The following is a 56878-nucleotide window of genomic DNA, read 5'->3' as shown; positions in this document are numbered from 1 at the left end:
CCCGTGCCGATCGCCAGCGTCGCGAAGGTCATGACGACCTATGTGATCCTGCGCGACCACCCGGTCAAGAAGGGCGGCAAGGGCGAGACGGTCCCGGTCGACAAGAAGGCCGAGGAGCAGTTCGTCAGCGGCCAGGCCGAGCAGGAGTCCGTGGTCAAGGTGACCGAGGGACAGAAGCTCGGCGAGTACGAGGCGCTGGAGGCGGTCATGCTGCCGTCGGCGAACAACGTCGCGCGCCTGCTGGCCCGTTGGGACGCTGGGTCGGAGGCGGCGTTCGTGAAGAAGATGAACGCCACCGCCAAGCAGCTCGGCATGCGGAACACCCACTACACCGACCCCAGCGGCCTGGAGGCGACCACCGTCAGCACCGCGAGCGACCAGGTGAAACTGGGTCACGCCGCGATGAAGGACCCGGTGTTCGCGGAGATCGCCACCAAGATCCAGTACACGGACCTCAACGGCGACATCCAGAAGAACTACAACCAGCTCGCCGGCTACGACCATGTCGTCGGCATCAAGACCGGCACCAGCACCAAGGCCGGCGGCAATCTGCTCTTCGCTGCGGTCCGTGAGATCGGCGGCACCAACCAGCTGATCGTCGGCGCGATGCTCGGGCAGCACAAGGCGCCCATCATCGACACGGTGCTCGACCGCAGCAGCACCCTGCTGCAGGCCGCCCTGTCCATCCTCACCTCGGACACCGTGATCAAGAAGGGCGACGTCGTCGGCTACATCGACGACGGCCTCGGCGGCCGGACCCGCGTCGTGGCCACCAAGGACGTCACCGCGATCGGCTGGACCGGGCTGAAGGTCGACATCTCGGTGGTCGGGGCCAAGAGCGGCATCCCGCACAAGGCGCCGGCCGGAACGACGATCGGCACCCTCACCGTCGGCAACGGCGACAGCAGCGTCAAGGTCCCGGTCGCGCTCGAACGCGACCTGACCGAGCCCCCCTTCGGCTCGAAGCTCACCCGCCTCGGCTGACGGGGCCCCCGCGAAGGCGGGCCGGCCGGACCGCTAGACGTGGTCCAGCCGGCCCGCCTTCGCCTCTTCCACCAGCGAACGGAACTGGTCGGAACTCATCCGCACGCGCTGCCCGAAGTCGTCGGTCATCACGACCCTCTGCTCGGGCGGCGCGCTCTCGTCCACGTACAGCGTGGGACAGCCGCAGTCGCAATTGCCGCAGAACACCGCCACTTGTTCCATGGGTCCACCCTCCACCGTCAGCTCCCTGTACCGGGCGTCAGGTGCGGCATACCCAGGGTGACGGCAGTTCAGGCCGAAAGCTCGCGTTCCAGCGGTGTACGGAAGCGGGGGGTGACGCGTGTGCCGCCCAGCCAGCCGCGCAGCCGGTCCGCCTCCGCCTCGATCGCCGCGGCCGCCTCGCGGCCGGGGTCGGTGAGGAGGCGGTGCACCACGGTGCCGTCCGCGCGCTGGGCCCAGCCGCCGACGACCCGGCCGTTCCACCACACCGTGGGGCCGATGTTGCCCGAGCGGTCGAAGTGCGCGGCCCGCTCCGCGGGATCCTCGGGCAGATACCAGTCCCGCCCCCGCCAGCCCATCGGCGTCGGGTCGAGCGCGGGCAGCAGCGCCGCCCAGGGGCCGGGGTCGGGCTCCGGCGCGGTGTCCTGCGGCAGCACGTACCCGGTGCCCTCCGTCAGGCCGACGGGCTCCGCGCCGACCGCCGCGAGCGCCGCGCGGACCTGGGTCAGCGTCCAGCCGGTCCACCACTTCACATCGGCCTCGGTGCCCGGCCCGTACGCCGCCAGCCAGCGCCGCACGAGCTCCGCCCGCGCCTCGCCGGCCGGTGTCCGCGGCAGGACCGCGCCGGCCGCCCAGCGGTACTGACTGCTCGTCCAGCCGCCCACCGGGCGCCGCCGTACGATCCGGCCCTCGGCGGCGAGCACCCGAAGGACCCGGCTCGACACGTTCTGCGTGGCCTCGTACGGCTTCCCGCGGGCCACCACCACCTGTTCGCGCAGCCTCGGCACCCGCACGGCCAGTTCCGCCGCCGTGGCCTCCCCGCCCTCGGACAGGGCGGTCAGGACGGCCTCCTCGGCCTCCGCGAGCCATCGCTCGTCCCAGCCGCCGCCCTCGGCGAGGAAGGCCAGCAGTTTCCGGCGTTCGGCGGTGGCGATCGCGTGGGCCGCCGCCTCGTGGACGACCGGTCGCGCGGCGGCCGTGACCACGAACATCGTCCGGCGCATCGCGAGCAGCCGGGTCAGGCTGCTTTCCTCGTACAGGGCGTGATCGATCGCCGCCGCGTCCGGGACGCGCATGCGGGCCGCGGCGGACAGGTAGACCGTCGCCGGGTCCGTGCCGTGCAGGGCGACCAGCGACTCCGCGGCCTCCTCGGGCCGCTCGGACCGCCCGCCGGGGGTCAGCCGCTGCCGAGCCGCCATCCGGTGCCGGCGCTCCCGCGCCCCGATGTCGCGCCGCGCGCCCATTGCCAACCTCCGTCGTGGTCCGGCGGCGTCCGGCCGGGGCGCCGCGACCTCATCGTGGCACGGGCCGCCGACAGCGCCACCGAGGCAATGTGACGCGGATCACATCGACTCGCCGGAAATCTCTCCGCAACCCGCGTAAGGCGCAAGGCCGTTGACGCTCTCACCCCTCGACGGAAGGCACACCGGAACGCGGCACGGCACCCCCGGAGGACCCAGGCATGCTCACCGACATCGACCACATCGTCCACGCCCGCCTGCACACCCCGCAGTCCGGGCCCGAGGGCCGCGAGATCACCGCGGCCCTGCGCTACCACCGGGAGGACCCGCTCGCGGCGCGCGTCGCCTTCCCGCCCTCGGTCTCGCTCGATGGCGCCGAGGTCACCTGGATCTTCGGCCGCGGCCTGCTCACCAAGGGGCTGTACGAGCCGGCCGGCGAGGGGGACGTCCACATCCGCCCCGCCGGCCCGGACCGCACGGCGATGGAGTTCCGCACCTCCGAGGGCGTCGCCCTGGTGGAGATCGCCACCACCGACCTGCGGATCTTCCTGGCCCGTGTCTACGAGGCCGTTCCACCCGGCCACGAGTTCCGCGGCGTCGACATGGACGCCGTGGTCGCCTCGCTCCTCGGGGAGGAGTGAGGCGACCACGGCGACGGGGTCCAGGGCGCGCCCGGCTCAGTCCGCGAGGGGCCGGAAACCGCGCAGCCGCAGGGAGTTGCCCACGACGAAGACCGACGAGAAGGCCATCGCCGCGCCCGCGATCATCGGGTTGAGCAGGCCGGCGGCGGCCAGCGGCAGCGCCGCCACGTTGTAGCCGAAGGCCCAGAAGAGATTGCCCTTGATCGTGGCCAGGGTGCGGCGCGACAGCCTGATGGCGTCCGCCGCGACCCGCAGGTCGCCCCGGACCAGGGTCAGGTCGCTCGCCTCGATGGCGGCGTCCGTCCCGGTGCCCATGGCCAGGCCCAGGTCGGCCTGGGCCAGGGCGGCCGCGTCATTGACGCCGTCGCCCACCATGGCGACCGACCGGCCCTGCTCCTGCAGCCGCCGGACGACGGCGACCTTGTCCTCCGGCATGACCTCGGCGATGACGTCGGCCGCGTCGATGCCGACCTCGGCGGCCACGGACCGGGCCACGGCCTCGTGGTCCCCGGTCAGCAGCACCGGGGTGAGCCCGAGTTCGCGCAGCATGCGCACGGCCCGGGCGCTGGTGGGCTTCACCGCGTCCGCGACGGCCAGCAGGGCGCGGGGCCGTCCGTCCCAGGAGACGGTCACCACGGTGCCGCCCAGCGCCTCGGCCTCCGCCTTGGCGAGGACGAGCTTCTCCGGCAGCGGTGCGGGCGGCGCCTGGCGGCCCACGGTGACGGCGCGTCCGTCCACCGTGCCCTGGACGCCGAGCCCGGGCAGCGCCAGGAAGTCCGCCACTCCGGGCAGGTCTCCGGCGCGTTCCTGGGCGGCGGTGGCGACGGCGCGCGCGATGGGGTGCTCCGAGGCGTGCTCCAAGGCGCCGGCCAGCCGCAGGACCTCCTCCTCCCGCTCCCCGTCGGCAAGGTGCACGCCGGTGAGGGTCATGACGCCCGTGGTGACCGTTCCGGTCTTGTCGAGCACGATGGTGTCGACCCGGCGGGTGGTCTCCAGCACCTCGGGGCCCTTGATGAGGATGCCGAGTTGCGCGCCGCGCCCCGTGCCGACCATCAGGGCGGTCGGCGTGGCCAGGCCCAGCGCGCACGGGCACGCGATGATCAGGACGGCGACGGCCGCGGTGAACGCCGCGACGGGGCCCTCGCCCAGCGCCAGCCAGACGCCGAGGGTGCCCAGGGCCAGCAGGATCACGACGGGCACGAAGACCGCCGAGATGCGGTCGGCCAGCCGCTGGGCGGCGGCCTTGCCGTTCTGCGCGTCCTCCACGAGCCGTGCCATGTGCGCGAGCCGGGTGTCCGCGCCGACCCGGACGGCCTCCACGACCAGCCGTCCCCCGGCGTTGACGGTGGCGCCGGTGACCGCGTCCCCGGGACCGACCTCGACGGGCACCGACTCACCGGTCAGCATGGCCGCGTCGACGGCCGAGGTGCCCTCCCGTACGACGCCGTCGGTGGCGATCTTCTCGCCGGGACGGACCACGAACAGGTCGCCCACCGCGAGGTCCGCGGTCGCGATCCGCACCTCGCGCCCGTCGCGCAGCACGGAGACGTCCTTGGCGCCCAGCTCCATCAGGGCGCGCAGCGCGGCCCCCGCGCGGCGTTTGGAGCGGGCCTCGAAGAAGCGCCCGGCCAGGATGAAGGCGGTGACGCCGGCCGCGACCTCCAGATAGAGGTTCGCGGAGCCCTCACCGCGGGCGACGGTCAGCTCGAAGGGGTGCTTCATGCCGGGCATCCCGGCGTCGCCGAAGAACAGCGCCCACACCGACCAGCCGAAGGCGGCGAGCGTGCCGAGCGAGACCAGCGTGTCCATGGTGGTGGCGCCGTGCCGCAGATTGGTCCAGGCGGCCCGGTGGAAGGGCCACGCGGCGTACGCGACCACCGGCGCGGCCAGCGTCAGCGAGAGCCACTGCCAGTTGGCGAACTGCAGGGCCGGGACCATCGACATGGCGATCACGGGCACGGCCAGCACGACCGCGGTCACCAGCCGCTGCCGCAGGGTGGTGAGCTCGTCGGGCGCCGAGGGGGACGCGGGATCGCCTGACGCCGGGGCGTGGGCCGGCGGCGCGGGCAGGGCCGCGGTGTAGCCGGTGGCCTCCACGGTGGCGATCAGGTCCGTCACGCCGATGCCGTCGCCGAACGCGACCTTGGCCTTCTCGGTGGCGTAGTTGACGGTGGCCGTGACGCCGTCCATCCGGTTGAGCTTCTTCTCCACACGCGCGGCGCACGAGGCGCAGGTCATCCCGCCGATCTCGAGTTCGAGCTCGGTGACCGCGGCCGAGGCCGTGGCCGTGGCCGTGGCGACCGTGCCGGCCGGCGGGGTGACCTGCGGGCGATCCGGGAGAGTCATGCCCTGCCGACCAGCTCGTAGCCCGCCTCGTCCACGGCGGCGCGGACCGTGTCGTCGTCCAGCGGGGTCTCGGAGACGACGGTGAGCAGACCGCTCTTGGCGTCCACCTCGATCCCGGTCACGCCGGGAAGGGCGGAGACCTCCTTGCTGACCGCGGACTCGCAGTGGCCGCAGCTCATACCGGAGACGCTGTAGGTGACAGACATGGATTCTCCTCGTGCGTTAAGTGCGTTTTCCGGTGTACGGCGAGAACCGCGCCGCCGTCCACCTGATGACCAGACTATACCCCCTAGGGGTATGAACGACGCGGAGCGCCCGCGAAGGCGTGCGTCACATGCGGCTCCCGCGCCGTCCAGGAAAACACCGGTGACAGCGGTCATCGGGCGTATGGGCCGATGGCGGCCGAGGTGCGGTGATCAGTGCTAGTGCCGCGCGATTTCCGCCGGGCCGGTCACGAATACGGCACCGGTGTGCGTGATTCGCGTGCGAACCATTGAGCGGGCGCTTGATTCCGCTGTACCGTCACCGAAATCACGTCATCGGCCGTACAGGAGGCAGCGCCCATGTCCCTCGACCGCACCCGGCTGCGCGAACTGCTGGCCCGCGAGACCGCCGACGCCGTCGCCCGCAATCCGAAGTCGCGCGCCGCCTACGAGAGGGCCGACCACCTCTTCGGGCGCGTGCCGATGACGTGGATGAACAAGAACGCCGGCGCCTTCCCCCGCTACCTCGCCGGGGCCCGCGGGGCCCGGGTCACCGACATCGACGGCCACGAGTACACCGACTTCTGCCTCGGCGACACCGGCGCCATGGCCGGGCACTCCCCGGAGCCCGTCGCCGCCGCCGTCGAACGCCGCTTCCGCGAGCAGGGCGGCGCCACCGCGATGCTGCCCACCGAGGACGCCGAATGGGTCGGCGGCGAACTCGCCCGCCGCTTCGGCCTGCCCCGCTGGTCGTTCTCGCTCACCGCCACCGACGCCAACCGCTGGGCGATCCGGCTCGCCCGAGCCGTCACCGGACGGCAGAAGATCCTGGTCAACAGCTACTGCTACCACGGCAGCGTCGACGAGTCGCTGATCGTCACCGGCCCCGGCGGACGCGGCGGCGTCAGCCGCCCCGGCAACGTGGGCGCGCCCTGCGACGTCACCCTGACCAGCCGCGTCGCGGAGTTCAACGACCTGGAGGGCCTGGAGCGCGAACTCGCCCACGGCGATGTCGCCGCCGTCCTTATGGAGCCCGCGCTCACCAACATCGGCATCGTGCTGCCCGAGCCGGGCTACCTCGACGGGGTCCGCGAGATCACCCGCCGGCACGGCGTACTGCTGGTCAACGACGAGACGCACACCTTCTCCGCCGGCCCCGGCGGCGCCACCGCCGCATGGCACCTCGACCCGGACATCCTCACCATCGGCAAGGCCATCGCGGGCGGTGTCCCCGCCGGCGCCTACGGCCTGTCCGCCGAGCTCGCCGACCGGCTCCTTGGCCGCGCCGACCTCGACCTCGTCGACATGGGAGGCGTCGGCGGCACCCTCGCCGGCAACGCCCTGTCCGTCGCCGCCATGCGCGCCACCCTCGAACTCGTCCTCACCGACGCGGCGTTCGAGGAGATGTCCGCTCTCGCCGCGCGCTTCGCGAGCGGAGTGGCCGACGCCGTCGCCAAGCACGGCCTGCCCTGGTCGGTCAGCACCCTCGGCGCCCGCACGGAGTACCGCTTCGCCTCGCCCGCGCCGCGCACCGGCACCGCGTCGGCGGCCGTCGCCGACCCCGAGCTGGAGGACTTCCTGCACCTGTGGACGGCCAACAGGGGCGTCCTCATGACGCCGTTCCACAACATGGCCCTGATGTGCCCGGCCACCACCGCCGCCGACGTCGACACCCACACCGCGCTCTTCGCCGACGCGCTGGCGGAACTGGCAGGCTGACCCCGTGGACGACATCGACCGCGCGATCCTCCGCGAACTCCAGACCGACGGCCGCATCCCCTACGCCGACCTCGGCCCCAAGGTCGGGCTCTCCCCGTCGGCGGCGCGCCAGCGGCTGCAGCGGCTCGTCGACGGAAAGGTCGTGCAGGTCGTCGGGGTCACCGACCCGATGGCGATGGGCGGGCAGGCGATGGCGCTGCTCGGCCTGCGTGTCGACGGCGACCCGCGGGCCGTGGCCGACACGCTGTCCGCCCGCGACGAGGTCGTCTACGCCGTCCTGACCGCCGGGCCCTACGCCCTCTTCGCCGAGGTCGTCTGCCCCGGGCCGCCCGAGCTGCTGGACTTCGTCAACGACGTCGTACGGCCCATCGAGGGCGTGGCGGGCGTCGACACCTTCCCGTACTTCGGCATCCACACCCACCGCTTCCTGTGGGACGTGGGCTGACGGTGAGTCCGGGCGCATCGGGCGCATCGGGCGGAGCCGGATGTCAGGCCGCGGCCGACAGGTCCTGCTCGGCCCAGATGGTCTTGCCGTCGTCCTCGTAGCGCGTTCCCCAGTGCCGGGTGAGGGAGGCGACGATGAACAGCCCGCGGCCGTTCTCGTCCTGGAGCCGGGCGTGGCGGAGGTGCGGGGCGGTGTCGGCGGCGTCGGACACCTCGACGGTCAGATTCAGGTCGTTGAGGTCGAGGATCAGGCGCAGCCGGATGGGCCCCACGGCATGGCGGACGACATTCGTGGCGAGTTCGCTGACGACCAGGTCCGTGACCGGGACGTGCTCCTCCAGCCCCCAGTGCGCCAGCCGATCGCGTGCCGCGCCGCGGGCCTCGGGGACCGAAGCGGCCTCGGCCGGGAAGGTCCAGGTGGCGATGCGGTCCGGGTCGATGCCGCGGAGTCTGGCCACCAGCAGCGCCGCCCCGTCCTGCGGGGTGCCGCGCAGCAGGCGGTAGGAGACCGCGTCGCAGATCTCCATCGGCGCGGTCGCGGGGTCGGACACCACGTCGCACAGCCGGCTCAGCCGTTCGCCGGCCTCGGCCGGGTACCGGTTGGCGACGCTGTCCGAGTACAGGGTCAGCAGGCTGCCGTTCCGCAGCTCGGTGGTCAGCATCTCGTGCGGGGCGCCCCGTCCGAGCGGGGCACCGCGCGGCACCTCCAGGGTGCTGACGGCGCCCTCGGGGGTGGTCAGCAGCGGGCCGTCGTGCCCCGCGGTGGCGGCCGAGCACTGCCGGGTGATCGGGTCGTACGTCACGTACAGGCAGGACGCGGTGAACGGCGCCCGCGTGAGGTGCAGGCTCTCCGGGTCCGCCTGCTGCTCGCGGGCCATGTTCTGCGCCACGTCGTCGAGGTGGGTGATCAGCTCGTCGGGCGGCAGGTCCATCGCGGCGAGGGTGGAGGCGGCGGTGCGCAGGCGTCCCATGGCGACCGAGGCGTACAGGTCCTCGCCGGGTACGTAGCCGATGACCAGCCCCACTCGGCAGCTGGACAGCGGGAGCACGTCGAACCAGTGGGCGCCGTAGCGGCCCGGCAGGTAGCAGTGCGCGGGCTCCACCGCCGCGACCTGTGGTGGCGTGCGCGGCAGCAGGCTGCGCTGGAGCGCCGACGCGATCGTGTGCTCGCGGGTGAAGCGACGGGCGTTGTCGAGGGACAGCGCGGTGCACGAGGCGAGCTGCGTGGCCAGGGACAGATCCTCCTCGTCGAAGGAGTCCGGGCGCGAGCCGTTCCGGTAGAAGCTGGCCAGGCCCAGCACCAGCCCGTGCACGGTCAGCGGCGTCACGATGAGCGAGCGCATGCCGGCCTGGGCGATGAACTCCGCCCGCGCCCGGTCGTGCACCAGCCACCCGCCCTCCTCCGGGAGCGCGCCGACCAGACGCGGCTGGAGATCGCCCAGCGCCTGGGTGTACGGGGTCGGGTACGCGAAGTAGCTGGCGGCGCCCATCGGGTAGGCGCCGACATGATCCCCCCGGGCCTTGAAACCGGCCCGGCGCATCGGCAGCGTGGGGCCGATCGGGCCCATCGGGGCGTGCCCGCTGAGCACCGACTCCAGCAGGTCCACGGCGACGGCGTCGGCGAAGCCGGGCACGGACACGTCGGAGAGTTCCTGCGCGGTCCGCAGCGCGTCCAGGGTGCTGCCGATCCTGGCCCGGGCGACGTTCAGCAGGTTCATGCCCCGGCGGATGCGCCCCTGGCCCGTGACGTCGTGGAACATGCAGGCCGCGCCGATGGTGCGCCCCCCGCCGTCCTGGAGGTGGTACCCGGCGACGTCGTACTCGTGCCGGTGCTCCGGATCGCCCCCCGGATACGCGGCGACGGGCCGTTCCACCAGGGCGGAAGCCGTGCGCAGCGCCTCGCGCACCACCGGTGACAGCGGGATCCCGGCGTCCAGTTCCTCCAGACGGGCCCCGATCACGGAGCGCGCCGGCATGCCGCGCATGCGCAGCGACGCGGGGTTGGCGCGCAGCACCCGCAGATCGGCGTCGTACACCTCGAGCCCGGCCCGCGCCTGGTCGAACAGGGCCTTCTCGAAGCTGCCCGTGGCCGGCGCCACGGGGCCGGCGCTCATCCCCCCGCCCGGCCGTCTCGTCGTCGCGGCGCCATGGATGACCTCGGCTCCTCGGGTACGGCTGCAACCACGCTCTCAGTAAATACACCGCACACCGGGCTCCGCCACCGGAGTCGTCCGCGACGTTCACGCCATTCGCGCCGTCCGCTTCATGAAAACGCGCGAAATGCGGTCGCGGAGAACCGGACTACCCTGAAAAAGGTGAGTATTCACCGTGACCGGAAGAGCCGTCCCGAGAGCCACGGCAATGAGGCGTACACGCATCCCGCGGCCGGCTGGGGTGCGGCGAAGAGTGTGACCCGAGTGCTGCTGCGCGAGCGCGCGCTGATCGACGGGCCGCGCGCGATCTTCCTGATGAACCACGAGAACGGCGGCTTCGACTGCCCCGGATGCGCCTGGCCCGACGACACCAAGGGCCTCCGGCTCGACATCTGCGAGAACGGCATCAAGCACGTCACCTGGGAGATGACCCCCAAGCGTGTGACCCGCGAGTTCTTCGCCGCCCACACCGTCACCGAGCTCGACGAGTGGAGCGAGTTCGCCCTGGAGGACCAGGGGCGGCTGACCGAACCGATGGTCTACGACCCGGACAGCGACACGTACGTCCCCATCTCCTGGCAGGACGCCTTCGACCTGATCGGACGGTCGCTCCGGGCGCTGGACAGCCCCGACGAGGCCGCTTTCTACACGTCCGGACGGCTGGGCAACGAGGCCACTTTCCTCTATCAGCTGATGGCCCGGGAATTCGGCACCAACAATCTGCCGGACTGCTCCAACATGTGTCACGAGGCCTCCGGGCGCGCCTTGCAGGCGGCTTTGGGAACGGGAAAGGGAACCGCGGACCTCGCGGACTGGGAAAGCGCGGAGGCGCTTTTCATCATGGGCGTCAACGCGGCCTCCAACGCTCCGCGCATGCTCACCGCCCTGGCCGAGGCATACCGGCGCGGCGCTCAGATCGTGCACGTCAACCCCCTTGTAGAGGCGGCCGCGACGCGGACGATCGTCCCGCACGAGATGACCGACATGGCGCTGTTCAAGTCGACCCGGACCAGCACCCTCAATCTGCAGGTGCGCAGCGGCGGCGACATGGCGCTGCTGAGGGGCATCGCCAAGGCGGTCCTCGAGGAGTCCCGGCACGACCCCAAGGCGCTCGACCGGGAGTTCATCGAGCGCTACACCCAGGGATTCGAGGAGTACCGGGCCGTCTGCGAGGCGACCACATGGGAGGAGCTGGAACGCCAGTCGGGCCTCCCGCGCGCCGACATCCTCAAGGCCGCCGACGTCTACTCCCGTTCCGACCGGACCCTCATCAGCTGGTGCCTCGGCGTGAGCCAGCACGAGCACGGGGTCGACACCGTCCGGGAGATCGTCAACGTCCTCCTCCTGCGCGGCAACCTCGGCCGCGAGGGGGCCGGGCCCTCACCCGTGCGCGGCCACAGCAACGTCCAGGGCAACCGCACCTGCGGCATCGACCACCGGCCCACCGCGCAGTTCCTGGACCGCCTCGCCGGGGTCTGCGGCATCGACCCGCCCCGCGAACACGGACTCGACACCGTCGGCACCATCCGGGCCATGCACGAGGACCGCGTGAAGGTCTTCGTCGGCATGGGCGGCAACTTCGTCCTGGCCGCACCGGACACCCCCTACACCCGGCAGGGCATGGCCCGCTGCGAGCTGACCGTCCACGTCAGCACCAAACTCAACCGCAGCCATCTCGCCCACGGCCGACAGGCGTTGATCCTGCCGTGCCTGGGACGGACGGAGAAGGACTTCCAGCAGCGCGGCATCCAGGCGACCTCCGTCGAGGACTCCATGAGCATGGTGCACCTGTCCGTCGGCATGAAGAAGCCGGCCTCCCCGCACCTGCTCTCCGAGCCCGCGATCATCGCCGGCATGGCCCGCGCCACCCTCCCCGGCAGCGCCACCCCGTGGGAGAACTACATCGAGGACTACGACCGCATCCGCGACACCATGGCCCAGGTCCTGGACGGCTTCGAGGACTTCAACCGCCGCGTCCGCCTGCCCCTCGGCTTCCGCATCCGCCAGCCCGCACGCGAACTGGTCTTCCTCACCCCCAGCGGCCGCGCCGAGTTCTCCGCCGCGCCGCTGCCGGACACCGTCCCCCGGGACGGCGCCCTCGTCCTGCAGACCATGCGCTCGCACGACCAGTGGAACACCACCATCTACTCCGACGACGACCGCTACCGCGGCATCACCGGCCTGCGCACGATGGTGTTGATGAACGCCGACGACATGCGCGCCCGCGGCATCGGCGACCGCACCCTCGTCGACATCACCAGCACCTCCAAGGACGGTACGCGGCGGCAGCTGACCGGCTACCAGGCCATCGCCTACGACCTCCCCGCGGGCTGCGCCGCCGGTTACATGCCGGAGATGAACGTGCTCATCGGGGCTGCCGACTACAGCACGCAGAGCGACCAGCCGCTGATGAAGAGCGTGCGGGCGCACATCGTCCCGTCCCCGCCGCCCGACGCCCCCACGCCCGTCGCCGCGGAGCCGGCCGGCGCCGTCCCCTGAGGCCCACCGGGCGTGGCCCACGGAGGTCACGCCCACCAGGTCACGCCCATCAGTCAACGCCCACCCCGCTCCGACGGAAGGACCTCCGCCGGTTGCTAGGGTGCGCGGGTGTCCGACTCCTCCCGCGACTCCCTGGCCGGTGCCGGCTGGGAGAGCCAGAAGCCCGGTTCCTACCAGGAGTTGATGCCCACCCGGGTCGTCAACCTGTCGTGGCTCAACCCGGCCACGCTGTGGAAGGCGCGCAACGGCCCGCTGGCCGCGCTGTTCGGCGACCCGACCGGCGGGGACCGGCAGCGCTGGGTGGCGGGCGAGTTGGCGCGGGGGGCCGCGACCGCGGACCTGGTGATCGAGCGCGACGACCCCGAGGAGTTCTCGTTCCTCCTCCTCGGCGACACCGGCGAGGGCGACGACCCCCAGTACGCCGTCGTCCCGGGCCTGTTGAAGGCCGGGGAGGGCACGCGCTACGCCGTGATCTGCAGTGACGTCCTGTATCCGGTCGGCAGCGCCAACGAGTACGGCACCAAGTTCTTCCGGCCCTACCGGGATTACGACGCCCCGATCTACCCCATCCCCGGCAACCACGACTGGTACGACGGCCTCACCGGATTCATGCGGGTCTTCTGCCGCGCCCCGGCGCTCCCGGAGCGCCCCCGGCCCCGCGCGCTGACCCCGGCCTGGTGGCGCACGCTGCTGTGGGCGGAGCCGGACACCCCCGACGACGCCCGCCTCGACGAGGACCGCCTGATGCGGTCCGCCCCCGCCCAGGCCGCGTCGCTGCCCGGCCCGTACTGGGCGATGGACTCCGGGCCGATACGCATCATCGGCATCGACACCGGGCTCCTCGGCGGCATCGACCGGGAACAGGGCGAGTGGCTGCGCCGGGTCTCACGGGGGCCCCGCCCCAAGATCCTCGTCACCGGCTCCCCGATCTACGTGGACGGCGAGCACCATCCGTGCGCGATCGAGGGCGGCGGCACCGTCGACGAGATCGTCCGCGACCCGGCCCACCACTACGTGGCGGCGATCGGCGGGGACATCCACAACTACCAGCACTACCCGGTCGACGTGGACGGCCGCAGGATCGAGTACGTCGTCTCCGGCGGTGGCGGGGCGTTCATGCACGCCACCCACACCATCCCGCGCGTGGCGGTCGGCGGCGTCGTCGAGGAGGACTTCCGCTGCTACCCGATGCGCGGCGACTCCCTCGCGTTCTACAGCCGGCTCTACGGCCGCCGCCTGCGTATGCGCCGCTTCTTCGACCTCACCCCGGACGAGGCGGCCGCGGCCCTCGCCGAGCGCCTCGGCATCGAGCCGACCCGCGCCACCGGCGCGAGCGTCACCGCGCGCACCCGTTTCGTCGCCGGCCTGCTGGGCGCGCCGCCCCGTCCGCACCGCAAGCGGCGGCTGCGGCTGCCGGTCCGCAGGGTCCTCACCCGGCTGCTCTCCCCGGGCTCGGCCACGTACAGCCCGCCGTTCTTCAAGAGCTTCCTGCGGCTGGACGTCGGCTCGGCCGCGGTGCGCGTGCGCTGCTTCGCCGCCACCGGGCTGCGCGAGCACGAGCTGGACCCGCCGGTCGAGGACGACTTCACGATCCCCCTGCCGGGCGGCGCCTGAGCGGCGGGCGAAGGGGGCACGGGTGCGTGCCGTGCCCCCTTCGACGCGGGGCTACCTGCCCGCGTCGTATCGCACGTCCACCACGTCCGGTATCCCGGGGAACCGCTCCTCGCCGCGCAGGACACCGTCGTACCGTTTGTCGCCCAGCAGGTGGCGCGCGAAGAAGGCCGCGACGTAGTCCCGGGTGATCAGGCGCTGCTGCCGCTCCGACAGCTCGTCTTGGTCCGGCTGCGGGGAGTCCGCGTCGGGGAACTGCGCCAGGCAGGTGCCGGGCCGGCTGCCGGGAAAGGACTCGTCCTCCGCCAGGACCTGGCCGCCGGCCGGCGACCACTGCGTGTTGAAGAAGTTGTGGATCCCGCCCGCCACCGTGAACTTGGCTATCGGCACGGTGTTGGCGCCCTCGTTCTGCTCGACGTACGTGCCGCCGTTCGTCGCGTCGCACGTACCCCACATCACCGCGAACGGTGTCTTGGTCACCGTGACCGGGTCCCACGTCGCGGCCGGCGCCAGCCCGAACGCCGCGCGGATCGAGACGCCCCGCGGCCAGGAGGCCCGGTTGCTGTCGTCGATCTCCTGCATGACGGCGCCGCCGCCCATGGAGTGCCCGATCAGGCCGACGTCGCCCAGGTCCACGTGGCCCCGGAAGTTCACCGCCGACGCGCGCCCCGAAGCGGCGTCGGTGAACCGGCCCTTGAGCGGGCCGCCGCCGGTCCGCGACAGCTCCCGCCACATCACCAGGTGACGCTCGATCAGTGCCGCCCGCGCCTGGTAGACGGTTTCCGCCTGGCCGAAGGAGGTGGCGTTGATGCCGTTGGTCCCGATGGAGACCACGACGAAGCCGCGGCGCGCCAAGTCCCGGCCGAGGTAGTCGTAACCCCGGTAACTGGGGATCTGGTCCGTGCCGGGCGCGCAGGGCCACGCGTACAGAGCGGCGACGGAGGCGTCGATGATCGCCTGCTGCTTCTCGGCGTCGGCGGTGTCACCGCTCTCCTCGTCCCGCGCCAGTGCGGCCTTGGCGGCGGCCAGGTCCCGGGCCGCGCCGGCGTCGGCGCAGGTGGCGTGGATCCCGTGCTCGATCACGATCAGCGGATGGCGGCCCTCGGCGATGTCGCGGGGCACGTACACCGCCCCGTCCAGTTCGTTGTTCCCCACGTACCCCAGGGACCGGGGCGGCCGGAACGCCTCGTCGCCCAGGTCGTACAGCACCTCGCTCACGCCCTGCCGGTCCGGGCCCGGCCCCGGAACCCGCTCCGCCGCCCGCGCGGTGCCAGGCACCGCCAGGAGGGCGAGTACACCGGCCAGTGTCGTCAGCGTGGTCCGTGCGCCGCGTGTCTTCATGCTCCGCCTCGTGTCGTCGCGTCGGATGACGAATCCCGTCATCCGCTACGACGCCCCGGCCGCACCGGGGTTGCGGGTACGGCCGGATCCCGCGGCGGCCGTTGCCGTATCCGCCGCCGGTCACAGCCGCGTGTTGGTGATGAACGAGGCGAACCGCCAGCCCTCCTCGGTCCTGACCGCGAGGTACGCGCCGGTGCCGACGCCGAATTCCCCGCCCTCCCGATCGTGACGCGAGAATTCGCCCTCGATGAAGGCGGCACCGGTCGCGACCGGATGAACGGTCAGATGCGAGATGTCGGAACCGGTGTATCCGGCGCGCGTCAGCGCACTGATCGTGGTGGTCGCGTAGTCCAGCGTGGCGGCCCGCGTCGGCAGAACCTGGTGCTCGTCGTCGACGACGACCACCATGGGGGCGCCGTAGTAGTCGAGCAGCGCCTCCATATCGGTGCGGACGCCCTGGGCCAGAGCCACGAACGTCTCCACATAGGCGCCGTACCATTCACGGACTTCGGCTTCGATCGTCTCGCGCAGGGACATTGCCGCTCCTTGCCTCAGTGCGCGAGCGCATGCGCATTCCCACCGGAATGCGCAGGGGAAGTCGCGCCACGAGAACGCTCGCGGATCCGATCCGTACGTACGGCCAGTGTCGCAGGGACGGCCCGATCCGCGATGGCGGCGCAGCCTGTGGGGAGCCCATTACGGCCGCTCCGAGGGAGTCATCCCGGGGGCGGCCGGCCGCCGGACTCGACCGGCGGGCCGGCAGGGGGCGGAAACACCTTGCCGAACCGCTGCGCACACGGCGAACATCGGCAGATGACCGAACCGGCGGAACGACTGCTGTCGCGGGTCGTGCAGACGTGTCACGGCCACCCGTCGCAGTGGGACGCCTGGACTGTCGACGGCCGCTACCTGTACTTGAGGTACCGCCACGGCGAGGGCAGCGTCGAGCGGCATCCCGGGCCCGACACCGACACCTGGACCGACGACTCCTGGAACGAGGGCCGCTCGGAACTCCTGGTCGAGTGGGACGACGGCACGGACGGCGGTGTCATCAGCCTCGCCGATTTCCTGAGCGCCGCCGGACTCGGCCTGGCGCCAGGAGCGTCGATCACCTGACGGACCCGGTGGCGCGGCGGCCGAAGCCTGCTTTCGCGCCGCCGACAACTCCGGAGGGTTCGCCCCGGGTGGTACCTCGCGGCCGGGATCGGCCCGCTCCGAGTGGGGCGGCACCGTTGCCGCCCCACTCGTGGAGAACGCCGGTCAGCGGATCGTCCGCGCCGCCTTCTCGATGATGTGGGTGACGGCGTCCGGGTGGGACACGCTCACAGCGTGGGAGGAGCGGATCTCCTCGATGTGGGCATGGGCGCGCTTGGCCATGTAGACCTGAAGCTCCCGGGGGATGATCCGGTCATTGGTGCCCACCAGAGCCCAGGACGGGATGGTCTTCCAAGCGGGCTGGCCGGAAGGCTCGTTGAGGGCGGTGCCGGTCCCGGGACGCTGGGTGACCGCCATCAGCCCGGCGGTTCGCGCGGGGACGTCCGCACCGAACGCCTGGCGGAACTTGGGCTGGTCGATGTAGAAGTCGAAGTCCTTGGAGCCGTCCGGGTTGGTGATCGGCACGGGACGCAGAACCTCGCCGATGACGCTGCCCTTGAACTTGCTCACCAGCTCGTTGGCGCTCTCGCCCTTGTCGGGGAGGAAGGCGTCGGCATACACGAGTGCCTTGACCTTGTCGGAGCCGTGGGCGGCGTTGCTGATCACGGCCCCGCCGTAGGAGTGCCCGACGAGAACCACCGGCCCCTTGATGCCGGCCAGCAGGTTCTTGACGGAGGCGGCGTCGACGCTCACACCCCGCAGCGGGTTGGCCGCGGCCACCACGGGATAGCCGTCGTCTTTCAGCTGCTTGATGACGTCGTTCCAGCTGGAGGAGTCGGCGAACGCGCCGTGGACGAGAACGACGGTCGGCTTGTCGGCCTTCGAGGAAGTGGTCTTGGCAGCGCTCGCCGGACCGATCGCCGTGGCGTAAAGACCGGCGGCGACAGCTGCCGTGGCCATGACGGTGAGCGGGGTGCGGGCACGCCGGTAGCGCGAATGACGGTACATGAAGAGCCCTTTCGGTGAGGTTCCAGCCGTGTCCGGACAGGCGGACGTGGCCGCGGTACGGCAGGACGCCGCCGCAAGCCCTGGGGATGCAGACCGTGGGTCGGCGGGCTTTTGCCTGCTTTCACACGTACGACAAGAGCACCCGCGAATGTGTGACAAGAACCGAAATGAACCGCATTGCGTTCGGTCGAGATCTCAGAGTCCCGTACGGGATGGGCCCGCGCCGTCGCCGGGCACCGCCGCACAGCGAAAACGTTCGTCGACGGCGTACAACCATTGGGCATCCGTATACGTCGAAGATCGCAGTTCAAGCGCCACCGCCTGCCACCGCCGCTATCGGACCCCGGAGAACCATGCGCGTCACACGTACCGTCCTCGCCACTGCCGCGGCGGTCGCGGCAGCGGTTTGCAGCCCGCTGCTCGCAGCCCCCTCGGCGGTCGCGGCCCCCGCCAAGCTGGCCGACGACTTCAATGGCGACGGTTACCGCGATTTCGTCATGCTCGGCGGGGCGTACGGCAAGGACGGCAGGGTCACCGTCGTCTACGGCACGTCGACCGGCCCCGGCACCCGCGTCCAGACCATCCACCAGAACTCGCCTGGCATACCCGGCACGGTGGAGCAGGGCGACGACTGGGGATTCGCCGCCACCAGCGCCGACCTCGACCGCGACGGCTACGCCGACCTGGTCGTCGCCTCACCGGGCGAGGACGCCGGCGACATCCGGGACGGCGGGGGACTGACCGTCGTCTGGGGCGGCGCCAAGGGCCTCGGTTCCGGCACCGTCTTCCACTCGCCCATCGCGCCGGAGTACCCGGGCCAGGGCGACCGGTTCGGGCTGGACGTCGTGGCCGGCGACTTCGACGGCGACGGCGACCAGGACCTCACCGCTCTCAGCGGCAGCCGGGCAGCTGTCGTCCTGCTCAAGGGCCCCTTCACCCGCACCGGCGGACGCAGCGGCTGGCAGTCCCTCGGCGACGGCTACGGCTATCTGGACGCCTCCCAGCTGGTGGCAGGCCGGGTCACCGCCGATGCCGCCACCGACCTGTACGTCCTTGGCCGCGATCTCCAAGGCGGCTACTCAGACCTGGACCTGCGGGCCTACTTCCACCGCGGAGGCGGCGATTTCACCCGGCGCGCCGGCGAGATCCGCGTGCCCGACGACGGCGGCCACCAGATCGGCGGCGGCCCCATAACCGCCATCGGCGACTTCGACAAGGACGGCTACGGCGACCTCGCCATCGGCCGCGGCTACGAGGAGCCTGACGCGGGACGGGGCTACGTCACAGTCCAGTACGGCGGCTCCACCGGGCCGAACACGGCACGCAAACCGGTGAAGTTCACTCAGAACACGGCGGGCGTACCCGGCTCTTCGGAGAACGAGGACCACTTCGGCGCCGCCATCGCCGCCGGCGACGTCAACGGCGACGGATACGCGGACCTCGCCATCGGGGCCCCCGGCGAGGACTTGGCGAGCAAGCGCCAGGGCGGCATGGTCACGGTGCTGCTCGGCCGTGCGGGGGGTTTGTCCGGCAGCGGAGCCAAGGCGTACGACCAGAACACCTCCGGTATCGCGAACGCCGTGGAGAACGACGACTACTTCGGGCAAAACCTCAAGCTCACGGACTACACCAAGGACGGCCGCGCCGACCTGATGGTGGACACGAACGACTGGCTGGACAACACCCGGTCGGGCCTTGTCCACATGCTGAAGGGCTCGAAGTCCGGGACCACCGGCACCGGTTCGAAGTCGTTCACCGTGATCTCGCTCAAGCTGTCGTACACGACGCTCGGCGGCCCCTTCACCCACTGACCAGGGGAGTGCACCCCTGCGGACGACGGCCGGTCCCTGCCTGATGGCGAGACCGGCCGTTCGTGTGACACCGGACTGTTCTCCACAGGCTCAGAGCGTGACCGGTCCGGGCCCCCCTTCCGCTGGGGCCTCGGCAGGTCTCGGGGGACCCTCCATGTCGCCAGGCGGGATTCGAACCTGCGACACCCGCTTTGGGAGTTCGTTCCCAGCCGCACGCGCGCTGCCGCGTCGCTACGGCATGGGCCCCGGGGCAGGCTCCCTGGTGCGGCCAAGGTCCTCGTGCGTACGGCCCCGTTGTCGTCACCTTCTGCCGTCAGGACAGCGAGCGCCGGTCAGCCGCTGGGTATCGGTGGCAAGGCCTCGACGGACGGGGTGTCCCCTCGTGGGCCCGGTCTCGGGATTCCGGCGAGTCCCATCCCTGGGGGCGAACGTCGGCCGCAATCGATGCAGGAGGCTCGACGCCGTCGAACGCGCTGGTCGCAGACCGTAGGGTCCGAGCCTCAGCCCCCGACGGATGCGCTCCGCGGGGGAGGGCGGCGCGGTGACGGGACTGCACGGGCCGTGGGTGCAGACGCGCTTGCGGCCGGCGGCCACTTCGCGATCCGTCCCGGTGCCAGGCAACCCCGCGGACGGCCTGGGCCCGTGTGTTTGACCACGCGCACCACCGACAGAGTGAAGAAATGCCCTCTATAACCCCTTTGGCTCTTTTTGGGGATGCCCCAAATGGGATGATTGCTAACTTTTTGCGAGTGAGTGATGATCCATCGCTCCCTCCAGCAGGCGCTCGCACCGCGACCCCCCTTGGGATTGGGTCCACCGGTTCGGCACGCGGCTGGGGCGGACGGCCCGACCAGAGCTCACCACGCAAGTTCGAAGTCTCCCCGCAGGGGTGGCCGAGCTCAATGGCCACAAGAAAGGACTCTCCCGATGCCGCAGGATTCCGTCCTGTCCCGACCATCAGGCAGGCGACGCATACGTAACAGCGTCAAGGCACCCCTGATCCTGATGCCCATAGCGGTGGTGCTGGCGACGTTCACAATGGTGTCGACCTCCGCGCGCGCCGCAGAAGCTCCTGTCGGACTGGGCACCGCCACCAGTTACGCGGTTTTGGCCGGCTCTACGGTCACCAATACCCCCGCCTCCTCCACCGTCATCAACGGCGATCTGGGGCTCTCTCCGGGCTCTTCGGTGACGGGCTTCGACTTTTCGACTCCCCCGGGCGCCGGACATGTCTTCGGCACGGTGCACATCGGTGACATGCCAGCCAATACGGCGAAGTCGGATCTCGTCACCGCCTACAACGATGCGGCCGGTCGGGCATCCACTGGCGCGATTACAGCCGATCTCGGCGGACAGACACTCGTGCCAGGTGTCTACACGTCTGCGTCGTCGATGGGCCTCACCGGAGCCCTCACTCTCAACGCTGGGGGTGATCCCAACGCCGTCTTCATCTTCCAGGTGGGCTCGACTCTGACTACGGCTTCGAACAGCTCGGTCGTACTCGTCAACGGCGCCCAGGCGTGCAACGTGTTCTGGCAGGTGGGCAGTTCCGCCACGCTCGGGACCAATACCGCCTTCAAGGGCACCATCATGGCTGACCAATCCGTCACGGTGACCACCGGCACCAAGATCGAAGGCCGGGCCCTGGCCAATGTCGCCGCGGTCACGCTGGACGACAACGTCATCACGAATTCGATCTGTGCCACGGGCCCGACCGGCCCGACCGGCCCGACCGGCCCGACCGGCCCGACCGGTCCGACCGGTCCGACCGGTCCGACCGGCCCCACTGGTCCGACCGGCCCCACTGGTCCTGCCGGACCGACCGGGCCTGCCGGTCCCACCGGGCCTGCTGGCCCGACCGGCCCCACTGGGCAGCCCGGGCAGCCCGGACAGCCCGGACAGCCCGGCCCCACTGGGCAGCCCGGACAGCCCGGACAGCCCGGACCCGCAGGGCCCGCTGGACCCGGTGGACCCGCAGGGCCGGCCGGTCCTCCCGGACAGCCCGGACAGCCCGGACCCGGTGGACCCGCTGGACCTGCTGGACCCGGTGGACCCGGTGGACCGGCAGGTCCCGGTGGACCCGCAGGGCCGCCCGGACCCGCCGGCCCCCCCGGATACCCGGGACTTCCCGGATACCCGAACCACGGTGACCGCCCGGACCACGGCAACCGTCCGAACCACGGCAACCGTCCGAACAAGGGTGACCGTCCGAACAAGGGCGACCACCAGGGCAAGGGTGACCGTCCGAACAAGGGCGACCACCAGGGCAAGGGTGACCGTCCGAACAAGAGCGACCACCAGGACCACGGCGACTACCAGGACAAGGATGACCGCCCTGACCACGGCGACTACCAGGACAAGGGCTGCTACGAGGAGTGGCGCGCACCCCTGCTGCCTGGACACTCCTGCGAGGACTGAGCAGGACGGACCTCATCCGGTGAGTGAGCCACACTCAACGGCATGAATCCATTCCGGGCGTGACCACCCCGGTGCCCCAGGTCGGTAAACCTGACCTGGGGCACCGGGCGGTGGACGGGGACGGGCGCGTCGACCCGCACGTCATCAGGCACTGTCAAGCGCGGTGCCAAGGCCGGACGGCATCGACCGCCGAAGCGGGAGGCTGGCGACCGGCTCGTTTGGCGCCGCGCACGGGCGTCGCCTGGTCTGAGGCGGGGCACGTCTTCGCGACGAGGAACGGTCGCCCGGTGGAGCCGCGGAACGTGTACCGGTCCTTCACCCGAGTTGCCGCGCAAGCAGGGCTGCGGGTGGTCCGGCTGCACGATGCCCGGCACGGCTGTGCCACGCTGCTGACGGCGGCCGGCGTCGCGCCCCGGGTCATCATGGAGATCCTGGGGCACAGCCAGATCAGCATCACGATGGACGTCTATACCCACGTCGCGCACGACACCCAGCGGGAAGCCATCAGCCACATGGACCGCCTGCTCAAGCGCCGACTGCCGGGCGCCTGAGAGCCGGTTGCCGTCAAACCCTGCCGTCAAAAAGGCCCGCACCATGATCGGTGTGGGCCTTTTCCCTTGTGCCCCAGGCAGGATTCGAACCTGCGACACCCGCTTTAGGAGAGGCCTTATGGCCTTCCCTGCCTGTGGTGATCTTCCCTCTGTTTCACCATTCTCGCTGTTCAGAGGGGTACGGCCTTCCGGCCCGGCTGGATCGTTCCCGGGCTTTACTCGCCCTTCCGTTCCCCTGACGTTCCCCATGGGGGCTCCACGGACCAGGGGGAACGAGGGCGGGGGAATCTGACAAGGTCGGGGGAGGGCGTCAAAATGGCGAGCACCGCAGACCCTTTGGGCATGACGAAGGCCCCGACCCCATCCGGCGGATTCCGGGGGTCGGGGCCTTCGGCCGTCTGCGCGGTGGGCGTCGACCGCTGTGCACAGGCTAGCGGCTCGGGCTGAGCTGCGGGACCAGTCCGTACAGGACGCTCGCTCGGGCGGATCTCCGGCTGGTCGACGTAGCCGCAGCCGTACAGGCAATCGGCGTCAAACGCGCAGTCGGCCCGTGGCATTGCGAATGTGCCGGATTGCTGTCCTCACAGCGGTCGTTCCGTCAAAGATTCGTGCGGCTTGCGACTTGTGGTGCGGCCGTCGGCGGTGCCAGGCAGGCGCTGGTCTGCAGGCGGCGGTGGGTGAAGACGATGTCGCGGACGCGGCCTACGGCTTCCGGGGCGATGCGGGCCAGGACTGGCAGTACCTGGTGCCAGCCATCCCCGACGAGCGCCTCAGCCGATGCCGTAGCGGTGGTCTCTGCTGTGTCCGGGGGAACAACGCCGGGGCCGTGGTCCGCTCGGTCACCGAGGGCTCACTCAAACGGGGAAGCCACCGACCCCGTCCAAGATCAGGATTCTCCGCAAAGTCGATTCCCGTGGGAAACGGTTATTATTCCCGGCTCATGGGAGATCTGTCAGTGGTGGCCTTCAGGCTGGGATCAATCTGCACGGCATCCCGGTGGTCTATCCGGGCAACTTGGTGTCCCGTATCCCCTGCGGTGGCGTCCCTCCTTCGCGTGTCCTGCGCCGCTTTGTGAGCATGGAATTGATGGTCTGCGCGTCCATCGTAACGAAGAAGATGAGGTACAGAGGCCAAATCCACCATGGAGCACCCGGGTTAAAAACGGGTGTCAAGGCGGCAAGCGCCGTGAGAATCAACCAAATCAACAGGCGGACCCCCAGCGCAAACCACGAGTCACGCGGAGTGGAGTTGGCAATCCGCTTGAAAAACGATCCGGAACTCATTCAATTCTCCTCGCTGGATGGGGTCTCGCGATTACCTGCTCAAACATCGCGAGACCCCGTCCACGGGCTCAGTCATGCCTTGGAACTAAGATCTGAGACGGCTGATTACATCGTCCTGTGGTAGCCGTGGTTGTACCGGTATCCCGGCGCCCAGTAGGTTCGACGATACGACGTGACAGGACCTCGGGTGTGCCAGTAGTCAAGGGCCGTCGCGCCCACGCTCACCTCCCAGCCGAAGGTTCGAGCGCCGATCTTCCCGAAGCGACTCCAAGCGCTGGGCCTCGCGTGCTTGACGGTGCGACACCACCAACTGCAGAACTTACTGTGGGCAGCCCCAGCGGTCACAGACCCTGTGCCGCCGCTGGCATAGTGCCAGGCCTTCCGATAGTGACCGTGGCCGGCGGCTCCGCCGGCGTCGATCCATGATCGGTAACTGAAGAAGCCCACACTGTTCCAGAAGGTGCGATGGCCCCAGAACCGCCCATCGAGATCGTAGTGGTTGATGGGGTCGGCGTTGCAGTATTCGTAGGCGTTGGCCGATCCGCCGGGCACGGGGTCGGTGGACAGGAAGCGTCCGGTGGTGGGGTTGTAGAGGCGGACGCCCATGAGGGTGAGGCCGCTGGGGGTGTCGGTGGAGCGTTGTTTGCCGCCGAGCCAGCCGTAGCGGGTGGCGGCGGTGCTGTTGATGGGGTTGCCGTATTCGTCGTAGGCCTGCACGGTCGGGTTCTGGGTGGTGTCCAGGGGGTATTGGACGACGGCGTCGCCGTGCATGTTGGTGAGCTGGAGCACGGTGCTGCCGATGGCGGTGGTGGTGGCGACGAGGTCGCCGTCGATGCCCTGGACGTTGCGGGTGATGGTGCCCGCGGTGTCCTCGGCGGTCCAGTCAGGGCTGTCGGTGTCGCTGCCGTAGTGGTTGGTCTTGCTGCTGGTGGTGGCCCAGGTCCCGGCGGTGTTGGTGTCGGTGGTCCAGGCCGCCAGACGCCCAGACGCATCGAGAGTCCAGGTGGTGCGCTGGCTGCCGGCGGTCTCCTGCCGGGCCAGGTCGTTGGTGTAGTAGGCGAGGGTGGTGCCGTCGGCCTGGGTGGTGGTGCGGCCGAAGGCGTCGTAGGCGACGCCCGTGCCGCCCGCGGTCTGCAGTCGGTCGGCGCTGTCGTAGGTGTAGGCGGTGGCCGTCGGGGTACCCGGCGTGCCGTCGGGGTTGTCGACGGTGGTGGTCAGGCCGGTGCGGTTGGTGTTGTCGTCGAAGGCGTAGGCGCGGTGGGTGGTGGTGCCGGCCTGGGTGTCGTCGACCTGGGTCAGGCGCCCGGCCGCGTCGTAGGTGTAGGCCTGGTCGGCGCTGGTGCCGGTGGTAGAGGTGTGGGTGGCCTGCTGGCCCTGGACCGTGTCCATGCCGGCATCGGCGGCGATCTGCGTGCCGTCGGCGTCCAGGCTGTAGAAGCGGCCGGTGACCGCGCTGGTCTGGTCGCGGGCGATGGTCAGGCTGACGCCGCCGGGCAGGTGCTCGGCGAACATGTCGCCGTTGGCGTCGTATTCGGCACTGGTCGTACCGGCGACCGAGTCGGTGATCGAGGTGGCCAGGCCGCGAGGGTCCTTGGCCGGGTCGTAGGCGTAGCTGGTGGTGGACGGCGCGCTGTCGGTGACGGTGACCGGCCGGTCCAGCGCGTCATAGGCCGTGGTAGCGGTGTTCCCCGAGCCGTCGGTGTACCGGGTCTGCCGGCCCAGCGCGTCGTAGGTGTAGGAGACGGTCCCGGCGCTCGAGGTGACGGTGGCCTTCTCGCCGGTGGCCGGGTCGTAGGTGGTGGTGACGTCCGGGACCGCGGTGCCCACCCCGCCGGTCACCTTGACCGAGAGGGGCCGTCCGGCCGTGTCGTAGGTCGTGGTGGTGGTGCGGGTGGTCCCGTTGGCGGTCTCGGTGACCGCAGAGGGGTTGCCCCACCGGTCGTAGGTCGTGGTTTTCGTGAGGAGTTGGCTGGGGTTGGTGCCGCCGCCGGTGATCGCCGCGGCGGGGCCGGTGGAGCAGACCAGGTCGGCCCACTCCGGTTTGCCGGCGCATGCGCCGGTGCCGGTCGCCGACCAGTACGTCGTCACCGTCGTTCCGGCGTCCGAGCCGGTGGACTTGGGCATGCCGGCGGAGATCACCCGGCCCTGGGCGTCGTACCCGGTGGTCTGGGCGATGCTCAGGTGACCGGTGCCGGGGTCGGTGACGGTCTTGGTGGCAAGGCCCTTGACCCAGTCGTACGCGGTGGTGGTGGTGCGGACGTCGCCGTCGTTGGGATAGCCGTCGATGAAGGCGCCCACGCGTGTGGTGGTGACCTGGTCGGAGACGGTGGCGGTGCCGTCGGTCGGGCGGCCCTCGTCGTAGCTGTTCACCGTGTGCTCCCGGGCCGGTTTCACCGATCCCGGGTCCAGGTCGGTGCCGCCGGGGGCGGCGGTGAGCGCCGCGGCGAGGGTGACCTGGTGCAGCGGCCCGAACTCCTCGAGCTGCCGTTGCCCGTCGGTGGAGTACACCGAGATGGTGGACAGCTTCTGGGCCCGCACCACGGGGGTGTCGCCCAGGATGTCGAGCTGCCGCTGCTGGTCCTGCTGCCAGCCGGCGGTACCCAGGGCGAGTTCGCGGTTGGCCGCGTTCAGCTCCTGGACGGTGTTGCCGAACTGGTCGTACTGGGTGGTGGTGATGTGCCCGCCCGGCGTGGCGGTGTTCACCTCACGCCCGGAGGCGTCGGTGTAGGTGAGGGTGGCCCGCCCGTAGGCACCGGAGCCGAGCTGGGTGCCGTCGTGGGAGGCCGGGACCTGGTCGGCGGGGAAGACCGCGGTGGCATCGGCCGGCGTGTCGGTCTGCCCCCAGTCGTCCACGTCCGTGCTCTCCATCTGCTGGGGTGCATTCGAGCCGGACAGCGGCACCTGGTAGACCACGTTGGTGGCGGCGGTACCGCCGTCGGTCTGCGTGTTCGAACCCTGGCGCAGCGTGGGTCGCGACACCGAGACCAGCATGCCGTCACCGGCCACGGGGGAGGTGCCGACCTTGGTGTAGGTGAAGGTCCACGGCAGTTGTCCGGGGTCGGTTTCGGTGGTGATCCGCCCGGCGGCGTCGTAGCTGTAGGTGGTCTTCAGCGCAGGGGTGGTCCTGGGGTCGAACTCCTCCCGGAGCCGGCCGGCCTCGTCGTAGGCGTACTGCGCGATCACGCTGGCGGTGGCGGTGCTGTCGCCGGGTGTGGTGGCCCAGAGCCGGATCTGCTTGACCTGCCCGAAGAAGTCGCCGAACGCTGTGGAGGTGGCGGTGGTGGAGGTGGCGTAGAGGTACTCCAGCATCCGGCAGCCCTTGGTGGATGGCGTGCTCTGGCAGGTGGCGGCCGCCACCGCGGAGGTGGGGGCGATCACGTACTTCGGGCGTATCAGGCCTCCGGTCTGCACCGCATCGGGCACCACCGTGGTGGTGGAGTTCGATGTCGGCAGGAACGTCGTGGACACCTGCCAAGTACTCGCGCCGGACGGTTTGGTGAAGGTGGTGGTAGTGCCGTCGGTGTCCTTCAGCGTGAAGCTTGCGATCTTGGTCAGGTCGGTGCTGGCGTTGCCCGTGCTGTCGATGCTGGTCAGCGTGAGGTCTTCGGCTCCGGGTTCGGGCTTCCACCCCTTCGCGGTGGTGGCGGTGAACCCCGTCGGATCTCCGTCGACGTCCACCAGCGCCACCGAGGTGTTGGAGGTCTTGCCGAGGTAGGCCCAGTCGGAGTCGGTGATCTCCGCGGTGGTACCGGCGGTCCACTGCGGGCCGAAGATCGCCGCTTGGCCGGCCTGTGCCGCGCCGTTGCCCGGACGCCGGGAGGAAGCGGTACGGGCCACTGCCATCCCGAACGCGGAGGCGTCGGTCGCCGACAGCGTCGCGTCGCCGGTCAGTGCGTTGACCGATGCCGGACCCGCATCCAGCGACGGGGCGGTCCCGGCGTTGCGGTCCACGGTGACCGTGTGGGGCAGCGAGTTGAACTCGCTGGTGCCGTCGGTGAACTCGGCGCGCACATCCACCGGCCCGTCCGGCAGGGTTGAGGTGATGTTCCACGTCAACGGGGCGGGCACGCCATTGGTGACGGGCACCGGCCAGGCGTTCAGCGTGGAGCCGTCGGAGTTCTTCGTCACGTCCCCGGTGGGCAGCGTGTGCCAGGTGTCGGTCTCACCGGTCCGGTACTGGTAGGTGACTGCCGTGTAGGTGCCCTGGCCCAACGCCGAAAGGCCCACCCGGCGGGCCGGGCGCTCCCCCTCCCCCGGGGTGGTCAGTGACGCACCGTCGCCGGCGAAGAAGACATAGGAGGTGACGGCGGAGGTGTTGCCCGCGGCGTCCTTCGTCTTGGCCGCCAGGGTGTGCTTCCCGTCCGTGAACGTCAATGTCCGGGTCACCGCCCCACCGGTGGTGGCCGCCGTGACCCACGATCCGCCGTCCAGCTGGTACTGAACCGAGGTCACATCGCTGGTGGGCGGGGTGAAGGTGAAGGCCCCGGAGAAGTTGCCGTTGCCGTCCCCGGTGCCCGCCCAGGTGTTCGCCGGGAAATCGGTCGAGGACACGGCGGTGTTTCCGGGGGCGGTGGTGTCGACGGTGAGGGTGTTCCAGGCCGACCAGGCGCTGGTGTCGGTGCCGTCGGAGGCCTGGGCCCGCCACTTGTAGGCGCCCGGCGCCAGCGCCGGAGAGGTCCACGAGACCGTGGTGCCGGAGGTGGCAGCCGCGGCCGCGCCCGAGGTCACCCTGGTCGTGCCGGCCGAGTTCCACACCTCGAAGGCCAGCGTGACCTTGTTGCCGTCCGCGTCGGTGGACTTCGCCTGCAGCATCGGCGTCGTGTCACTCGTCGCGGCCCCGTTCACCGGGGAGACCAGGGCCGGCGTGCCGGGCTTGGAGTTGTAGTTCACCACCATCTTCGGCGCGAACCCGGCCGTGGTGTAGTTCGCCGAACGGAACCGCCGCCAAGTGGTCAGATCGCTCTCATCCGCACTGCGCAGCTGGATGCCGTCGTTGACGATACCCCCGGCCCAGTCCTGGACCATGCTGGTCAGGTTCCAGTTCGACCAGTTCTCCGGGCAGGAGGCGTCAAAGCCCCAGTGCCCGGTGTTGGAGGCCTCGCTGTTGGTGGTCGTACCCGGCTGTGCGCCCCAGGTGACCGTGTGCGAGTCCCAGTCGGTGATGATCCGCTTGGCCAGGGTGGCCGGGCCAGCGGTGGCACACGTCGAGGAGAAGTAGGAGTACAGCGACATCGTCGCCGACAGGATGTGCTTGCCCTTGAACGGTGAGACGTCGAACTTCAGGTACGACCGGGCGATGTGGCCGCCGCTGTCGAATGTGCCCGACTTCAGATCCTGCGAGCCGATCTGCGAGTCGAGGAAGTCGGGGGTCTGCACCCAGGTGTCGGTGGTCACCGCCAGTGTGGAGGACGGGTCGATCGTCACCGGATACGTCAGATCCTGCGCGAAGAACGCCGGATCAGGCGTCAGTACCAGCGTGGTGCTGCCGTCATCGGCCGTCTCTATGCTCGTGTCCACCTGCGCCTGGTGCTCAGGCTCCCCCGAGACCGCATCCTTCGAGGAATCCCACAGATGCGGCGCCGCCGCCTCCGCGACCAGCTTCCCCGAGGTGTCCTTCAGTAGCAGATGCCCACTGTCCGAGTCCTTGGACAACGACAGGCCCTTCAGCGTCACCGGGATCCGGTAGGACACCGGAGCCGTCGGCGCCCGGTCCAGCACCACCGACTGCTCGAAACCCTGCGCCAGCGCCTGCACCGTCAACGACGCCCCGCCACCCAGATCATAGGAGGCGGTGTCGCCGTCGATCGTCGGTGACGGCAGCATGCTCCCCCAGTCCAGGCCGAACGTCTTCGACCCCGCTGTGACCGACGCCAAAGCCTTGTCCCCGCCATCGGAGACCGCCACATCCGCCACGGACACCTGCGGCTGCAGATGATCACCCACATCCGCCAGCGACGTGTCGATGTCCTTCCACGACCCGTCGCTCTGTTTCACCCGGACCGGACCCGCGTACGCCTCCGTCGTCAGCGACCCGTCCGGATTCACGAACGTGCTCGAATCCGCCGCCCGCTGCGCGAGCACCTCGATCCGGCGGTTCTGCAACTGCGCCATCAACCGCGCCGACGCCTCATCCGCCGCCTGCGCCGGACCATACGACACGGCAGACGCGGTCACCGCAGCCCGTGCCGCGTCACCCGTCACGGCCACCGCAATGCCCGCTTCCCCGATCACAGTGGCGGAACCGACGGCCAAAGCCATCACCACCCCAACCGCGATCCGACGTCTGAACCCAACCGACGACGCCCTGGCCGCAGCGCCCGTCCGACGTCGCCGCCGAGCAGGCTTCCACTGATGCTCCATCAATTCCCCTCAAAAATCGGTGAGTCCTACACGACTCAAACCGGGGAATGTTCACATGGCCTCGACAACCCAGGGAAGCAGGACAAAGTACCCGCTCAATCACCACAAAAGCTAAAACCAAGAAACAGGCAAGGACTCAAAAGGAATCCCCCACCTTTCTCAAGCGACATGCAAACCCCAACTACCCCAGCCGGATACCAATCAGTCCATCCCGTCCCCCAAACACAAGAATGACGTGACCAAGAACACGGCCGTCGCCACGACAGACGCAGGCATGGTCACTGCGCAGCCAGAAGGACCTGCAACCACGCTGGCGGAGAGCCCGATCCATACGAATCAACGACCCGCGAAGTACGGGGCCAGCGGCTTGGGCTGAGCTGCGGGACCAGTCCGTACAAGACGCTGGGGCGGATCTCCGGCTGGTCGACGCAGCCGCAGGCGTGCGGGCAGGGCATCCACTTCCAGGGCTGGGCGTAGTGGGCGCGGAGTGACCCGCGGGCGCGGCCGGGGTCCTCGGCGGTGCAGTGGCGCTGGACGCGGCCGCGTAGTCCAGTAGCTGCACAGGCCGAAGACGTCGCGGTGGGGGCCGCAGCGTTCGGCCTCGATGGCGGCGATCTCGCGCAGTAGGACTGGGTGCGATAGGGGCTAACTCGTGGCCGATGTGTCGCTTCCCGCTCCTTGGTATCCGGAGTCGGCGAGGGTAGGGAGCCCGTTGACGGCTGCTTTGTACAGCGTGGGCACTCAGTGTTTACGCACGGCGACGATGTCGAAACGGAGCAAGCGGCGCGCCGCTACTGCGTCTGTTCGAGTGACGGGCACCGCGCTGCCGGAGAGGGCAAGCCGCACTGGTGCACAGTCGTGCGACGCTCGAAGAGTCGGCAGCTACACCCGAAGTGGAGGCGCCCATGTCCGGAGCCGATCGGTCGGAAAGAGTGGGCCGAGTCGACGCTCTTCGCCTTCTTGGCACGGCGGCATGCATCAGCTTTCTGGCCGTGGCTTGCAGCAGTGCTGGCCGCGACTTGCCATCATCGGTGGAGCCTGTTTCGACACTATATCCGGGAGCCCCCAGCGCCGACTCGCCCCGCGAGATCAATTTTCCCAGGGTCGCCGTAGGCGAGTCCTCCGAAGCCGGGGTCGAGGTACGCAACGCAACCGGCACGTTGTGGAAGAACGCATCGGCGACTATCGCCGGCTCATCCCCCGGGCCGGGCGGGGGCCACCGAACGGCTGGCCGAACTTCGCAGCGGTCGAGCTACCGGGTCGTCAAAGATGGATGCCGGGGGAAGGACGTACGTCCCGGGGAGTCGTGCCTGGTCACGATTCGCTTCACCCTTGGGGCCGCTGGTGCCGGATCGGTGGAGCTGCAGATTACGACGGAATCGGGAACGTTTGGGGCAGAGTTGAAGGTCGCCGAGTCGTCCATTTCTCAGCCGTCTCGGCCCACGGCGACAGCGTCGTCGGCGAAGACGAACCCGGCCCGGGAGGCGACGCCTGAACTCACGTCAGCCACGGCGACGACCACGGCGACGACCACGGCCACAGCGACGGCCACAGCGACGGCCACCGTGACGGAACCGGATCCGTTCGTGCCTTCCGGTTCGGTTTCCGAGCCCGTCGCTCCCCCCGCCCCCGAAGCCTCATGATGCCTTCCACACGACGACGCGAATGCTGTCGTCGTCCTTGAGGACCAAGGTCGCGACATCCTTTCCCCGCTCAAGCAGAAGGAAATAACGTGTCTTCGACTTGGCGAGAACGCGGAACCCTGCGCAAGTAAAACGATAGGAACCTCCTCCGGTTCCTTTGTCCTTGCAGGCATCGTAGGCCTGGGTGGAAATCGGCTCACGAGAATGGATCACGACCCCCGTCATGTTCATGTAGTGCTGGTTCGTCTCCTGGCCCGCCTCCGCTTTCCCGGCCCCACTTGCATAGAGCGCCATATCGAAGAACAAGGTCATTGCCACGAGCGCGATGAGCAAGCCGTCAGTGATGGCTCGAACGCGCTCCCTGTATCGGCTGGCGTCTCGGCGAAGATGCCGGCCGAACATGACGAGAATCGCTCCGAAAGCAACGATGAGGGGGGGAAGTAGTTCCCGCGGCCATCCCGAGGCCAGAAACAGCGATACCGCCTGCTGCCACCAGCGTGGCCGGAGGAAGACCGGGAACGCCAGCAGAAGCAGGCCGATGCCCGCTGCGACGAGCGCCCAGGAAACCTGGCGTCGCAGCCGGTCCAGCCCGCGTTTGGAGAGCTGGTTGTCCACCAGCACAAATGATGCCACGCCCAAAAGTCCCAGCACGACGGCGATCAACAGCGGCAGGAAGATTGCCGTGGTACTGCCCATCACGTAATCCTGGGGAGCCAGTTCCAGTTCGCTCACGCGCACACCGAAGTAGTCATAGTAAGCACTCCGGTATGTGCTGCCAAAGTAGTACAGCAAACCGAACACGACCGTCCCGGGTGTCACCACGTAGGCGGCCTTTTCGAGGAACGATTTCCCCCGCGCCGATTGTTCGCTCGGATTGCTTCGTCGAGCAGGCACGCGCGTCGTCAACTGAAGTTCAGCCTTCCGTGCCGTCGGTTTGAATATCTGTGAGAGAGGGGCGCCTCGGTGACCTTGGCGCCCCTTGGGTCTCTCTCCCTCAGATCGTGAACGGCCGCTGCCGAAGGAATCGGTTGCTGGGCCGACCGGTCACGAAGAAGTTTGGGCTCTGGTTGGCCGGCATCTGGCGGAGAATCTCGCGGTGAAATGCCCTGTACCCACCAGGGAACTTGCCACCGTTCCACACCTGAAGAAGGGTGCCGGTGAACAGGCCATTACGCAGGCCGTCGGCGGCTAGTTGGTTGTCCTGGCAGGCCGAGATGAGCAGGGCGCTCGCACCGAGTTCCCGACTGTCTCTTGCGTCCAGATCGCGCTGGATGGCGTCGAAGAAGTCCTTGTCCCGCTGGTAAAGCTCATCCTGCTTGTCCAGAGGCATAAGCCTGGACGTTGTCTCGATCTGGGTGGGGTCGGTCGTCTGGAACTGCTCTTCCATGGCTTCTGGCGTGAGAAGTTGCCGTACTCGCAGCCCCGTTCCGCTGTGGCAGCTGTCCAGGAAGGCGAGGATGCGAACGCCTTCGGCGAAAGCTTCCAGCTCCTTGTACAGCTCGTCGTCGATGTACTCGCGATCGAAGAAACACATCGTCTCATCGAGCCGGTCCGGCTCGTCCTCGGGCCCATTGATGTCGGGTACTTGCCCGCCATGGCCTGAGTAGGTGAAGAGCAAGATGTCCCCGGACGTCAGAAGCCTGGCTGCTTTGCGCAGCTCGGCGTTCACGTTGCTGACTGTCGCCTCAGCGGTGAGAAGCGTTGTCTGGTCCTTGAACCCGGCTTGCTTGGCGAGCTGCTCCATGTCGCGAGCGTCGTTCTCGCAGGCGATGAGCTTGCCGTCCCAACCGCCGTATTTGGTGGGATCGACTTTGTTGAGCCCGATGTGGATGGACATGCTCTGAGCCATGAACTGGCTCCTTCCGTACGAACGGATACCGCCCAGGGGGTTCAGTGAACTGGGCGTCGAGCCGGGGTGAACCGGTCGATCGAGATGCCGGCTCTCCGCATTCCCGATCCAACCCTAATCGCCTGAGTTGGTGCATGCGCGCTGGCGTTGGGCTATTTGGGCGACATCGGATGCATGTCAACGTGCGGACCCGAGCGGCGCGGTAGGTAGCGAGTCATGGCCACTCCTCTCGATCCCCCGCCGAATACTGAAACGGTGAGTCGTGAATCGCTGGCGAACCGCAAAGGCTATGACGAGCACTTCCTCGGGTCGACCGTGCCGCTGCCCCGACCAACCGATCCGGGCATCGAAACGGTGATCCTGCCGTACACACACTTCAGCGTAGTGTTTCGTCCAGACCGGCGTCTGGCAACGGCCACGGCTGTTGCGATCGACGGCGTCAAACTGATGGACGTACCCCGCAACGATAACTGGCGGTTTGACCCCCGCCTTCCCGAGAGCCAGCAGGCGGGGCATCCGGTGTACAGGGACAACCCGCTAGACAAGGGACACCTGGTCCGCAGGCTCGATCCGGTGTGGGGTCCGACGGCAGAAGCAAGCATGGCCAACGGTGACACATTCCACTACACAAACGCTGCCCCGCAGATGGACATCTTCAACCAGGGCAAAGAACTCTGGCAGGGACTGGAAAACTTCCTGCTCGATCACGCCGAGCAGTTCGATCGCAAGCTGACGGTGTTCACTGGAGCAGTCCTTGAGGACTCCGATCCGCCGTACCGCGGTATCCAGGTACCTCTTCGCTTTTGGAAGGTCGCCGCTTTCATGCAAGACGGCGATTTGGCATCCACGGCGTACGTTCTGGATCAAAGCCCCGACCTCAGCAGAGATGCTGCTGCCCGCGCGCTGGCCGAAGCGGCAAGAGCCGGGGATCCTCCCCCGCTGGGCGCCTTCCGCACCTTTCAGGTGCCGGTCGCTGACGTTGCAGAAATCACGGGGCTGGACCTGGGGCCATTGCCAGCCGCTGACCGACTGCCTCCTGGGGCGCGCGCTGCGAAGCGCTGGACACGGCTGGAATCGTTCGAGGACATCGTCGTCGAATAGGGGCACCTGACGGCGAGTGCTTCTACTACTCCCTCGCGCTACATCTTGACGCCGACCAGGCAGCCGCCGCCATCGCCGACCTTCCCGTGAGCCGCAGTTGCAGGCCGCGAGAGCGAGGCCTGTGTGACGGCGCTCCATCCAGCGTCGTCCGTTGCTGTCGGCTGCGCCCGGGCGGCTCTCTACCTGCGCCAGCAAAGTGACCTTGTGATCGGTGGCCCACGGCAGTGTTCGTCTGCTCAGCCTCAAGGGCTGCGGCCTGCTCAGGCGTAATGGCCATGCTGTCCTCCGGGCATGATGCGGCCCGGCCTCGCTCGTGGCGTCGGCCGGGCCAGGGTCGGTGCGGTCAGGCGTTGCAGAACTTGAGGGCCTTCAGCGCCTCGTTGATGGCCTTGCCTTGCGCCTCGGGGACCTCGTTGCCCTGGTAGGTGAAGCGCTGGCCGGCGGCCCAGTCGGCGCGGTCGCTGCCGCTGTTGATGGCGCTGTACTGGTTGCGTGCGGCGTCGATGGCCTTGTCCGGGTCCTTGACGATGCCGGGGTTGACGGCCTGCAGGGCTGCGAGGAGGGCGGCCCGCCTGGCTCCGGCCGCTACGGGCGGGATGCCAGCGTCAGCGAGGGCCTTGTCGCGGTCGGCCTGGGACAGCGTGGGCTCGGATGGGGCGGTGGCCTTGGTCCCCTCGGCTGTGCTGCAGCCCGTGAGGGTTGCGGCGGTAGCGGCGAGGAGGAGTGTGGTTGTGGCGATGTGTGTGCGTATGCCGGGATCCTGTCGGTCCGTCTGGTGCGGGGGGTGCAGGCGCTGCTTCCGTGGCGGACCTGTGACATGCCGAAGGCCCCGGCTCGGTGAGCACGGGGCCTTCGTAAGCGGTCTAATCACCTGCTTTTTGGGCATGGTGATCTCCCGCGAGTGTTACACCTGTGAACGATGAGCGTCAAGCACTCCTGAGCTGCTGGAGTTCGTCGAGGTCGACGAGCGTGCGGCCGGCGTGGTCGCGGCCGTGTTTCTGGAGCTTGCCGCGGTGGATCCAGACGCGGATGGTGCCGGGCTTGACGTCGGCGGCGAGGGCTGCGGCTTGGGTGTCGGCGAGGCGGCGGCGCTGCGTGCAGGTTCAGGAGCCGCTGGTCTTGCGGCACTCGGCGTGAACAGCGTCAGCGGCTTTCTCACTGCCCAGGGCCTGTGCGCGGTCGGTGAGCCGGTCCTGCTTGGCGAGTTCTTCTTGTGTCTCGCCACCCTCTGCCTTGAGGGTCTCCAGCTCCAGAGTTACGGATACAGCCTCCGCGAGCCGGTCCGTGGCCGTGGCGAGCTTCTGCCAACCCGAGTCCAGGCGTGCCGCTTGAGCGGCCTTGTCTGCGTCCTCCTGAAGGCGGGGAAGGATCTTGCCCCTGGCCTCCTCGCGTCCCTTCAGGTGGTCGAGGTGGAGTTCGGGGAGGGTTGAGACGTCGCACGCCTTGGCGGCGAGGCTGAGCGCCTGGTCTTTGTCGCTCGTCCCGCATGCGGCGATGAGGGTGACCGAGGCGATGGCGGCAAGAAACGCGCCGATGGGTCTGTGCTGCATGGGGTCATCATCGCTGTGAGCCACCTGTGTGCGAGGGGTGGGGTGTCGTCGGGACAGCCCGTTACGGGTGCGGCAGGGAGGGAGGCTGTGTGGGGCGCCCGCAAACCCGTTCCACAGGGGTACTCAGATGGCGGGTACCCCTGCCTCCCCGCCTCCCTGACAACATCATTTGCGCTGATCAACAGGGCTGCGGGCGGCGAGGGAGGTATTCGGGGAGAACTCCCCGCCTCCCTGGCGCCTCCCTCACTCTCCTTCGGCCTCGTCGCGGGCTGCGATGGCGTCTTCGACGCGCTTGAGGGCGACCACCATGAGGCCCTCGGACTTGTACGGGGCGGCGTCGGCCTCCTCCAGCACGCTGGTGAGGTCGCCGAGCGTCCAGCCCTTGTACTGGCCGGGGTTGCGCTGCGCGAGGCGCTGCAGGACCTCCTGGGTGCGCACGCGGGTCTCGGCGCCGAGGACGGCGAGGACGTCGGCCAGGACATCGACGTGCTCAGGTCGCCTAGTTGTGCCGTCTCATGAGGTTGGTTCCGCGAGTGGCGACACCCTTCGTATGGAAGTCCACCCGTTGTCATCGGCGGCCGGAGTGCACGCCCCTCGCTCGACAAGGGGGACGTGGTCAGGAAGGAGTTAGCCTCTTCGCCGGCCCGGTCGACGAGATCGGCGACGGACCGGCGGGGCCGATTCCTCACTGGTCCGCCGCGTCTGCTTGGGTGGTGGTCGGCTTGCGGGGTATCGGCCGAAGAAATCTCGAGGAGGGCTGTCGAATCGGGGTTGGCCGTTCGACGTAAGGGTGTCGGGCAACAACAGCCACCTGGAAGGACGGCCGCCATGGCTCAGTACGCGATCCTCATCTACGCGAAGGCCCACGTCGAGGAGGCCGTTCCCGGGGCGCGGCAGGCCCATGACCGCCACTTCGAGGACATGGTGAAGTCCGGCGCCCTGATGGCGGCGTTCGCGTTGCAGCCCGCCGCCGACACGGCGACCTCGATCCGCGGCGACGTGGTGACGGACGGCCCGTTCGTCGATGCCAAGGAGGTCATCGCCGGCTTCGCCGTCATCGAGGCGCCCGACCTGGATGCCGCTCTGGAGATCGCTCGGGCCAATCCCGCCACGCAGCAGGGCGGTGGCGTCGAGGTGCGGCCCCTCGAAGGCGGCTTCATCGCGGATCGGCCCGCTGGGGCGTGACGCCCCCGGCAGACGTCGAAACGGCGGTCGCGGACGCGCACCGTCGCGGCTGGGCCCTGGTGCTCGCCGCGACGGCGCGCGTCGCATGTGACCTGGACCTGGCCGAGGAGTGCGTGCAGGAGGCGTATGCCGCGGCCCTGGCGAGCTGGGCCAGCGACGGGATCCCGGACAACCCGGCGGCCTGGCTCACCACCGCGGCCAAGCGCCGCGCGATGGACGCGGTACGGCGCGAGCGGACGTTCCGTTCGAAGCTCCCGCTGCTGGTAGTACCCGAGGAGACGGAGGACGAGGTGGCCATCGACGAACCGGCCGCCGCCGAGCCGCAGGACGAGGTACCCGACGAGCGCCTGCGACTGATCTTCATGTGCTGCCATCCGGCGCTGGCGCAGGAGGCGCAACTGGCACTCACGCTGCGGCTGGTGTGCGGGGTGACGACCGCCGACATCGCTCGGGCGTTCCTGGTCCCGGAGCCGACGATGGCCGCCCGGATGACGCGGGCGAAGAAGAAGATCTCGGCTGCGCGGATCCCCTTCCGGCTGCCGGGGGCGGCCGAGCTGCCGGATCGGCTGCGCGCGGTGCTCGGCGTGATCCATCTGCTGTTCACCGCCGGGCACACCGCGCCGTCCGGCGCATCGCTGGTGCGTAGGGACCTGGTGGACCGGTCGCTACGGCTGGCCCGGATGCTGCGGGAGCTGATGCCCGACGAGCGGGAGGTGCGGGGGCTGCTCGCTCTACTGCTGGTCACCGACGCCCGGCGTGCCACCCGGGTCGACGACGACGGTCGCCTGCTACGACTGGAGGACCAGGACCGATCGCTCTGGGACCGCTCGGCGATGGCCGAGGCGCATGATTTGATCGTGGACGGGCTGCGCTGCGGGCGACCGGGCCGCTACGTCCTGCAGGCAGCGATCGCCTCGCTCTACGCCGAGGCGCCGTCCTACGACCTGACGGACTGGCCACAGATCGTGACCCTGTACGACGAGCTGCTGTCGGTGTGGCCCTCACCGGTGGTGGCGTTGAACCGCACGGTGGCGGTCTCGATGGTCGCCGGGCCAGTGCAGGCGCTGGAACAGGTTGCGGAGTTGGAGAAGGACGGCCGGCTCGCGAGATACCAGTACCTGCCGGCGATCAAGGCGGACCTGCTGCATCGGCTGGGCCGCTGGCAGGAAGCCTCGATTGCCTACCGCCAGGCACTGGAGCTGACCTACAACGACGCCGAGCGCGAGTTCCTGACCGAACGCCTCGCCCGTCCGCTTCGGGCGTAGGTGCCGAACTCTCAGCCGACAGTCCTGAGGCAGTCTCGGGATCCGGCTCCGGCAGATCGGCCGCCTCGACTTCGTCCTCCTCCGAGCTCTGGGCAACCGCGACGGCCACGGCGACCAAGACTCCAGCGCCCGGTCGCCATCCGAGACTCAGATCGGAGCGCCTGGCTGACCTGCGCGGATCTCGGCGCTGCCAGGGCCGCGCTTCACCAGGGAAGTTCCATAGCATTCTGGATCACCGCATCGGGGGACACATGGCACGACCAGGTGGCGGGGGCCGATGGCCGGGCACCGCAACGCACCGCTGACCCCGGAGGGGCGACTACGCCTCTGCCTACGCATCGACGCGGGTCGGCCTATCGCCCACGTGGCCGCCGAAGCGAGCATCTCCCGGCGCTGTCTGGCGAAGTGGTACGCACGCTGGCGGGCCCACGGAGAGGCCGGCCTCCTCGACCATTCCTCGCGCCCATTCACGAGTCGTGCCCGCACCGTGCAGCACGTCGAGGACCTGGTGGAGGCGTTGCGGAGACAGACCAAGCACGGGCCCGCCCGACTCGCCTCCGACCTGGAGCGGCTGCACGGCATCACCGTGGCGCCGGCCACCGTGCACCGCATCCTCGTCCGACGAGGACTCAACCGACTGCGCGACCTCGACCCCCCGACCGGGGAGCAACTGCGCGAGGTCATCCGGTACGAGCACGAGCGCCCCGGCGACCTGCTTCACGTCGACATCAAGAAGCTCGGACGCATCCCAGCCGGCGGAGGCTGGCGGATACACGGAGTGGGCACCGAGGCCGCACGGGCCTCCAAGCGCATCGGTCCCGATACCGGGAAGGTCGGCTACACCTACCTCCATACCGCTCTCGACGACCACTCCCGGCTCGCCTACACCGAGGCACTCGAGGACGAGCGAGCTGTCACAGCAGCCGCCTTCTGGCACCGTGCCGTCGCGTTCTTCGCCGCCCACGACATCTCCCCGATTCGTCGGATCCTGACCGACAACGGGGCGTGCTACCGGTCCAGAGCCTGGGCGGGAGCGCTCGCTACGACCAAGACGAAGCACAAGCGCACCCGCCCCTACACTCCGCGGACGAACGGGAAGGTCGAACGCTTCAACGGCACCCTGGCACGGGAGTGGGCCTACGTGCGCGACTACAGCTCGGAGCACGAACGCCGCGTCGCACTCGCGGACTTCCTCAACTACTACAACCACGAGCGGCCGCACACCGCCCTCGGCGGGAAGCCGCCGATCACCCGAACCTCCGGCAGCGACTGCCGCGTCAGCTTCGACCAGCCACCGGAACCGCTCGGCGTCCTCCCGCGGCAGCTCACCATCGAGGACTTCGAGGAACCAACGTCATGAGACACCACACCTAGTCTGGGCATCGTGTTCTCCTCGGGGTACGGGTCGGGCCACCCACCTGGTGGGGTGGGCGGCCCGGGCGGTTGTTGCGGGTCAGGAGGTGGCGGGCTTGGTGCTGGTGCGCTTGCGGGCCGGGCGCGCGGGCTTGGGCTTGTCGGCAGCGGCAGCGGCCGCGGGGGCGGGGTTGGTGGTGGTGCGCTTGCGGGTCCGCTTGGCGGCGAGCTCGTCGGCGGGGTCCTGCGGTGCGGGCTCGGGCGTGGCCGCCGGCTCGGCTGCGGGCTCCGGCTCCTGCTGCGGCTGCGGCTCGGGCTGATCGCCGACGTCGACGCCGGCGGCGGCTGCGGCCTGGACGGTCGCCTCGACGTCGGCCTCGATGCTGGTCTCCCAGGGCCGGTGGCCGACGCGGCTGGGCTTGGCGTCGAAGACGGGCAGCAGGTTCTCGGAGAGGGCGGTGTAGATGAGGACCGCGGGGTCCTGCTCCTCGGTGAGGGAGTTGAGGTGGACGGCGGTGTTGTACGCCTGTCCCTTCGGCAGGGGGACGAGGTCGCTGCCCGGCTGGTGGTCGGCGGGCTGGGTGCCGCCGGTGACCCACAGCTGGACGGTGTTGCCGCCCTGGATGAGGCGCATGCCGATGTGGCGCTCCAGGGGTCCGTGGAGGTGGACGGTTCCGTCGTAGCCGGGGTCGGCGAGTTCCCAGGGGCCTAGGAGGTGGGCGACGGCTTCGCCGGCGGCGTGGAGGGCTGAGGGTGCGAGCTGCATGGTGTTCTCCAAGGGGTCTGGTGGTGCTGGGTGGTTGACGTGGTGCGGCCCCGCCCGCTGGTGGCGGGCGGGGGGCTGGTGGGGTCAGGCCGTGAGGCCGGCGAGGAGGGAGCTGGCGGCCGCGGCGACTTTGGGGGCGGATCCCTCTTCGCTGGCCCCGTAGTTGTGCGCGGTGCGCAGGGCGGTGCGTGCGTTGTCCGTGTCGCCGTGGACGAGGTATTCGGCGGCGGAGTCGAAGTGCACGGCGGCGACCCGGAGGGCGGCTTCCTGGTCGTCGCACGGTGAGCGATTGGCGAGGGTCCGGGTTCGAAGGGCCCAGGTGCGGGCGCCTTGCGTCGCGGCGGTGAACAGGTCGAGCTGGGCCATCGGTTGCTCCTTGGGGTGTGGGTGTGACGGCGCCCCGTCGCCCGGGCCGTGGTCGGCCGGGGGGCGGGGCGCCGGGGGATGTGGTGCGGGGTCAGGCGATGCGGCGGACCTCGTCGCCGTCGTCGAGGAGCAGCGAGAGCCGGGAGCCGCTGTCCCAGGCGACGTTGAGCTGCTGGAGTGCGTGGTTGAAGGAGCGGACAGTGCCGGCGGCGCCGGGGCGGAGCTCGGTGTGGGAGTCGGTGGTGTTGACGAGGGCGACGCGCTGGCCGGGCTGGTACATGGACTGCCTTCCTCGCACGATGGTGACGGTGGATTGGTGTGGCACATTCGGATGGGGGTGGCGGCGTCATCCGCCGCCCGCGGTGGGATCAGGCCACTCGAACGGTGACTTCGCCGGTACCCGTCGTGTCCAGCGCCGTCTCGCTGAGCTTGGCGCCGAAGGCCCAGACCTCGGCGATCGCCGTGTCAACCTCCTTGCGCGACTTCAGCTCCCAGCCGCACCGGCAGTTCTCGGAGCACTTCGTGCGCTGATCACCCCTGACGTGCGGCGCGAACTCGGAGGTGACAGTGACGGCGCCGACGGTGTTCAGTGTCGTCTCGCTCAGATTGGCGCCGAAGGTCCAGAGTTCGGCGATCGCCGCGTCGCCCTCGGCGCGCAACCTCAGCTCCCAGTCGTCGTGGTGAATCGAGTGCGTCTGTTGCACGCTCATTCGCTCTCCTCGCGTCGGTGGTAGGGGGCGCTTCCCCCTTGCCCGTCACCCTTATTCTAGCGCACTTCGTGCGGGAGGCAAGGAAAATTTCGACGTCTCCGCAGGTCAGAGCCCTATGCGCCTGCCATGAGGCGGTCAGTGAGCCTGATCGCTTCCTCGAAGGCCTCGGCGACCGCGAGCCGGCCGAGAATCTCGTCGCGCTCCGCGAACAGGTGCACCCGCTCCCGCGCGGCGCGGTCCGCCAGGCCGCCGTCGGCGAGGGTGTCGCCGCAGGCTATGACGACGTTGGGGCCCAGCCCCCACACGATCGCGTTGACGGCCGCGCCGGCGGCCGCGAGCGGGTCGAGCTCGTTCAGCCACCACTGGTAGTCGGCGGGGTCGCAGCTCATGTGGCGCAGGTGCTGGGCCAGCGCGCGGAACATGCCGCCCGTGCCGCCAGCGGGCTCGTGGTACCGCTCGCCCTTGCGCGGCACTTCCGGGCAGGTCATCGCGGCCATCACCTCGCACAGCTCGGGCGGGGTGTGGTACTCGCCCATGCCCTGCCGGGCGCCGTGCGAGCGCAGCGACGTGATCGTCCACGACATCACATCGGTGTCGGATCGCAGGTACGGGTCGGGGCTGCCGGTCATCTGCAGCACGCCGTACCTGAGTGCCGTGTCGGTCACCCGGCGCACCGCGTGGGCCTTCTCCTCCACGCCGTCCTCGGTGAGCCAGGCCATCAGCGGGGCCATGCGGGCTCCCAGGTCGGGGCGGCTGGCCCAGGTCGCCGTGTAGATCTCGCGGTAGCCCTGCAGCAGCTCCCAGTCCGAGCAGGTGCTGATGATGCGGGTGACGTCCTCGGTGTGTCCCTTGATGGGGAACAGGGCCAGGCCGGCGACGATGCTGACGGGGATGTCGATGCGGTAGCCGCCCCAGTTGGAGCCGTGCCAGGTGTCGGCGACGGCCTCGCCAAGCCGCTGCCCTGCCTCGCGGGGGTTGCCGATCAGCAGCGGTGTGACGCCGCGCCGCGCGGGGATGGGCGTCTGCACGGACGGCAGCTCGGGGCGAGGGTCGGCGAACAGGCCGTCAGGGTCGGCGGCGGCCGCCGCGACCCGGCGGGGTGCGGCCGCGCGGGGTGCGGGGGCGGGGCGGGCGGTGAAGGTCGCCGGGATGTCCTCGGTGAACAGGCTGTCCGGCTCGTCGTCGGCCGCAACGACCGGGCGGGGTGCAGGTGCCGGGTGAGGCGCCAGCGCGGGGGTCGCCGGGGTCTGCGCGGCGAACAGGTCGAGCTGGTCCATCTGTTGCTCCTTGAAGGGTGTGGGCATGGCGGCGCCCCGCCACCCGGGCCGTGGTCGGCCGGGGCGGCGGGGCGCTGGATGGGCGGTGTTACACGGGCTGGTGGAGGCCCGGTGCGTGGGTCGGGCACTGGCACGGCGGCCAGTCCCAGGCCGACCCGATCGGGGGGAGGTCCTGCGCGCTGGTGATCTCGCGCCGCGGCTGCTCGTCGGTGACCTTGCCGTCGACGCCGATGCGGTAGGTCCGCAGCGTCAGCAGGACCACCGGCGGGATCTCGGCCTCGGCCGGCTGGTCGACGGGGGTGTCGGCCTGTCGGGGCGCGATGGTCGTCATCCGGTCGCTTCCGCCTCGGCGACGGGGGCGGCTGCGGCCTCCGGGCGGGGCAGGCCGCAGTCCTCGCACTGCAGCTCGTGCCAGTCCGTGTGGGTGCCGCAGGTGCACACCCAGGAGGCGAAGTCCCAGCACCATGACCAGCCGCCGATGCCGTACAAGCCCTCGGAGTTGGGCTCGATGATCGAGACGCCGGTGTTCTCTTCGTGCCACTGCCAGCTGACGTGGACGACGACCGCGCGGGGCTCGCCCGCGCGGGTGCCGCCGTCGATGACGTGGATGGTGTCGACGCTGTCGTGGCCGCTCTCGTCGGCGAGCTGCTGCGTGCGGGCGGCGAGCTGCCGGGCGGTGTCGAGGGTGAAGAAGGGGGACAGGAAGCCGTTCCACCGATTGGTGGGGTCCACCTTCGCGTCGAACGGGCCGAGGAAGTCGTCGATGCAGACCCGCGTCTGGATCCTGGGGTCGGCGGCGGTCTGCTGCGCCGGGCTGGCGTCGGGCGCCTCGGGCCAGAACACGCGGCGCTGCCGGGTCCAGTTGGTGCCGTCGTCGTCGGGGACGTAGACGTCGATGCGGTCGGCGTGGAGCACGTAGGCGTACTCCAGGTTCCCGCCCGCGGTGTCCTTCTGGGTGAGCAGGCCCATGTCGATGCGCTGGCTCTCCTGGCTGCTGTGGCAGAAGCACTCGCCGGCGTCGTCGCTGCCGGGCAGGCTGACCCAGCCGTTGGGGTGCTCGTCGAGCAGGGCTCGGGCCGCGGCCTCGACGTCGCCGCCGTGGACGTTGAGGACGACGTCGGCGAGGGCGAAGATCCGGGCGGTGGGTTCGCCGTCGCAGTGGACGTAACGTCCGGCGAAGCCGCCGTCTGCGGTGGGGCGGGCGATGAGGGAACGGGTGGTCATGGATTCCTCCGGGCATGGAAGGGGCCGGGCGCCCGCGGTTGCGGGGCCCGGCCCGGTGGTCGGGTGGGGTTACAGGTCGGAGCTGGCGGCGGCGAGGGTGTTGACGAGGAGCGCCACGGCTTCCTCGGTCCGGCCGGCGACGACCAGCGCGGCGTACTGGTAGAGGACCGCCGCGGCGGTGGCCGGGATCTCGTCGGCGTACTGCTCGAACGTCAGCTGGCGCTGGCGCCAGGTCCGGTGCTGGAACCCGGCCCGCAGTGCGGCCGTGGCCATGGCGTCGGCGCGCCGGACGGCCCGGCGGGTCAGCTCCAGGTCCTGCGCGGCGTGAGCGAGGGACTGCCCGGCGATCCCGAACAGCCGGCGGCCGCGCGGGGCGGGCCGGCCCTGGGAGCGGCAGTCCTGCTGGCGGGCGCGGACGCTGCGGATGCGGTCGACGTCGTGCAGCTGACGGGCGGCGCGCCGGGCCTCCTGGCCGGTGGCGGCGTCCACCTCGTACGAGGACAGGCAGACGGCCCACAGCTCGATGCGCAGGTCGTCGCGGGCGCCCTGGTCCTGGGGGGCGGGCTCGGCGGCGACGATGCGCATCGCGTAGGCGTCGTCGTTGAAGGCGACGACCCAGCGGCGGCGGGGTGGATCGAGGGTGGTCATGCTCTTCTCCAAGAGGCAATCGATTGAAGGTTGTGGCACACCTGGTGTGGGGCGGCGGGGGGTCACCCGCCGCCCGGGCGGGGTGTCAGCGGCTGATCTGGCCGACGTAGACGTGCATGTCGTTGGTCACGAGCCACAGGCTCTTGGCGATCAGCGCGATCTCGAACAGCGAGCCGTAGAAGCAGCTGCAGGCCAGCTGTGTGAACTGCTCGCGGGTCAGGCCGCGCACGCAGTCGATCCGGACGAACTCCGGGTCGGGCTCGAAGGCGGCGTCGAGGGCCTGGTTGACCAGCGCCGTGGCGTTGCGGACGTCGGCGCCGGTGACGTCGTGGCGGGCGACGATGTCGGTGACGTCCAGGCCGGGGTAGGGGGGAAGGGGCATGAGGGTCGAGGTGCCGGTCACGTTGCTCTCCAAGGGGTCGGTTTGGTGGGGGGACCCTCCCCCCGGCCTCGCACCCTTATTCTACCGTACTTTGGGTGAGAGGCCAGATTTGGCCGGGCAATTTCCCAGGTCAGGTGGGGTGTGATCAGGTCAGCGGGCGCGGGAACGCCACCACGAGCGCGGTCGCGTTGTCGCACTTCTCGCCGTGCATGCGGCCCGCGGCCAGGGCCTCGGCCACCAGCGAGGCCGCGCTGTCCTTCGCGTCCAGCGCGAGCTCGGCGACGGCCTCCAGCAAGCCCGGCTCGTGGGTCTCCAGCGGGTGGTACACCCCGTCCGAGCACAGCAGGAGCTGCGCGACCACGTCGACGTCGACTTCGGCGTGGCCGATGTCGCCCGCTTCGAGGTTCGCCGTCACCGAGTTGTGGTCCCACTTCTTGGGCTCGCGGCCGGCGTCCCGCAGTTCCTGAGCGAAGTTGTGGTCCTTCGTTAGCGGGTGCAGACCGGCCGTGTGGGAGAGCCGGTAGGCGCGGGCGTCACCGGACCAGGCCAGGAGCAGCACCGGGTCGAAGCGGTGGTGGACGGCGACGACTGCGACCGCGCCCGGGTCCATGTAGTGCCAACGCCGCCGCAGCCGTCCGGCGATCCCTTCGCGGACTTGGGCGATCGCCCCTACCGGGTCGCCCGAGGCGGCGGCTTCGCGGGCCAGGGCGGGCGCCCACGTCCGTACGTGCTCGCGTACCTCGTCCTCGTCGCCGATGCCGTCCAGGACGACGAACGCCCACCGGCCGCTGTCGCGGTCGTGGTGCACCGCGTGCGCATCGCACTGCAGGTCGCGGGCGCCGATGTCCTGGGCGGCGGACATCTGCGGGTAGCGGGTGGTCGACGAGCGCACCTGGTGGGCGTGACGTTGGACGCGCCCGACGCCCTCGGCCGAGAGCGGCTGCAGCAGGCCGTCGTGGCGCTCCGGGCCGGTGACGATGGCGGGGCCGCGCAGGTCCGGGACGGGCCCGCCGGCGAGTTCGCGCCAGGCCGCCCGCACCACCTCGTTGCGGGTGCGCCGGTAGGTGTGGTCGGCGGTGTGCACGGTCAGGTGGCGGCCGAGCCGCCAGGCGGTGACCTGGCCGTCGAGTTCGTCGGCGATGTCGGACTCCTGCCGCCCGGGTGCGCCGTCCAGGTAGAAGAACTCGGTGTGGCCGTTCGGCTGGACGTACAGGGCAGGAGTGTTGGGATCCACGGGGTGTCCTCTCGGGTGCATGACGCGGACGGCCGGGCCCGTGGTGGGCCCGGCCGCCGTACGGGCGGATACGTCAGGAAGTGGCGGCGGCGTAGCGGGCCTTGAGGGCTTCGACGATCTTCGGCAGCACCTCGCGGACCGGGTCGGGCACGTCGGTGTGCTGCAGCGCGTGGTTCAGGCCGCCGAGGAGGACGACGTCCCCGACCAGGGGCCGCCGCAGCTGCTGCAGGCGGACGGCGGCGACCAGCGACGTCGCGAAGACGTTGGGCTGCTTTCCCAGGGCGAAGCCCTCCTCGTTCACGGCCACCGACAGCCGGCAGCTGCCGTCGGCGCGGCCGTAGTGGGCGATCTCGACGAAGCCGTCGACGACCGGGCGCAGGGCCAACCGGACGTCGGCTGCGGTCACTTCGAGGTCGGTGATGCGGCCGTCGACGTCGAGGCGAATGGCGCGGATAGTGCTCATCGCTTTCTCCCAGTGGTTGAAGGTGCAGTGGGTAGAGCAGGACGGCCGCCCCCCTGGGCGGGTGGGCGGCCGGCGTAGCGGGGTCAGAAGAACCAGATGCTCTGGTAGGCCTCCAGCCGCTCCAGGGCGGCCGAGAAGTCCTGGGATCTGGTCTGGGTGAAGCTCACCGAGTCGATCGGGCCGTGCTCGGGGTGAGTGGTCTGGAAGGTGACCTTGACCTCGCCGGACCCCTGCGGCACGCAGGTGATCTTCAGGACGGCCGGGTCGTTGCCGAAGCAGACGTAGAGGCTGTCGCCGATGGTGGCGGTGCGGTTGGCGTCGTCTTCGCCGAGGTTGGCGGCGAACAGGGCGAGCAGGGGGTTCACGGGTATCTCCCGGCGGGTGAGGAGACCGGGGGCCGCCGCGGTGGCGGCCCCCGGTGCGGGTCAGCGGTGGCGGATGACGACAGCGAGTTCGGAGAGGATCAGGCGCGCCATGCGCAGCTCGTGCACAGCGCCGAACTCGTCGTCCTCGGCGCGGGCGGCTGTGTCCACGACGCACTTGAGGAGCGAGTCGGGCATGCGGCCGATCCACCCCGCGTAGTCCTCGCCGTAGGCGGTGGCCCGCCAGCTGTCGTGAAGGGCCGCGTTGATCGCGGTCGCGGCCGTCGCGGCGGACTCGGTGCCGAACTCGTACCGCTCGGCGAGCAGAGCCGGCAGGTGCGGGCCGTCCACGACGTCGGCGAGGCGGTCGCTGGTCTCGCCGGTGACGCCGAGCGCGTACGGCCCGGCGAGGCGGTCGGTCTGGCTGATGGTGAACATGGCTTCCTCCAAGAGGCCGTTGGTGGGGAGGGGGGCCGCTCCCCTCTCCCACATTTGAGGCGATTAAGTGTTGTGGCACATCTCGGGTGCCGGGTCCGGTGTCAGTTGGGGATGCGGGGCGACTCCGCGTCCAGGCGTGCGGCGTGGCAGTCGGGGCAAAGGTCACCGGCCTGCGGGAGCGGGTTCCCGCACGCCTCGCCCCAGCCGCGGCAGGTCTTCGTGGTCTCGGTGCTCATCTCTGCACTTCCTTCCTTGGTGGTGGCCGCCCGCCTGCAGGTGGCGGCCATGGCGGGTTCCTACTTCGCGAAGGTTCGGACGCCGCACAGCTGGCCCTGCGGTCCGTTGTCCCAGTCGACGGTGAACTTGTGGGTGGGAGTGGTGTTTCCGCTGGCCTGACGCTTCCAGCTGGTCTTCACCTCGCGGATCGTCCCGCTGTCCCCGACCTGGGCATGTTCCACCCTGTCCCCGGCCTTGTATGTGTGGATCATCGTCGCCCCCTCCTGCCGTGGTGGGGGCCGCTCCACTGTCGGCCCCACTGCCCTTATTCTACTTCATTCCCGTTGGGGGTCAAGCAAAATTTCCACGTTGCCGCAGGTCAGGCGGCTGCGGGTTCCGCCGGCTGCTCGGGCCAGGGCACCGCTTCCAGCGCCCGGCTGTGGGCATCCGGCACCGGCGCGAGCGGCCAGCCCGCCCAGTGCAGGCCCATAGCGGCAAGGATGTACGCGTCGGCCTGGTCGTACACGCCCGGGCCCCCGCACTCGATGCCGTACCGCTGGGCGACCGCGTCACGGACCATGCCCTTGGTGATGCGCCTCCGCTTCTCCTTCGGGTAGTCCTTGGCCGGGTTCGCACTGCCGGTGGCGTAGATGGTCCGCGAGTGGGGGTTCACCACCGCGTACGGGATGCCCTGGTCGTACAGGTCCTGCGTGAGGATCCACCACAGGCCGGCCAGCTCGTGGTGCCCGGCCTGCGCGCCCTGCCCGTACGCCGCGCCCTCGATGACGACCAGGTCGGCCCGGCGGGTCCGGTCGCGGACTTCCTCTCGTAGCCACCGGATCCGCTCGTGGCCGCGCAGCTTCTTGGGCCGCAGGGCATCAGCCCATCCGTCGCCGGCGATGCCCGTGCACGTCAGCGCCGGGTCCACGCCGATCACCAGCGGGGACCGTCCTCCCTTCGGTATCGCGCGTCCGGGCAGGGGCGGTGGTTCGGACTCGAACAGGGCTGTCTGCACGGGGACGTGCGCCTTGGGTCGGTGGTGTGGGCCGCGCCCGCGGGGGTGGTGGGCACCGCGGGCGCGGCCCGGATCAGGGGGCGGGGGTCAGTGCGGGTGGGCGGCGGCCGTCTCGACGTCGGCGGCCGGTTCCTCCAGCGCGATCTGGGCGAGGCGGGCGACGTAGCCGACGATCGCGGTGACGGAGTGCGCGTAGTCCTCGGCGCTGGCGCGGGCGGCCGTCATGTAGAGGGCCTGGCAGGTCGGCAAGTCGCCGTTGATGAAGGCGGTGATGAAGCGCAGGGCGAAGGTGTGCGCGGGGTGGCGGAGGCCGTCGGCCGGGTCGGGTGCGGTCAGCGCCCACAGCCCCTCGCGGGACGGGTGCCCGTACATGCGGACCAGGGCCTGCCGCCCGGCTTCGGCGAGGCCGCAGCACACGCCGTACATCTGGTTGCCGTCGCTGGCCTGCGCGATCTCGCCCATCAGCCGCATCGCCTCGTCGTGGTCGGCGGCGGCGGCGTGGCGCAGGACGTCCATGACGAGCTGGGCGCGGCGGGTGGTTTCCATGGGGGCTCTGCTCCTTGAAGTGGGGTGTGGGAGTGGGCCGCGCCCGCGGGGGTGGTGGTCACCGCGGTGCGCGGCCCGGCTTGGGGGAGGGTTCAGTCGCCGAGGAGGTCGAGGGTGTCGGCCCATGCGCGGCCGCCGGCTGCCCACGCCACGGCGTGCAGGGCCAGGCGTCTGTTGTTCTCGTCGAGCGAGGCGAGGTCGGACAGGCCCAGGACGTGGCGTCCGGTCAGGACGCAGGCCAGGCGCAGGACCTGCCACTCCGACAGGGTGCCGACCAGCTGGCCGTCGCCGGCGGTCAGGCACGCGGAGGCGACCTGGCGCCAGGCGATGCGGAACTGGCTGTCGCCGTCGGCGATGACCATCTGGGCGCGCGCCAGCTCGGGCAGCCAGTGGCCGTGCGAGGCGAGCAGCCACACGGCGGCCTCTTCCTGCCACGATCCGGCGGCGCGTTCTCCGAGGCGGACACCGAGGGTGGTGATGTGGTCCACGAGGTCTCCAAAAGGGGTCGGGTCAGCGGGTGGTGCGGGGCTTGGGGAGGTGGCCGACGTGCCAGCCGCCGCAGTCGCGGTTGCGGCACGGGTAGGTGGTCAGGCGTATGGAGCCGCGGGCAATGAGCCGCTGACGGTGGTCCTCGGCGTCCTCGCGGCTGTCGTGGCGGCGTTTGCCGGTGCAGGCGCGGTTCTTGGTGCGGATCACATCGGGCCCCCGATGTCGGCGTGGAAGCAGTCCGTGCAGCGGTGGCCGAGCAGGTCCCAGTGGGCGGGGTCGGCGGCGCCGGTGATGGTGCGGCCGCAGCGGGCGACGGCGTGGTTGGTGCGGTCGCGGGCGTGGACGTCTGGGCTGTCCCCGGCGCGCCAGACCCATTCGCTGGGGAGGGTCACGCAGGTGACCTCCACGGGGGTGGTGCCGATGCGGCCGGTTGCTTGGCGGCTCATCTCGTTGGCGCGGCTGGTCTGTCGGGGCGCGCCCAGGTCGGGGGCGCCGATGGCGCTGGCCCACTGCTCGAACTGGCCGGGGGCCGAGTGGTACAGGAACACGCGCAGGCCCACGCCGTCTTCGATGCGGTCGACCTCGATGCTGTCGGCGGTCAGGGCGGGGTGGGAGGTGGCAAGGACCGCGCCGGCGATCATCGGCTGCAGGACCTGGCGCAAGGGGCGGGCGGTGGTGCGGGGCATGGTCGTCTCCAGAGGCGTTCGGGCCGGGCCCCGCCCCCGGTTGGGGGCGGGGCGGTGGGAAGGGGTCAGACGGCGATGTCGAGTGCGAGCTGTCCGGGCTGCCGGGCCTTCTCCTCCTTGCGGCGCGCGGTGACCTGGCGGGCCACCTGGCGGCAGGCGGCGCAGGCGCGTTCGCCGTGGCGGTTGTGGTCTCTGGCTCCGGCCTCGGTGCCGCAGGAGGCGCGCAGCTTCGGCTCGGCCAGCTCCGCGTCGCTGACGTCTTCGAGGGCGGCGATGACGACGCCGTTGCACCACAGGCGGCCGCCGGCGATGCCGTCGAACATGGCCTGGACGGGCTTGATGGTGGCGATGCACTCGGCGCGGAACGGGCACGGCCCGCAGGTACCGAGCAGGCCCTGGCACATGCGCAGAAGGTCGGCCTGGGTGCTCCAGGCGTCCTCGTTGGGGGCGAAGGCGCCGATGCCGTGGCAGGGTGCGCGAAGGGCCCACGAGTTGGTCACAGCTCCTCCTGCGGGTCGTAGGCGGCGGCGGGGGTGATGGCGGCGACGATGTAGCCGGTGCGCTCGGTCGCGAAGGAGAACACCGCGGTGAGCTCCCAGCGGGCGTCGGGCTCGTCCTCGTCCTCGTCGCGCGCCCACTGCAGGGGGCCTTCGCGGTTCTGGACGGTGCGGGCCTCGTCCTCGCAGTGCTTCTGCGCGGCGTCGCGGCCGGTGTAGTAGCCGAGCGGGATCCCGGAGTACGACGCCAGCCACATCTGGTCGCCGAGAGCCGGGACGGCGAGGGCGGCGTGTGCGTGGGACATGGCGGTCAGCAGTCCGGCGACGCGCAGGGCCCGGTCGACGGGCTCTTCACCGAAGGCGATCTGCTGGGGCCGGGTGGTGGAGTCGCGGTACGTGGCTTCGGCTTCGCGTAGCAGCCGGGCGGCTTCCACGCGGTGATCGGTGGTGGTCACAGTGCTCTCCAAGAGGACGGGGCGGGGTGGTGGCAGGGGGGCGGGCCAGGCCGGTTGAGGTCCTGGCCCGCCGGCGGCCTACAGGGCGGCCTTGATGCGCTCGCCGATGTGCCGGGCGACGTTCACCGACACCGCGTTTCCGGCCTGCATGGTCTGCTCGGCCTGGTTGCCGACGACGATGGTCCGGTGGGGGAACCGCTGGGCGCCGAGCTGCTCGCGGGGCTTGAGCATCCGGAAGTAGCAGTCCTCCACGGCAGACGCGGTGTTCAGTAGCGCGGCCGAGTCGCGGGTGGACAGCGTGTGCACCGGTTCGGCGGCCGTCTTCACGGCGGCCTTGCGGTACGGGATGACCAGGGCGTTGCGCAGCTCCGGCGGGACCGGCCCGCCGGGGACGACCAGGCCGTGATGGTTGCCCTGCGCGGTGACGGCGGTGACCGGCTCGGTGGCCGGCGCCGGGTTCGCGTTCTGCCGGTAGGTGATCACGAACGGCTCGGGGTCGACCGTGACCAGGGCCTCGCTCTCCCGGGTCAGGCGAGTGCGCATCGGCTCGGCGACGTCGCTGCAGGCGGTGTTCCAGCTGCCGCCCGTCGGCACGAGCAGCGCCTCGCCCTGCTTGATGGTGCGGGTGGTGAACGGCCGGTCGGCCACCGCGAAGGCCCGGTCCGTGCCGTCCTTGCCGTGATTGAGGGTGATCGAGCTGGGCGTGTGGGGGAACTTGGCCAGGCCCGCGCGGATGCGGTCCATGGTGGTCGGCGCGAGCGGCTTCTTGCGGTCGCCGATGCGCTGCCCGAGGTCGTCCCAGTTGATGACCGAGGCGGCCGGCCGCACGTACGGCTCGACCTCGGCGTGACGGCAGCGGACATTCGGGCAGCGGTAGTTGTAGTCCCGGCGGTACTTGCCGACGCGGACCCGCGGGTCGAACCACGCCTTCTTCGCGCGGACGTCCTTGCCGCACTCGAAGCAGAACGCCGCCGGACGGGGCTCCAGGTCCGGCTTGGGCATGCCCTTGAGCCGGAAGACGACGTAGACGCGGTCCCTCCACTGCGGGGCGCGCAGGTTGTCGTCGTCACCGACGTGCGCGGAGGTGGCGCACAGGATCTGCGGGGCCTCGTAGCCGAGCTCCGTCATGGCCCTGACCCAGGTCTTGAACAGGACCCAGCACTGGGCGAACTCGACGACGTTCTCGATGACGACGTACGGGAACCGCTTGGCCTCGCAGGCCCGCACCACGCACCAGGCGGTGGCCCGGGTCCGCTCGAACGCCTCCGGTGTCAGGGCCTTGAACGACTCGGCGTCGTCGTCGTCACCGAGCTGGTCCAGGACCTCGAACAGGTCGACCTGATCGGTCGGGTGAACGCGGCCGCCGGCCGGGGACACCTCGGTGCAGTTGTGGACGACGATGCCGTCAGCGATGTACGACTCGTCGTCGGCCACCGACAGGTTGTAGACCGTCGCGGACTCCTGCGCGGGGCTGACCTGCTTCACAGCTGTCCACAGGTGCATCTCGTCGGTGGTGTGTTGGGCGTGGGCCGGGGACGGGTCCTTGGTCCACGTGACCGTCCACGAGGGCCGCATGGTGACCTGGCGGCCCTCGATGACGCCGCTGGTGCGCTTGTCGCTGAGGTACAAGGTGGCGACGTGTCCGAGGGATACCGCGAGCAGCCGGATCCCGATGGCGAGCTGCTTGGACACAGTGCTGCAGCGGACCGTGGTGGTGGTGCCGCGGTGGAGGTTGCCGTCGGCGGACACGTAGCCGTCGAGCAGGGCACGCCGCCACTGCTCGGGCATGATCAAAGCCCACGCGGGCAGCCGCCTGCCGCCGGCGTGGCGGCCGAAGTGGTCCTCCAGCCACTGTGCGAGACCCTGGTGGGCGGTGATGAACACGGCCGCCGTCGGCGACTTGGAGCGGGTCCAGCGCAGCTCTCCGCCGGTCGCTCTCGGCCCGGCCGGCGGGGCGATGGCGTCCAAGGCGGCACCGAGTTCTTCGGCCTCGTGGCGGCCGCAGCAGATGAACACCTTGTGCTCACTGCCGGACTTGCGGGGCCTTGCTCCAGCGCGCTTGCAGGTGTGGGAGCAGTACGGTGAGACCCGTCCGGTGGTGGAGTTGCCGTGGGGGCGTGCCGGTTCGCCACAGATGACGCAGGGCGATCCTGCGGGCTGCGACCGCAGCCGGGGCTGCTTGGGCAGACGGTCCGGTTCGCGGTCGATGCGGGTCAGGAACCCGTCGCCGAGCCAGCGGCCGACCATCCACCAAAACCGTTCGGTGAACTCCGCGCCCCGTCCGGGCACAGCCGGTATGGGCAGCGGCTCACCGAACGTGCGGGGCGTGGCCCAGTGCTGCCCGGCCAGTTCGGCGGCGGGCACCCACTGCGGCTCCTCGTACTGGCGCCGGTAGTCGCGGATCTCGTTGTTCCACACGCGGGCGCTGCGGCGGGCGTAGAAGGGGTGCTCGGCGGTGGTTTCCAGGCCGGGGTGGCCGTGGCCCTTGACGGTGATGGTGGGGCCGGTGTTCACCATCGTCTTGGTGACGGGCTTCCACTGGCCGGTGTGGGTGAGGACCCGGTCGCCGACCTTCACGTCCTCGATGGGCTTGAGGCCCTGGTCGGTGAGGATCTGCGTCCCGGCTCTGAAGCAGATGACGGAGGCCCACAGCAGCAGAGCACGGGGCAGGAACCGCATCGGGTAGCCGGTGACATCCGCGGTCAGGTGCTCGATGGTGGGGTGGTTCGCGGCGTGGCTGTCCATCGCTGTCTGCCAGTGGTTCATGGCGAGCTTGCCCCTCCAGCCGGCCTCGACCAGGCCGGAGGAAGACCCGCCCATGCCGGCGAGCAGGTCGTTGAACGTCAGCTCGACGTCGCGGGGAAGAGTGGTCAACACGGTGTTCTCCAAGAAGTCACCGCCCCGCGCCGTGGCGGCGCGGGGCGGAACGGGGTCAGGCGCGGGCAGGGCAGGAGCCGGTCAGCTGCGCAATGAGCAGCGGCAGCGCCGCGAGGTCGCCGATCTGGCGGGCGTAGGCGAGGGCCTTGCCGACCTCCTCGCGCTCTTCGGAGGTGACGGGGTGCGCGATGACGCAGAAGCAGGCGGCGGCCGGTGCCGGGGCCTGGGCGTCGGTCACGGGCTCTCCAGGAGGGCGGACGCCCAGCCCCGCGTCGTGCAGGGCCGGGCTCTGGCGGCTGGGGGTCACAGGAGGGGCTGGCGGCTGACGAAGACCGTCTGCAGCACGCCTCGGCGCACCCAGACCGTCAGGGGCCACTCGGTGCCGCCCTGTTCGTGGACCCGCTGCCAGCCGTCGTCCTCCAGGAGGTGGGTCTGCCAGCCGTACTCCTTGACGGCCGCCCCGAGGCTGTCGAAGGGGCCGGTGATGACCCGGCCGCGTCCGATGTGCTGCCCGTCGACGCCGACGAAGCTGACGGCGAACCGCTGCGAGGTGGCGAGCAGCAGATCGCCGAGCGCCACCGCGGCGTTCTGGGTGTCCGCGTCGGGCAGGGCCTTGAGGCTGAGGCTGATGGCGGCGAGCATCGTGACGACGTCGGCGCCGTGCCGACTGTGTTCGCCATCGGCGGTCGAGTCGTAGAGCAGGCCGCTGTGGTTCGGGTTGTCCTCGTGACCGCGCACGACGCGCCAGCCGTTGACGTCGGCCAGCTGACCGGGCAGCTCGTGCTCGTCGGCGATGCTCAGGTGCGAGCCGTCGGGGAGGTTGACGTACAGGACGTTCTGGTTCCCGGCGGTTTCGATGTCGCAGACGAGTCCGGCCGCCCGCAGCGGCAGGGTGACCGTCTCGTACTGCCGCCACAGCGCCTGCCATTCGGGGCGGCCGGTGAGGCCGTGGTCGGGAGGGGGTGCGAGTTTCAACGTGATCTCCAAGAGGCGAGTCGTACCGTACAGAGTTGTGGCACATGTGCAAGCCAGGGGGCGGGATAACCCACCCCCCGGCCAGGGGTGTTACAGGGACGGGGCGAACTGCTCTGCCGCAGTGATGTCCCGGCCGAGCGGGGCGAGTAGGGCCCGCGCCTGAGCCAGTTCGGCTTCGCGGCGGGCGGTGCGCCGGTCCTCGGCGTCCTCGACTTCGCGCGTGATGGTGTTGGCGTGGAGGTCGAGGGCGTCGGCCATGCGGCGGGCCTCCTCGGCGATCCGGCGTGCCTGGTGGGCCGCGTGGCGGTCGCGCTTTATGCTCAGCTGGAACTGGGCGCCGCCGGCCTCGGCGAGGAGCTGTTCGGCGACCTGGTCGACCGCGTGAACGGAGTCGGCGAGACCGGCCCCTCCCCGTACGGCGGCGCGGGAGCGGTCCTCGAGGTCGGCGATCTCGCCGAGCAGGGTGTCGATGCCGGCGGGGTCCTCGCGCCAGGCGCGGGCGAGGCCGACCAGGACACCGGTCGCCTGCTGAGCGGCGTCCAGGACCAGACGGTCGGGGTGTTCGCGGTCGTGGCGCAAGTGGGGCAGGTAGCCCATGCGGTCCTCCAGGAGGCCGGGGGAGTCGAACGTTTGACTGTTGTGGCATACCTTGCCGGGCGGCGGTGGGCCACCGCCCGGCGGGTGGGTCAGGCGGTCCGATCGAACGGGATGTCGAGCGCGACGGCGACCTGCCGGGCGCGCTCGATGCTGGCCGCGTAGCGGCCGTCGGCGTACCGCGGGGCGCCGGTCGCCATGGCGTGGAACTCGCCGTGCTCCTCGGTGATGGAGACCGGCCAGGCGGCGTCGAGGAACCCGACGACCTTCGCCGACTCGACGACCAGGACGTCACCGTCGCGGATGTCCTCGCGGCACTGGGTGGCGTCGTACGCCTCGCGGGTGTCGCCGAAGTGGTGGACGGCAGGGGCTGCGGTGGGCTGCTGGTTCATGCGGTTCTCCAAGAGGCGTAGTGCGTCGGTGGGGGCCCTTCCCCCTCACCCGCTGCCCTTATTCTAGCGCAAAGGGTCGGAAAGGCCAGATTTATTTTGCGGGCAAGGCCCCGTCACCTGGCCCTTCTCGCCCCGCCCTTGCCAGCTGACGGGCCAGCAGCCGGGCCGCCTCGACGTCCTGCGGACGCTCCTCGGCCCGCTGGCGCGCTTCCTCCAGGTCCTGCTGGTAATCGCGCAGCCGCGACTGCTGCGCCTGCCGCTCCGTCTCCGCCTGCTCACGGTCGCGGGCCGCACGTCCGGCGCGCGGGTTGGTCCCGCAGCCGCGACAACTCGCGGCCGGCGTGCGGTGCTTGGGGCACCCGCGAGGCCCCCCTGCGGCGCCAGCCGCGGGGG

General features: G+C 70.3%; 54 protein-coding genes and 2 pseudogenes (1 of these 56 cut by a window edge). 14 read left to right on the top strand and 42 right to left on the bottom strand.

The features are described 5' to 3' along the window. On the top strand, positions 1-984 hold the 3' portion of the coding sequence (locus tag ACFWVC_RS27140) for a D-alanyl-D-alanine carboxypeptidase (protein ID WP_384291696.1). The gene continues 1344 nt to the left of window position 1, outside the view; only the last 984 of its 2328 coding nucleotides appear in the window; the start codon falls outside the window, past its left edge; it ends in the stop codon at positions 982-984. Positions 985-1017: 33 nt separating this feature from the next. On the opposite strand, the gene ACFWVC_RS27135 is transcribed toward ACFWVC_RS27140, so the two are convergent. Both ACFWVC_RS27135 and ACFWVC_RS27130 read right to left on the bottom strand, forming a co-directional pair. Next, positions 1018-1206 (bottom strand): hypothetical protein, encoded by a 189-nt coding sequence (locus ACFWVC_RS27135; protein WP_384291690.1) that lies wholly within the window; start codon positions 1204-1206, stop codon positions 1018-1020. A 68-nt stretch (positions 1207-1274) separates the two neighbouring features. After that, the gene (locus ACFWVC_RS27130; RefSeq protein ID WP_384291685.1) at positions 1275-2447 is read right to left on the bottom strand and encodes a winged helix DNA-binding domain-containing protein; all 1173 of its coding nucleotides are present in this window, start codon (positions 2445-2447) and stop codon (positions 1275-1277) included. A 218-nt stretch (positions 2448-2665) separates the two neighbouring features. On the opposite strand from ACFWVC_RS27130, the gene ACFWVC_RS27125 reads away from it, so the two are divergent. Beyond that, complete coding sequence (locus ACFWVC_RS27125; protein WP_384291679.1) at positions 2666-3085, top strand: SsgA family sporulation/cell division regulator; 420 nt, start codon at positions 2666-2668, stop codon at positions 3083-3085. A 36-nt stretch (positions 3086-3121) separates the two neighbouring features. Here ACFWVC_RS27125 and ACFWVC_RS27120 read toward each other — a convergent pair whose 3' ends face one another. Next, complete coding sequence (locus ACFWVC_RS27120) at positions 3122-5431, bottom strand: heavy metal translocating P-type ATPase (RefSeq protein WP_384291675.1); 2310 nt, start codon at positions 5429-5431, stop codon at positions 3122-3124. Then, positions 5428-5637, bottom strand: coding sequence for a heavy-metal-associated domain-containing protein (locus tag ACFWVC_RS27115; protein WP_384291669.1), 210 nt, complete (start codon positions 5635-5637; stop codon positions 5428-5430). The genes ACFWVC_RS27120 and ACFWVC_RS27115 overlap by 4 nt, the downstream gene beginning before the upstream one ends. A gap of 357 nt (positions 5638-5994) precedes the next feature. On the opposite strand from ACFWVC_RS27115, the gene ACFWVC_RS27110 reads away from it, so the two are divergent. Together ACFWVC_RS27110 and ACFWVC_RS27105 are read left to right on the top strand one after the other, a co-directional pair. After that, positions 5995-7353, top strand: coding sequence for a transaminase (locus ACFWVC_RS27110; RefSeq protein WP_384291667.1), 1359 nt, complete (start codon positions 5995-5997; stop codon positions 7351-7353). Positions 7354-7357: 4 nt separating this feature from the next. Continuing rightward, positions 7358-7798 carry an Lrp/AsnC family transcriptional regulator gene (locus ACFWVC_RS27105; protein WP_384291665.1) on the top strand — a complete coding sequence of 147 codons (441 nt, stop codon included), beginning with the start codon at positions 7358-7360 and terminating at the stop codon, positions 7796-7798. 43 nt (positions 7799-7841) lie between these two features. Here ACFWVC_RS27105 and ACFWVC_RS27100 read toward each other — a convergent pair whose 3' ends face one another. Next, positions 7842-9911, bottom strand: a complete 2070-nt coding sequence (locus ACFWVC_RS27100; RefSeq protein ID WP_384291661.1) for a SpoIIE family protein phosphatase — start codon at positions 9909-9911, stop codon at positions 7842-7844. Between the two features lie 201 nt (positions 9912-10112). On the opposite strand from ACFWVC_RS27100, the gene ACFWVC_RS27095 reads away from it, so the two are divergent. Both ACFWVC_RS27095 and ACFWVC_RS27090 read left to right on the top strand, forming a co-directional pair. Further along, on the top strand, positions 10113-12449 hold the full coding sequence (locus ACFWVC_RS27095; protein WP_384291656.1) for an FdhF/YdeP family oxidoreductase: 2337 nt from the start codon (positions 10113-10115) through the stop codon (positions 12447-12449). A 108-nt stretch (positions 12450-12557) separates the two neighbouring features. Further along, positions 12558-14063 carry a metallophosphoesterase family protein gene (locus ACFWVC_RS27090; protein WP_384291650.1) on the top strand — a complete coding sequence of 502 codons (1506 nt, stop codon included), beginning with the start codon at positions 12558-12560 and terminating at the stop codon, positions 14061-14063. A gap of 51 nt (positions 14064-14114) precedes the next feature. Here ACFWVC_RS27090 and ACFWVC_RS27085 read toward each other — a convergent pair whose 3' ends face one another. Further along, positions 14115-15401, bottom strand: coding sequence for an alpha/beta hydrolase (locus ACFWVC_RS27085; RefSeq protein ID WP_384291644.1), 1287 nt, complete (start codon positions 15399-15401; stop codon positions 14115-14117). 120 nt (positions 15402-15521) lie between these two features. Beyond that, entirely contained in the window at positions 15522-15938 is a 417-nt protein-coding gene (locus ACFWVC_RS27080) for a hypothetical protein (protein WP_384291640.1), read from the bottom strand. 276 nt (positions 15939-16214) lie between these two features. Here ACFWVC_RS27080 and ACFWVC_RS27075 point away from each other — a divergent pair, with 276 nt between their 5' ends. After that, entirely contained in the window at positions 16215-16517 is a 303-nt protein-coding gene (locus ACFWVC_RS27075; protein ID WP_384291637.1) for a hypothetical protein, read from the top strand. A 144-nt stretch (positions 16518-16661) separates the two neighbouring features. On the opposite strand, the gene ACFWVC_RS27070 is transcribed toward ACFWVC_RS27075, so the two are convergent. Further along, entirely contained in the window at positions 16662-17504 is an 843-nt protein-coding gene (locus ACFWVC_RS27070; protein ID WP_384291632.1) for an alpha/beta fold hydrolase, read from the bottom strand. A gap of 353 nt (positions 17505-17857) precedes the next feature. Here ACFWVC_RS27070 and ACFWVC_RS27065 point away from each other — a divergent pair, with 353 nt between their 5' ends. From ACFWVC_RS27065 to ACFWVC_RS27055, 3 genes and pseudogenes are all read left to right on the top strand, one after another. Then, positions 17858-19315 carry an FG-GAP and VCBS repeat-containing protein gene (locus tag ACFWVC_RS27065; protein WP_384291631.1) on the top strand — a complete coding sequence of 486 codons (1458 nt, stop codon included), beginning with the start codon at positions 17858-17860 and terminating at the stop codon, positions 19313-19315. Positions 19316-20242: 927 nt separating this feature from the next. Beyond that, positions 20243-21733: an ice-binding family protein gene (locus ACFWVC_RS27060; RefSeq protein WP_384291626.1), complete on the top strand. Its 1491-nt coding sequence runs from the start codon at positions 20243-20245 to the stop codon at positions 21731-21733. Between the two features lie 239 nt (positions 21734-21972). Further along, positions 21973-22284, top strand: a pseudogene (locus ACFWVC_RS27055) (tyrosine-type recombinase/integrase); the annotation flags it as partial. Positions 22285-23672: 1388 nt separating this feature from the next. Here ACFWVC_RS27055 and ACFWVC_RS27050 read toward each other — a convergent pair. The 4 genes from ACFWVC_RS27050 to ACFWVC_RS27035 all read right to left on the bottom strand — a co-directional run bounded on the left by ACFWVC_RS27050 (position 23673) and on the right by ACFWVC_RS27035 (position 33419). Next, complete coding sequence (locus tag ACFWVC_RS27050; RefSeq protein ID WP_384291621.1) at positions 23673-29678, bottom strand: DNRLRE domain-containing protein; 6006 nt, start codon at positions 29676-29678, stop codon at positions 23673-23675. A 1675-nt stretch (positions 29679-31353) separates the two neighbouring features. Beyond that, on the bottom strand, positions 31354-31479 hold the full coding sequence (locus ACFWVC_RS27045) for a hypothetical protein (RefSeq protein ID WP_384291615.1): 126 nt from the start codon (positions 31477-31479) through the stop codon (positions 31354-31356). An 85-nt stretch (positions 31480-31564) separates the two neighbouring features. Beyond that, positions 31565-32476, bottom strand: a complete 912-nt coding sequence (locus ACFWVC_RS27040) for a tripartite tricarboxylate transporter TctB family protein (RefSeq protein WP_384291609.1) — start codon at positions 32474-32476, stop codon at positions 31565-31567. Between the two features lie 88 nt (positions 32477-32564). Next, positions 32565-33419 carry a caspase family protein gene (locus ACFWVC_RS27035; RefSeq protein WP_384291605.1) on the bottom strand — a complete coding sequence of 285 codons (855 nt, stop codon included), beginning with the start codon at positions 33417-33419 and terminating at the stop codon, positions 32565-32567. A gap of 216 nt (positions 33420-33635) precedes the next feature. Between ACFWVC_RS27035 and ACFWVC_RS27030 the strand changes: the two genes are divergently transcribed. Beyond that, the gene (locus tag ACFWVC_RS27030) at positions 33636-34520 is read left to right on the top strand and encodes a DNA/RNA non-specific endonuclease (protein WP_384291601.1); all 885 of its coding nucleotides are present in this window, start codon (positions 33636-33638) and stop codon (positions 34518-34520) included. A gap of 343 nt (positions 34521-34863) precedes the next feature. Here the strand turns inward: ACFWVC_RS27030 and ACFWVC_RS27025 are convergent, their stop codons facing one another. From ACFWVC_RS27025 to ACFWVC_RS27015, 3 genes are all read right to left on the bottom strand, one after another. Beyond that, a complete protein-coding gene (locus tag ACFWVC_RS27025) occupies positions 34864-35406 on the bottom strand; it encodes a hypothetical protein (RefSeq protein ID WP_384291597.1) in 543 nt (180 codons plus the stop codon). Between the two features lie 217 nt (positions 35407-35623). Next, the gene (locus ACFWVC_RS27020) at positions 35624-36070 is read right to left on the bottom strand and encodes a hypothetical protein (RefSeq protein WP_384291594.1); all 447 of its coding nucleotides are present in this window, start codon (positions 36068-36070) and stop codon (positions 35624-35626) included. A gap of 243 nt (positions 36071-36313) precedes the next feature. After that, on the bottom strand, positions 36314-36508 hold the full coding sequence (locus tag ACFWVC_RS27015) for a hypothetical protein (protein ID WP_384291590.1): 195 nt from the start codon (positions 36506-36508) through the stop codon (positions 36314-36316). A gap of 390 nt (positions 36509-36898) precedes the next feature. Between ACFWVC_RS27015 and ACFWVC_RS27010 the strand changes: the two genes are divergently transcribed. From ACFWVC_RS27010 to ACFWVC_RS27000, 3 genes and pseudogenes are all read left to right on the top strand, one after another. Further along, positions 36899-37255: a YciI family protein gene (locus ACFWVC_RS27010; RefSeq protein ID WP_384291586.1), complete on the top strand. Its 357-nt coding sequence runs from the start codon at positions 36899-36901 to the stop codon at positions 37253-37255. Next, positions 37252-38520: an RNA polymerase sigma factor gene (locus tag ACFWVC_RS27005; protein ID WP_384291584.1), complete on the top strand. Its 1269-nt coding sequence runs from the start codon at positions 37252-37254 to the stop codon at positions 38518-38520. Before ACFWVC_RS27010 ends, ACFWVC_RS27005 begins: the two co-directional genes overlap by 4 nt. 277 nt (positions 38521-38797) lie before the next feature. Next, positions 38798-39775 (top strand): annotated as a pseudogene (locus ACFWVC_RS27000) (IS481 family transposase); the annotation flags it as partial. A gap of 198 nt (positions 39776-39973) precedes the next feature. Here ACFWVC_RS27000 and ACFWVC_RS26995 read toward each other — a convergent pair. The 27 genes from ACFWVC_RS26995 to ACFWVC_RS26865 form a co-directional block, all read right to left on the bottom strand. Next, the gene (locus ACFWVC_RS26995; RefSeq protein WP_384291581.1) at positions 39974-40639 is read right to left on the bottom strand and encodes a hypothetical protein; all 666 of its coding nucleotides are present in this window, start codon (positions 40637-40639) and stop codon (positions 39974-39976) included. A gap of 84 nt (positions 40640-40723) precedes the next feature. Beyond that, positions 40724-41005, bottom strand: coding sequence for a hypothetical protein (locus ACFWVC_RS26990; protein WP_384291577.1), 282 nt, complete (start codon positions 41003-41005; stop codon positions 40724-40726). Between the two features lie 91 nt (positions 41006-41096). After that, positions 41097-41303, bottom strand: a complete 207-nt coding sequence (locus ACFWVC_RS26985) for a DUF4314 domain-containing protein (RefSeq protein WP_384291570.1) — start codon at positions 41301-41303, stop codon at positions 41097-41099. Positions 41304-41373: 70 nt separating this feature from the next. After that, positions 41374-41715 carry a hypothetical protein gene (locus ACFWVC_RS26980; RefSeq protein ID WP_384291565.1) on the bottom strand — a complete coding sequence of 114 codons (342 nt, stop codon included), beginning with the start codon at positions 41713-41715 and terminating at the stop codon, positions 41374-41376. A 113-nt stretch (positions 41716-41828) separates the two neighbouring features. Beyond that, positions 41829-42992 (bottom strand): N-6 DNA methylase, encoded by a 1164-nt coding sequence (locus ACFWVC_RS26975; protein WP_384291561.1) that lies wholly within the window; start codon positions 42990-42992, stop codon positions 41829-41831. An 88-nt stretch (positions 42993-43080) separates the two neighbouring features. Continuing rightward, positions 43081-43323 (bottom strand): hypothetical protein, encoded by a 243-nt coding sequence (locus tag ACFWVC_RS26970; protein ID WP_384291557.1) that lies wholly within the window; start codon positions 43321-43323, stop codon positions 43081-43083. Further along, positions 43320-44216 carry a hypothetical protein gene (locus tag ACFWVC_RS26965; RefSeq protein ID WP_384291553.1) on the bottom strand — a complete coding sequence of 299 codons (897 nt, stop codon included), beginning with the start codon at positions 44214-44216 and terminating at the stop codon, positions 43320-43322. The genes ACFWVC_RS26970 and ACFWVC_RS26965 overlap by 4 nt, the downstream gene beginning before the upstream one ends. A gap of 69 nt (positions 44217-44285) precedes the next feature. Then, positions 44286-44864 (bottom strand): hypothetical protein, encoded by a 579-nt coding sequence (locus ACFWVC_RS26960; protein ID WP_384291549.1) that lies wholly within the window; start codon positions 44862-44864, stop codon positions 44286-44288. Between the two features lie 85 nt (positions 44865-44949). Continuing rightward, positions 44950-45267, bottom strand: a complete 318-nt coding sequence (locus tag ACFWVC_RS26955; RefSeq protein WP_384291545.1) for a hypothetical protein — start codon at positions 45265-45267, stop codon at positions 44950-44952. A 124-nt stretch (positions 45268-45391) separates the two neighbouring features. Further along, on the bottom strand, positions 45392-46480 hold the full coding sequence (locus ACFWVC_RS26950) for a PP2C family protein-serine/threonine phosphatase (protein WP_384291541.1): 1089 nt from the start codon (positions 46478-46480) through the stop codon (positions 45392-45394). Between the two features lie 73 nt (positions 46481-46553). Next, complete coding sequence (locus ACFWVC_RS26945) at positions 46554-46943, bottom strand: hypothetical protein (protein WP_384291535.1); 390 nt, start codon at positions 46941-46943, stop codon at positions 46554-46556. Between the two features lie 83 nt (positions 46944-47026). Then, positions 47027-47308, bottom strand: a complete 282-nt coding sequence (locus ACFWVC_RS26940; protein ID WP_384291530.1) for a hypothetical protein — start codon at positions 47306-47308, stop codon at positions 47027-47029. A 60-nt stretch (positions 47309-47368) separates the two neighbouring features. Further along, positions 47369-47743: a hypothetical protein gene (locus ACFWVC_RS26935; RefSeq protein ID WP_384291525.1), complete on the bottom strand. Its 375-nt coding sequence runs from the start codon at positions 47741-47743 to the stop codon at positions 47369-47371. Between the two features lie 101 nt (positions 47744-47844). After that, positions 47845-47979: a hypothetical protein gene (locus ACFWVC_RS26930; protein ID WP_384291520.1), complete on the bottom strand. Its 135-nt coding sequence runs from the start codon at positions 47977-47979 to the stop codon at positions 47845-47847. A gap of 60 nt (positions 47980-48039) precedes the next feature. Further along, positions 48040-48231, bottom strand: coding sequence for a hypothetical protein (locus tag ACFWVC_RS26925; protein WP_384291515.1), 192 nt, complete (start codon positions 48229-48231; stop codon positions 48040-48042). Positions 48232-48338: 107 nt separating this feature from the next. Continuing rightward, on the bottom strand, positions 48339-48974 hold the full coding sequence (locus ACFWVC_RS26920; protein WP_384291511.1) for a hypothetical protein: 636 nt from the start codon (positions 48972-48974) through the stop codon (positions 48339-48341). An 87-nt stretch (positions 48975-49061) separates the two neighbouring features. After that, a complete protein-coding gene (locus ACFWVC_RS26915) occupies positions 49062-49520 on the bottom strand; it encodes a hypothetical protein (protein ID WP_384291506.1) in 459 nt (152 codons plus the stop codon). Between the two features lie 92 nt (positions 49521-49612). Next, the gene (locus ACFWVC_RS26910; protein WP_384291502.1) at positions 49613-50008 is read right to left on the bottom strand and encodes a hypothetical protein; all 396 of its coding nucleotides are present in this window, start codon (positions 50006-50008) and stop codon (positions 49613-49615) included. 22 nt (positions 50009-50030) lie between these two features. Further along, positions 50031-50216, bottom strand: coding sequence for a hypothetical protein (locus tag ACFWVC_RS26905; RefSeq protein WP_384291497.1), 186 nt, complete (start codon positions 50214-50216; stop codon positions 50031-50033). Continuing rightward, the gene (locus ACFWVC_RS26900) at positions 50213-50695 is read right to left on the bottom strand and encodes a hypothetical protein (protein WP_384291492.1); all 483 of its coding nucleotides are present in this window, start codon (positions 50693-50695) and stop codon (positions 50213-50215) included. The genes ACFWVC_RS26905 and ACFWVC_RS26900 overlap by 4 nt, the downstream gene beginning before the upstream one ends. A gap of 65 nt (positions 50696-50760) precedes the next feature. After that, positions 50761-51195: a hypothetical protein gene (locus ACFWVC_RS26895; protein ID WP_384291488.1), complete on the bottom strand. Its 435-nt coding sequence runs from the start codon at positions 51193-51195 to the stop codon at positions 50761-50763. After that, positions 51192-51647, bottom strand: a complete 456-nt coding sequence (locus ACFWVC_RS26890; protein WP_384291484.1) for a hypothetical protein — start codon at positions 51645-51647, stop codon at positions 51192-51194. Before ACFWVC_RS26890 ends, ACFWVC_RS26895 begins: the two co-directional genes overlap by 4 nt. A gap of 78 nt (positions 51648-51725) precedes the next feature. After that, positions 51726-54524, bottom strand: coding sequence for a DNA cytosine methyltransferase (locus tag ACFWVC_RS26885; RefSeq protein WP_384291479.1), 2799 nt, complete (start codon positions 54522-54524; stop codon positions 51726-51728). A gap of 55 nt (positions 54525-54579) precedes the next feature. Continuing rightward, on the bottom strand, positions 54580-54762 hold the full coding sequence (locus tag ACFWVC_RS26880) for a hypothetical protein (protein ID WP_384291477.1): 183 nt from the start codon (positions 54760-54762) through the stop codon (positions 54580-54582). A gap of 65 nt (positions 54763-54827) precedes the next feature. Next, the gene (locus ACFWVC_RS26875; RefSeq protein WP_384291473.1) at positions 54828-55511 is read right to left on the bottom strand and encodes a hypothetical protein; all 684 of its coding nucleotides are present in this window, start codon (positions 55509-55511) and stop codon (positions 54828-54830) included. Between the two features lie 78 nt (positions 55512-55589). After that, positions 55590-56096, bottom strand: a complete 507-nt coding sequence (locus tag ACFWVC_RS26870) for a hypothetical protein (RefSeq protein WP_384291469.1) — start codon at positions 56094-56096, stop codon at positions 55590-55592. A gap of 89 nt (positions 56097-56185) precedes the next feature. After that, complete coding sequence (locus ACFWVC_RS26865; RefSeq protein WP_384291465.1) at positions 56186-56485, bottom strand: hypothetical protein; 300 nt, start codon at positions 56483-56485, stop codon at positions 56186-56188. Between the last annotated feature and the right edge of the window lie 393 nt (positions 56486-56878).

Source organism: Streptomyces sp. NPDC058691 (genome assembly GCF_042714775.1).
Lineage (GTDB): Bacteria > Actinomycetota > Actinomycetes > Streptomycetales > Streptomycetaceae > Actinacidiphila.
The sequence above is the reverse complement of the archived record's forward strand: the minus strand, read 5'-3'. Positions and strand labels throughout refer to the sequence as shown.

Coding starts and splice junctions, on each gene's coding strand:
- ACFWVC_RS27135 (WP_384291690.1), bottom strand. CDS start 1,206: ATGGAACAAGTGGCGGTGTTCTGCGGCAATTGCGACTGCGGCTGTCCC.
- ACFWVC_RS27130 (WP_384291685.1), bottom strand. CDS start 2,447: ATGGGCGCGCGGCGCGACATCGGGGCGCGGGAGCGCCGGCACCGGATG.
- ACFWVC_RS27125 (WP_384291679.1), top strand. CDS start 2,666: ATGCTCACCGACATCGACCACATCGTCCACGCCCGCCTGCACACCCCG.
- ACFWVC_RS27120 (WP_384291675.1), bottom strand. CDS start 5,431: ATGACTCTCCCGGATCGCCCGCAGGTCACCCCGCCGGCCGGCACGGTC.
- ACFWVC_RS27115 (WP_384291669.1), bottom strand. CDS start 5,637: ATGTCTGTCACCTACAGCGTCTCCGGTATGAGCTGCGGCCACTGCGAG.
- ACFWVC_RS27110 (WP_384291667.1), top strand. CDS start 5,995: ATGTCCCTCGACCGCACCCGGCTGCGCGAACTGCTGGCCCGCGAGACC.
- ACFWVC_RS27100 (WP_384291661.1), bottom strand. CDS start 9,911: ATGAGCGCCGGCCCCGTGGCGCCGGCCACGGGCAGCTTCGAGAAGGCC.
- ACFWVC_RS27085 (WP_384291644.1), bottom strand. CDS start 15,401: ATGAAGACACGCGGCGCACGGACCACGCTGACGACACTGGCCGGTGTA.
- ACFWVC_RS27080 (WP_384291640.1), bottom strand. CDS start 15,938: ATGTCCCTGCGCGAGACGATCGAAGCCGAAGTCCGTGAATGGTACGGC.
- ACFWVC_RS27075 (WP_384291637.1), top strand. CDS start 16,215: ATGACCGAACCGGCGGAACGACTGCTGTCGCGGGTCGTGCAGACGTGT.
- ACFWVC_RS27070 (WP_384291632.1), bottom strand. CDS start 17,504: ATGTACCGTCATTCGCGCTACCGGCGTGCCCGCACCCCGCTCACCGTC.
- ACFWVC_RS27065 (WP_384291631.1), top strand. CDS start 17,858: ATGCGCGTCACACGTACCGTCCTCGCCACTGCCGCGGCGGTCGCGGCA.
- ACFWVC_RS27060 (WP_384291626.1), top strand. CDS start 20,243: ATGCCGCAGGATTCCGTCCTGTCCCGACCATCAGGCAGGCGACGCATA.
- ACFWVC_RS27050 (WP_384291621.1), bottom strand. CDS start 29,678: ATGGCGCAGTTGCAGAACCGCCGGATCGAGGTGCTCGCGCAGCGGGCG.
- ACFWVC_RS27035 (WP_384291605.1), bottom strand. CDS start 33,419: ATGGCTCAGAGCATGTCCATCCACATCGGGCTCAACAAAGTCGATCCC.
- ACFWVC_RS27030 (WP_384291601.1), top strand. CDS start 33,636: ATGGCCACTCCTCTCGATCCCCCGCCGAATACTGAAACGGTGAGTCGT.
- ACFWVC_RS27025 (WP_384291597.1), bottom strand. CDS start 35,406: ATGCCCAAAAAGCAGGTGATTAGACCGCTTACGAAGGCCCCGTGCTCA.
- ACFWVC_RS27020 (WP_384291594.1), bottom strand. CDS start 36,070: ATGCAGCACAGACCCATCGGCGCGTTTCTTGCCGCCATCGCCTCGGTC.
- ACFWVC_RS27010 (WP_384291586.1), top strand. CDS start 36,899: ATGGCTCAGTACGCGATCCTCATCTACGCGAAGGCCCACGTCGAGGAG.
- ACFWVC_RS26995 (WP_384291581.1), bottom strand. CDS start 40,639: ATGCAGCTCGCACCCTCAGCCCTCCACGCCGCCGGCGAAGCCGTCGCC.
- ACFWVC_RS26990 (WP_384291577.1), bottom strand. CDS start 41,005: ATGGCCCAGCTCGACCTGTTCACCGCCGCGACGCAAGGCGCCCGCACC.
- ACFWVC_RS26980 (WP_384291565.1), bottom strand. CDS start 41,715: ATGAGCGTGCAACAGACGCACTCGATTCACCACGACGACTGGGAGCTG.
- ACFWVC_RS26975 (WP_384291561.1), bottom strand. CDS start 42,992: ATGGACCAGCTCGACCTGTTCGCCGCGCAGACCCCGGCGACCCCCGCG.
- ACFWVC_RS26970 (WP_384291557.1), bottom strand. CDS start 43,323: ATGACGACCATCGCGCCCCGACAGGCCGACACCCCCGTCGACCAGCCG.
- ACFWVC_RS26965 (WP_384291553.1), bottom strand. CDS start 44,216: ATGACCACCCGTTCCCTCATCGCCCGCCCCACCGCAGACGGCGGCTTC.
- ACFWVC_RS26960 (WP_384291549.1), bottom strand. CDS start 44,864: ATGACCACCCTCGATCCACCCCGCCGCCGCTGGGTCGTCGCCTTCAAC.
- ACFWVC_RS26945 (WP_384291535.1), bottom strand. CDS start 46,943: ATGAGCACTATCCGCGCCATTCGCCTCGACGTCGACGGCCGCATCACC.
- ACFWVC_RS26935 (WP_384291525.1), bottom strand. CDS start 47,743: ATGTTCACCATCAGCCAGACCGACCGCCTCGCCGGGCCGTACGCGCTC.
- ACFWVC_RS26930 (WP_384291520.1), bottom strand. CDS start 47,979: ATGAGCACCGAGACCACGAAGACCTGCCGCGGCTGGGGCGAGGCGTGC.
- ACFWVC_RS26925 (WP_384291515.1), bottom strand. CDS start 48,231: ATGATCCACACATACAAGGCCGGGGACAGGGTGGAACATGCCCAGGTC.
- ACFWVC_RS26915 (WP_384291506.1), bottom strand. CDS start 49,520: ATGGAAACCACCCGCCGCGCCCAGCTCGTCATGGACGTCCTGCGCCAC.
- ACFWVC_RS26900 (WP_384291492.1), bottom strand. CDS start 50,695: ATGCCCCGCACCACCGCCCGCCCCTTGCGCCAGGTCCTGCAGCCGATG.
- ACFWVC_RS26870 (WP_384291469.1), bottom strand. CDS start 56,096: ATGGGCTACCTGCCCCACTTGCGCCACGACCGCGAACACCCCGACCGT.
- ACFWVC_RS26865 (WP_384291465.1), bottom strand. CDS start 56,485: ATGAACCAGCAGCCCACCGCAGCCCCTGCCGTCCACCACTTCGGCGAC.